The organism is Helicobacter pylori, assembly GCF_001998165.1.
GTDB lineage: Bacteria > Campylobacterota > Campylobacteria > Campylobacterales > Helicobacteraceae > Helicobacter > Helicobacter pylori_DL.
The window spans coordinates 1-46,119 of the sequence record NZ_MTWR01000036.1 but is presented as its reverse complement, the minus strand read 5'-3'; the positions used below and the strand labels follow the sequence as shown (position 1 = coordinate 46,119).

At 39.4% G+C, this 46,119-nt stretch carries 41 protein-coding genes, 1 other RNA gene and 1 pseudogene; 25 read left to right on the top strand and 18 right to left on the bottom strand.

The features are described 5' to 3' along the window. Positions 1-220: 220 nt before the first annotated feature. Both groL and groES read right to left on the bottom strand, forming a co-directional pair. Positions 221-1,861: a chaperonin GroEL gene (groL, locus tag BZK24_RS05035; protein WP_077656769.1), complete on the bottom strand. Its 1,641-nt coding sequence runs from the start codon at positions 1,859-1,861 to the stop codon at positions 221-223. A gap of 25 nt (positions 1,862-1,886) precedes the next feature. Beyond that, positions 1,887-2,243: a co-chaperone GroES gene (gene groES / locus BZK24_RS05030; protein WP_000671931.1), complete on the bottom strand. Its 357-nt coding sequence runs from the start codon at positions 2,241-2,243 to the stop codon at positions 1,887-1,889. A 286-nt stretch (positions 2,244-2,529) separates the two neighbouring features. Between groES and dnaG the strand changes: the two genes are divergently transcribed. From dnaG to BZK24_RS04995, 6 genes are all read left to right on the top strand, one after another. Further along, entirely contained in the window at positions 2,530-4,209 is a 1,680-nt protein-coding gene (gene dnaG, locus BZK24_RS05020) for a DNA primase (protein WP_077656768.1), read from the top strand. Then, positions 4,206-5,258, top strand: a complete 1,053-nt coding sequence (locus tag BZK24_RS05015; protein WP_000809432.1) for an MnmA/TRMU family protein — start codon at positions 4,206-4,208, stop codon at positions 5,256-5,258. Before dnaG ends, BZK24_RS05015 begins: the two co-directional genes overlap by 4 nt. Positions 5,259-5,350: 92 nt before the next feature. After that, on the top strand, positions 5,351-6,178 hold the full coding sequence (locus BZK24_RS05010; protein WP_077656767.1) for a DUF5718 family protein: 828 nt from the start codon (positions 5,351-5,353) through the stop codon (positions 6,176-6,178). A 145-nt stretch (positions 6,179-6,323) separates the two neighbouring features. Next, entirely contained in the window at positions 6,324-6,605 is a 282-nt protein-coding gene (locus tag BZK24_RS05005; protein WP_001272690.1) for a TrbC/VirB2 family protein, read from the top strand. Then, the gene (locus BZK24_RS05000; RefSeq protein ID WP_000584957.1) at positions 6,605-6,868 is read left to right on the top strand and encodes a hypothetical protein; all 264 of its coding nucleotides are present in this window, start codon (positions 6,605-6,607) and stop codon (positions 6,866-6,868) included. The genes BZK24_RS05005 and BZK24_RS05000 overlap by 1 nt, the downstream gene beginning before the upstream one ends. Before the next feature lies 1 nt (position 6,869). Further along, a complete protein-coding gene (locus tag BZK24_RS04995) occupies positions 6,870-9,233 on the top strand; it encodes a VirB4 family type IV secretion/conjugal transfer ATPase (RefSeq protein ID WP_077656766.1) in 2,364 nt (787 codons plus the stop codon). A gap of 30 nt (positions 9,234-9,263) precedes the next feature. Here the strand turns inward: BZK24_RS04995 and ffs are convergent. Next, positions 9,264-9,361: signal recognition particle sRNA small type (gene ffs, locus BZK24_RS04990), an RNA gene on the bottom strand. An 83-nt stretch (positions 9,362-9,444) separates the two neighbouring features. On the opposite strand from ffs, the gene BZK24_RS04985 reads away from it, so the two are divergent. The 3 genes from BZK24_RS04985 to nspC all read left to right on the top strand — a co-directional run bounded on the left by BZK24_RS04985 (position 9,445) and on the right by nspC (position 13,162). Beyond that, positions 9,445-10,875, top strand: a complete 1,431-nt coding sequence (locus BZK24_RS04985) for a COG3014 family protein (protein ID WP_171972405.1) — start codon at positions 9,445-9,447, stop codon at positions 10,873-10,875. Positions 10,876-10,982: 107 nt separating this feature from the next. Next, on the top strand, positions 10,983-11,948 hold the full coding sequence (cheV1, locus tag BZK24_RS04980; RefSeq protein ID WP_077656764.1) for a chemotaxis protein CheV1: 966 nt from the start codon (positions 10,983-10,985) through the stop codon (positions 11,946-11,948). After that, positions 11,945-13,162: a carboxynorspermidine decarboxylase gene (gene nspC / locus BZK24_RS04975; protein ID WP_077656763.1), complete on the top strand. Its 1,218-nt coding sequence runs from the start codon at positions 11,945-11,947 to the stop codon at positions 13,160-13,162. The genes cheV1 and nspC overlap by 4 nt, the downstream gene beginning before the upstream one ends. A gap of 9 nt (positions 13,163-13,171) precedes the next feature. Here nspC and lpxE read toward each other — a convergent pair whose 3' ends face one another. From lpxE to BZK24_RS04945, 5 genes are all read right to left on the bottom strand, one after another. After that, on the bottom strand, positions 13,172-13,705 hold the full coding sequence (gene lpxE, locus BZK24_RS04970) for a lipid A 1-phosphatase LpxE (RefSeq protein ID WP_241208252.1): 534 nt from the start codon (positions 13,703-13,705) through the stop codon (positions 13,172-13,174). A gap of 49 nt (positions 13,706-13,754) precedes the next feature. Beyond that, complete coding sequence (eptA, locus tag BZK24_RS04965) at positions 13,755-15,320, bottom strand: phosphoethanolamine--lipid A transferase EptA (RefSeq protein ID WP_077656762.1); 1,566 nt, start codon at positions 15,318-15,320, stop codon at positions 13,755-13,757. A 65-nt stretch (positions 15,321-15,385) separates the two neighbouring features. Then, positions 15,386-15,532 carry a hypothetical protein gene (locus tag BZK24_RS09390; RefSeq protein WP_171972404.1) on the bottom strand — a complete coding sequence of 49 codons (147 nt, stop codon included), beginning with the start codon at positions 15,530-15,532 and terminating at the stop codon, positions 15,386-15,388. Positions 15,533-15,713: 181 nt separating this feature from the next. After that, positions 15,714-17,789, bottom strand: coding sequence for a Hop family adhesin SabA/HopD (gene sabA, locus BZK24_RS04960; RefSeq protein ID WP_077656761.1), 2,076 nt, complete (start codon positions 17,787-17,789; stop codon positions 15,714-15,716). A 537-nt stretch (positions 17,790-18,326) separates the two neighbouring features. After that, positions 18,327-19,607, bottom strand: coding sequence for a citrate synthase (locus tag BZK24_RS04945; RefSeq protein ID WP_077656760.1), 1,281 nt, complete (start codon positions 19,605-19,607; stop codon positions 18,327-18,329). Between the two features lie 197 nt (positions 19,608-19,804). Here BZK24_RS04945 and icd point away from each other — a divergent pair, with 197 nt between their 5' ends. Continuing rightward, on the top strand, positions 19,805-21,082 hold the full coding sequence (gene icd / locus BZK24_RS04940; RefSeq protein WP_000323998.1) for an isocitrate dehydrogenase (NADP(+)): 1,278 nt from the start codon (positions 19,805-19,807) through the stop codon (positions 21,080-21,082). 126 nt (positions 21,083-21,208) lie between these two features. Then, a complete protein-coding gene (locus tag BZK24_RS04935) occupies positions 21,209-21,676 on the top strand; it encodes a DUF1523 family protein (protein ID WP_424677879.1) in 468 nt (155 codons plus the stop codon). Here the strand turns inward: BZK24_RS04935 and bioD are convergent. Both bioD and BZK24_RS04925 read right to left on the bottom strand, forming a co-directional pair. Then, on the bottom strand, positions 21,653-22,309 hold the full coding sequence (gene bioD / locus BZK24_RS04930) for a dethiobiotin synthase (RefSeq protein ID WP_077656759.1): 657 nt from the start codon (positions 22,307-22,309) through the stop codon (positions 21,653-21,655). The two genes, BZK24_RS04935 and bioD, sit on opposite strands and share 24 nt — an antisense overlap. Before the next feature lie 3 nt (positions 22,310-22,312). Then, positions 22,313-24,121, bottom strand: coding sequence for a hypothetical protein (locus BZK24_RS04925; RefSeq protein WP_077656758.1), 1,809 nt, complete (start codon positions 24,119-24,121; stop codon positions 22,313-22,315). Positions 24,122-24,231: 110 nt separating this feature from the next. Between BZK24_RS04925 and BZK24_RS04920 the strand changes: the two genes are divergently transcribed. From BZK24_RS04920 to BZK24_RS04860, 14 genes are all read left to right on the top strand, one after another. Continuing rightward, positions 24,232-24,645: a universal stress protein gene (locus BZK24_RS04920; RefSeq protein ID WP_001023005.1), complete on the top strand. Its 414-nt coding sequence runs from the start codon at positions 24,232-24,234 to the stop codon at positions 24,643-24,645. A gap of 41 nt (positions 24,646-24,686) precedes the next feature. After that, entirely contained in the window at positions 24,687-24,932 is a 246-nt protein-coding gene (locus BZK24_RS04915; protein ID WP_001878683.1) for an ATP-dependent Clp protease adaptor ClpS, read from the top strand. Further along, positions 24,932-27,160, top strand: coding sequence for an AAA family ATPase (locus BZK24_RS04910; RefSeq protein WP_077656757.1), 2,229 nt, complete (start codon positions 24,932-24,934; stop codon positions 27,158-27,160). Before BZK24_RS04915 ends, BZK24_RS04910 begins: the two co-directional genes overlap by 1 nt. Then, complete coding sequence (gene panD / locus BZK24_RS04905; RefSeq protein ID WP_077642785.1) at positions 27,150-27,503, top strand: aspartate 1-decarboxylase; 354 nt, start codon at positions 27,150-27,152, stop codon at positions 27,501-27,503. The genes BZK24_RS04910 and panD overlap by 11 nt, the downstream gene beginning before the upstream one ends. Before the next feature lie 2 nt (positions 27,504-27,505). Then, on the top strand, positions 27,506-27,808 hold the full coding sequence (locus tag BZK24_RS04900; protein ID WP_000347926.1) for a YbaB/EbfC family nucleoid-associated protein: 303 nt from the start codon (positions 27,506-27,508) through the stop codon (positions 27,806-27,808). Then, positions 27,808-28,812, top strand: a complete 1,005-nt coding sequence (locus tag BZK24_RS04895; protein ID WP_077656756.1) for a PDZ domain-containing protein — start codon at positions 27,808-27,810, stop codon at positions 28,810-28,812. The genes BZK24_RS04900 and BZK24_RS04895 overlap by 1 nt, the downstream gene beginning before the upstream one ends. A gap of 7 nt (positions 28,813-28,819) precedes the next feature. After that, the gene (locus BZK24_RS04890) at positions 28,820-29,875 is read left to right on the top strand and encodes a P-type conjugative transfer protein TrbL (protein WP_077656755.1); all 1,056 of its coding nucleotides are present in this window, start codon (positions 28,820-28,822) and stop codon (positions 29,873-29,875) included. A gap of 15 nt (positions 29,876-29,890) precedes the next feature. After that, positions 29,891-30,004, top strand: a complete 114-nt coding sequence (locus BZK24_RS04885; RefSeq protein WP_001217877.1) for a hypothetical protein — start codon at positions 29,891-29,893, stop codon at positions 30,002-30,004. Further along, complete coding sequence (locus BZK24_RS04880) at positions 30,001-30,744, top strand: VirB8 family type IV secretion system protein (RefSeq protein ID WP_077656754.1); 744 nt, start codon at positions 30,001-30,003, stop codon at positions 30,742-30,744. Before BZK24_RS04885 ends, BZK24_RS04880 begins: the two co-directional genes overlap by 4 nt. Then, positions 30,744-31,775: a TrbG/VirB9 family P-type conjugative transfer protein gene (locus BZK24_RS04875; protein ID WP_077656753.1), complete on the top strand. Its 1,032-nt coding sequence runs from the start codon at positions 30,744-30,746 to the stop codon at positions 31,773-31,775. The genes BZK24_RS04880 and BZK24_RS04875 overlap by 1 nt, the downstream gene beginning before the upstream one ends. Beyond that, the gene (locus BZK24_RS04870) at positions 31,768-32,904 is read left to right on the top strand and encodes a DNA type IV secretion system protein ComB10 (RefSeq protein ID WP_077656752.1); all 1,137 of its coding nucleotides are present in this window, start codon (positions 31,768-31,770) and stop codon (positions 32,902-32,904) included. Before BZK24_RS04875 ends, BZK24_RS04870 begins: the two co-directional genes overlap by 8 nt. Before the next feature lie 69 nt (positions 32,905-32,973). Further along, complete coding sequence (locus BZK24_RS09065; RefSeq protein ID WP_143424384.1) at positions 32,974-34,392, top strand: mannose-1-phosphate guanylyltransferase/mannose-6-phosphate isomerase; 1,419 nt, start codon at positions 32,974-32,976, stop codon at positions 34,390-34,392. Positions 34,393-34,401: 9 nt separating this feature from the next. Next, complete coding sequence (gene gmd, locus BZK24_RS09060) at positions 34,402-35,547, top strand: GDP-mannose 4,6-dehydratase (RefSeq protein ID WP_143424383.1); 1,146 nt, start codon at positions 34,402-34,404, stop codon at positions 35,545-35,547. Next, entirely contained in the window at positions 35,540-36,472 is a 933-nt protein-coding gene (locus BZK24_RS04860; protein ID WP_077656751.1) for a GDP-L-fucose synthase family protein, read from the top strand. Before gmd ends, BZK24_RS04860 begins: the two co-directional genes overlap by 8 nt. Before the next feature lie 317 nt (positions 36,473-36,789). Here BZK24_RS04860 and hypE read toward each other — a convergent pair whose 3' ends face one another. From hypE to BZK24_RS04810, 8 genes and pseudogenes are all read right to left on the bottom strand, one after another. Then, the gene (gene hypE / locus BZK24_RS04845) at positions 36,790-37,788 is read right to left on the bottom strand and encodes a hydrogenase expression/formation protein HypE (protein WP_077656750.1); all 999 of its coding nucleotides are present in this window, start codon (positions 37,786-37,788) and stop codon (positions 36,790-36,792) included. Between the two features lie 11 nt (positions 37,789-37,799). Further along, positions 37,800-40,052 carry a carbamoyltransferase HypF gene (gene hypF / locus BZK24_RS04840; protein WP_171972406.1) on the bottom strand — a complete coding sequence of 751 codons (2,253 nt, stop codon included), beginning with the start codon at positions 40,050-40,052 and terminating at the stop codon, positions 37,800-37,802. Then, entirely contained in the window at positions 40,049-41,041 is a 993-nt protein-coding gene (locus BZK24_RS04835) for an agmatine deiminase family protein (RefSeq protein WP_077656748.1), read from the bottom strand. Before BZK24_RS04835 ends, hypF begins: the two co-directional genes overlap by 4 nt. A gap of 51 nt (positions 41,042-41,092) precedes the next feature. Continuing rightward, the gene (locus tag BZK24_RS04830; RefSeq protein ID WP_077656747.1) at positions 41,093-41,791 is read right to left on the bottom strand and encodes a DNA-methyltransferase; all 699 of its coding nucleotides are present in this window, start codon (positions 41,789-41,791) and stop codon (positions 41,093-41,095) included. After that, entirely contained in the window at positions 41,788-42,855 is a 1,068-nt protein-coding gene (locus BZK24_RS04825; protein WP_077656746.1) for a DNA cytosine methyltransferase, read from the bottom strand. The genes BZK24_RS04830 and BZK24_RS04825 overlap by 4 nt, the downstream gene beginning before the upstream one ends. Beyond that, positions 42,852-44,084 carry an HNH endonuclease signature motif containing protein gene (locus tag BZK24_RS04820; protein ID WP_077656745.1) on the bottom strand — a complete coding sequence of 411 codons (1,233 nt, stop codon included), beginning with the start codon at positions 44,082-44,084 and terminating at the stop codon, positions 42,852-42,854. The genes BZK24_RS04825 and BZK24_RS04820 overlap by 4 nt, the downstream gene beginning before the upstream one ends. 146 nt (positions 44,085-44,230) lie before the next feature. Next, complete coding sequence (locus BZK24_RS04815; protein ID WP_077656744.1) at positions 44,231-45,457, bottom strand: restriction endonuclease; 1,227 nt, start codon at positions 45,455-45,457, stop codon at positions 44,231-44,233. Beyond that, positions 45,457-46,104: pseudogene (locus tag BZK24_RS04810) on the bottom strand (DNA (cytosine-5-)-methyltransferase); the annotation flags it as partial. The pseudogene BZK24_RS04810 and the gene BZK24_RS04815, both read right to left, overlap by 1 nt. Positions 46,105-46,119: the final 15 nt, after the last annotated feature.

Here is a 46,119-nt window from a genome sequence, read left to right as displayed (position 1 = left end):
TTTTTTTTGTCATTTGGAGAAAATTTTAGAATTTTGCATTTTTGCACGTTTGTTTGGGTGGTATTGGAAAGGGTTTTTAGGTTTTGTTTTAATGGAGTGCTAATGATAAAAGCTTAACAGAGATTTTTTGTTGTGCGTTTTTAAAAGCGAGCGGTTCTGTCAAATAAAAGCCCCCAAAAAGAGAGCTTTTATATCAAGAGAAGAAGAAAAGCAAGGGGGCTTACATCATGCCGCCCATGCCTCCCATTCCGCCCATGCCGCCCATATCAGGCATTGCTGGGGCCGCTTTTTCTTCTTTGATTTCATGCACGGTGGCTTCTGTGGTTAAAAGCAGGCTTGAAACCGAAACCGCATTTTGTAAAGCGATCCTTTCTACTTTTAAGGGGTCAATAATGCCTTCTTTAAACATATCCACATACTTGCCATTGCTAGCGTTAAAACCAAAATGCCCTTCGTGTTTTTCTACTTCATTCACGACCACACCGCCATCATAACCGGCATTGATAGCGATTTGAGCTAATGGGGCTTTAATGGCGCGCATGATGATTTCATAGCCCACTTTTTCATCATCGTGTAAATTCAAATGCACTTTTTGAGCCGCGCGAATGAGAGCCGCACCGCCGCCAATCACAATGCCTTCTTCAACCGCCGCTTTAGTCGCGCTCAACGCGTCATCCACCCGGTCTTTTTTCTCTTTCATTTCCACTTCACTCGCAGCGCCCACTTTAATCACAGCCACACCGCCAGAGAGTTTAGCCAACCTTTCTTGCAATTTTTCTTTGTCATAATCGCTTGTCGTGCTTGCGATTTGGGTTTTGATTTGCGCGACTCTGTCTTTAACGTCATCGCTATGGCCTTTGCCATCTACGATCGTGGTGTTGTCTTTGTCAATCACAATCCTTCCGGCTTTGCCTAAAAACTCCACTTCAGCGTTTTCTAAACTCAAGCCTAATTCTTCGCTGATGACTTGACCGCCGGTTAAAATAGCGATGTCTTTGAGCATTTCTTTTCTTCTGTCCCCAAAGCCTGGAGCTTTGACCGCTGCGATATTCAACACGCCTCTTAATTTATTCACCACTAGAGTCGTTAAAGCTTCGCCCTCAATGTCTTCAGCGATGATTAAAAGCGGTTTGCCCTCTTTCATGGTTTTTTCTAGTAGCGGGAGAATGTCTTTCATGCTAGAGATTTTTTTATCCGTTAAAAGGATGTAAGCGTTATCCAATTGAGCGGTCATTTTCTCAGTGTTCGTTACAAAATAAGGGGAGAGATAGCCTCTATCAAATTGCATGCCTTCTACAACATCCAATTCGTCTTCAATGCCCTTAGCTTCTTCAACGGTGATCACGCCGTCTTTACCCACTTTTTCCATAGCGTCAGCGATGAGTTTCCCGATATTGTGATCCGAGTTGGCAGAAATGGTCGCTACTTGGGTGATTTCTTCTTTACCGCCCACTTTTTTGCTGGCTTTTTTAAGCTCATTAATGATCGCTTCAGCGGCTTTGTCCATGCCTCGTTTCACTTCAATAGGGTTAGCCCCAGCCGTGATATTCCTCAAACCTTCTTTAAAAATGCTATAAGCCAGCACGGTCGCTGTGGTTGTGCCATCGCCGGCAGCATCAGCGGTTTTGCTCGCTACTTCTTTAACGAGTTGAGCGCCCATGTTAGCCACCGGGCAACTTAATTCAATCTCTTTAGCCACGCTCACGCCATCTTTAGTGATGCTTGGAGCACCATAGCTTTTTTGAATCAACACGTTCCTGCCTCTTGGCCCCATGGTAACTTTAACAGCGTCATGGAGTTGTCTCACGCCTTCAAATAGAAGGTTTCTCGCGCTATCTGAAAATTTAATTTCTTTTGCCATTGTGTATCCTTAATAATAATGTTTGTTAGTGTTTTTTGTGATCATGACAGCAAGCTTCATGCTCTTTAGCATGTTTATGGTCATGATTGTCTGTATGACAGCAAGAGCCTGAGCCCACAATGCCTAGAATGTCTTCTAATTCTAGCACCATGTATTCAGTGCCGTCTAAAACGATTTCTGCGCCTTTGTATTTGCCAAAAGCGATCACATCGCCTTCTTTAACGCATTTGCAACCCTCGCTGATTTTATGGCTAACAGCTTTGACTACGCCCATTAAAGGCTTTTCTTTAGCGTTATCAGGGATGATGATGCCTGAACTGGTTTTGTTCTCTTCTTCAAGTCTTTCTACTAAGACCCTTTCTCCTAATGGTTGAAACTTCATTTCAGTTCTCCTAAGTTTTGATAAATAAAATAGAAATTTAGCGCTTATTGTTATTAAGCGACACAACTATAGCGCATTTTTAGGGATAAGTCAAGCCATAAAACCAAAGCTAAGATTGTAATTATAAGGATTATTAAGTCTATTTATATCAAGTTTCATTAGTTTAAAAATATAAGGATTAGAAAAAGGGGCGTTATTAACAAACCTTTTTGAAGATTTTATTTATTGAGTATAATCCCTTTTGAGAAAGTCAAACCAAAAAAGCCCGTTGGAGAAAGCATGAAAAATGATTCTTAAAAGTTCCATTGATCGCCTTTTACAAACGATAGATATTGTAGAAGTCATTAGCTCTTATGTGGATTTGAGGAAATCAGGTTCGAATTACATGGCTTGTTGCCCGTTTCATGAAGAAAGGAGCGCGAGTTTTAGCGTCAATCAAATTAAAGGGTTTTACCATTGCTTTGGGTGTGGGGCGAGCGGGGATAGCATTAAATTTGTGATGGAGTTTGAAAAGCTTTCGTTTGTGGAAGCGCTTGAGAAATTAGCCCACCGATTCAATGTAGCTTTAGAGTATGACAAAGGCGTTTATTACGATCATAAAGAAGACTACCACCTTTTAGAAATGGTGAGTTCGTTGTATCAAGAAGAGCTTTTTAACGCCCCGTTTTTTTTGAATTATTTGCAAAAAAGAGGGCTTAGCCTAGAGAGCATCAAAGCGTTTAAATTAGGCTTATGCACGAATAGAATTGATTACGGCATTGAAAATAAAGGCTTGAATAAGGACAAGCTCATTGAATTAGGCGTGCTAGGCAAGAGCGATAAAGAGGATAAAACCTATTTGCGCTTCTTGGATCGCATCATGTTCCCTATTTATAGCCCTAGCGCTCAAGTGGTGGGTTTTGGAGGGCGCACCTTAAAAGAAAAAGCGGCTAAGTATATCAATTCGCCCCAAAATAAGCTTTTTGATAAATCCAGTTTGCTCTATGGCTATCATTTGGCTAAAGAACACATCTATAAACAAAAGCAAGTCATTGTAACAGAGGGGTATTTGGATGTGATTTTATTGCACCAAGCGGGTTTTAAAAACGCCATAGCCACGCTTGGGACAGCTTTAACGCCATCGCATTTGCCCTTGCTTAAAAAAGGCGATCCAGAAATTCTCTTAAGCTATGATGGGGATAAGGCAGGGCGGAATGCGGCTTATAAAGCGAGTTTGATGTTGGCTAAAGAGCAAAGGAGGGGGGGTGTGATTTTGTTTGAAAACAACCTAGACCCAGCGGATATGATCGCTAATGGCCAGATTGAAACCTTAAAAGACTTGTTATCGCGCCCCATGGCTTTTATTGAATTTGTTTTAAGGCGCATGGCGGGTTCTTATGTTTTAGACGATCCTTTAGAAAAAGATAAGGCTCTTAAAGAAATGTTAGGGTTTTTAAAAAACTTTTCCTTGCTTTTACAAAGCGAATACAAGCCCTTAATCGCCACGCTTTTGCAAGCGCCTTTGCATGTTTTAGGGATTAGAGAGCGAGCCTCTTTTCAGCCTTTTTACCCCAAAACAGAAAAACCCAATCGCCCTCAAAAGTTCGCTCATGTTTCTAACACGCTCAGTTTGGAATTTTTAGAAAAATTAGTGATCCGCTATCTTTTAGAAGACAGAAGCTTGTTGGATTTGGCGGTGGGTTATATCCATAGTGGGGTATTCTTGCATAAAAAACAAGAATTTGACGCTTTGTGTCAAGAAAAATTGGACGACCCTAAATTAGTTGCGTTATTATTAGATGCGAATTTACCCCTAAAAAAAGGGGGTTTTGAAAAGGAATTGCGTTTGTTGATTTTGCGCTATTTTGAGCGGCAACTCAAAGAAATCCCTAAAAGTTCGCTCCCTTTTAGCGAAAAAATGATCTGTTTAAAAAAGGCTCGCCAGGCCATTATGAAATTAAAACAAGGAGAATTAGTCGCCATATGAAACAAATAAAAGCTTTAGCCCTATTTAGTGGGGGGTTGGATAGTTTGTTGTCCATGAAATTGCTCATCGATCAAGGCATTGAAGTAACCGCTTTGCACTTCAATATAGGGTTTGGGGGGAATAAAGATAAAAGAGAGTATTTTGAAAACGCCACTGCGCAAATCGGGGCTAAGCTCCTAGTGTGCGATATTAGAGAGCAGTTTTTTAACGATGTGTTGTTCAAGCCCAAATACGGCTATGGGAAATATTTCAACCCTTGCATTGATTGCCATGCCAACATGTTTAGGAACGCTTTTTATAAAATGCTTGAATTGGATGCGGATTTTGTTTTGAGCGGGGAGGTGCTAGGGCAACGCCCTAAATCCCAAAGGAAAGAAGCGCTCAATCAGGTGAGGAAATTAGTCAGAGAGGTGGGCGAAGAGGCGCGTTTTGATCTTATTTTAGATCGAACGCAAGCAGGCGGTGAAAAACCGCAATTTTTAGATGAATTGCTCTTAAGGCCCATGAGCGCTAAACTCTTAGAGCCTACTTTTATGGAAAAAAAGGGTTTTGTTGATAGAGAAAAGCTTTTAGATGTGAGTGGTAGGGGGCGCACTAGGCAATTGCAAATGATCAAAGATTACGGCTTGAAATATTATGAAAAGCCAGGTGGGGGGTGCTTGCTTACGGATATTCAAGTGAGTAATAAGATTAAGAATTTGAAAGAATACAGAGAAATGGTGTTTGAAGATGGCGTGATTGTCAAAAACGGGCGTTATTTTATCTTACCCCATAACGCTCGTTTGGTGGTGGCAAGGAATGAAGAAGAAAACCATAAGCTAGACATTGAGCACCCCTTAATGGATAAGATTGAATTATTAAGCTGTAAAGGCCCTTTGAGTTTAGTGGATAAAAACGCCAGCAAAGAAGATAAAGAATTAGCCGGTCGTATCGCTTTAGGCTATGCTAAGACTTTAAAAAATCAAGCTTATCTCATTCAAATAGGGAACGAAAAGCACGAACTTTACCCTTTGGATAAAGAGAGCGCTAGGGAATATTTGTTCGCTTGAAAGGGGGTTTTTGAGAGTTTTTAGGGGTTTTCTTTTTATGCTATAATGGAAAAAGTTCTGATCAGCGTTAAGCGATTTGCTAGGAGGTTTGTATGCAAGAGTTTTTAGGTTTTGGTGTGGTGGGGAATTTTGCAGGGCATTTGGAGCAAGCAGGAGAGAGTCATAGTTTTATTAACATGAAAAGCGAAGAAAAGGACGCTCCTAAGGGGTTATTCCCTTTTTATATCCCCTATGAGAATTGCTATTTGGGGCGTTGTTGCATTGATAACCATAAGATTATTTTGCCTAATGATTTGAATTTAAAGGTGCAAGCAGAGCCAGAAATCGCTTTAGAATGCGATGTTAAGTATGATGAAAAACATTTGGTAACCAAGCTTGTGCCTAATTTTTTCATGGCGTTTAACGACGCTTCTGTGCGCAATCTAGACGCCGCAAAGCTCTCTCAAAAAAAGAATTTTTCACCAGCTTCTAAAGGTATAGGGCAGAAATTGCCTATTGATAGGTTTGTTTATGGGGGGGTGTGCAACAATTTCTCTATCGCGTCTTTTTTGAAATACGGTAATGTTTGGCACATCTATGGGGAAAACAGCAAATTGCTCAAATACGAATTTTTTTATCAAAAGCTTTTAGATTGGATCAAAGACAGATTGAACCACCAACAAGATGGCGATTCTTTAGAGGCTTTAAGGCCTTTTTTAGAGCGCCATAATTTCCCTACTAAAATGATTTTTGCGATTGGGGCTACCCCTTATATGCCTTTTGCGCAAGAGCATTTTTTACAAAAAGGCGATGAGGTGGTGATTATCGCTTACAACCATTTGCAATATAGTTTTGAAAAGATTCAAAATCTCTTAGAAGAGGACACCCTACAAACCAAAGAACACGCTAATCTTTCTTATGTCTATCAAATCGTAGAATAGTAAGGCTTTTACCTCTTTGGCTTTGCTTTTTTACCCTTTTAAAGATTAAATGCACCCCTTTTGACCCCCTTTTAGAGGATTTTTATGGTTTTTTTGAGATAATAAAGCGTTATAAAGTTAATTAAAATTAAACAAAAGGGTTTTTATGTCCGCTCATTTTTTAAAAATCGTTTTTTTGGTAGGCATGTGCGTTTCAAGTTTGTTCGCTGAAGGTTTAGAGGGGTTTTTTAACGCCCTAGAAGCCCAGCTCAAGAGCCCCATCGCTAAGGGGATTTTAATGGTGATTTTCATAGGGATCGCCATTTATGTGTGGAGGAATTTAGACCGGTGGAAAGAGATTTTATTCACGATCCTTGGCGTGGTGTTTGGGATTTTTTTATTCTTTAAGGCCCCGAGTTTAGCGAATTGGTTTATGGGAATTTTTTAATGATTATCCTCTCAGCGAGCGTGAAGAATTTGCGTGAAATTTCGGTTAAAGAAAAATTTTTATGGCTGAACGCTAAGTCTTATTTGATTTCTGTTTTTGCACCTTTTATTTTGCTCCCTTGGATTGATTTATTGAGCGCTTTTTTATTGTATTTAGGGTTTTTAGCGCTCTTTAGCGTGCTGGAATTTTTTGATGAAGATATTGCAGATATTATCGTGGCTAAAAGCAAAATAAAGACCAAAACCAAAAGCTATAGAGCGTAGGATGTTAGAAAAGCTTTTAAGCACTATCAAACAAAAAGTTTCAAATTATTTTTTAGGGGCTTTGCCTAAAAGCTATTCAATGAGTGAAGAAAACAACATTTTAGGCTTGTATGATGAGCATTTTTTACTCACTAAAAACGAAAACTTAGTGGGCATCCTCCGTTTAGAGGGGGTGAGTTACACCCATTTAAGCACAGAACAATTGCAAGATCTTTTCACCGAGCGCCAAATGGCGTTGGATTCTTTAGAAAAAGTCGTGGCGCGCCTTGTGGTTAAAAGGCGTAAAATTGATCACCAGCAAAACATTCAAACTGACTCTCAATACTTGCAAGCGATTTTGAATCAATTTGAAAACAAAGAAGTGTATGAGAATCAGTATTTTTTAGTTTTAGAAAGCACACACTCCTTACAAGGCGTTTTGGAGCATAAGAAAAAATCTCTCATGCACGCTAATAGGGAAAATTTTAAGGACATCCTCTCTTATAAAGCGCATTTTTTGCAAGAAACTTTAAAAAGCTTAGAAATCCAGCTCAAAAACTATGCCCCCAAACTCTTAAGCTCCAAAGAGGTTTTGAATTTTTACGCAGAATACATTAACGGGTTTGATCTCCCTTTAAAGCCCCTAGTAGGGGGGTATTTGAGCGACAGCTATATCGCTAGTTCTATCACTTTTGAAAAAGATTATTTCATTCAAGAAAGCTTTAATCAAAAAACCTATAACCGCTTGATTGGCATTAAAGCTTATGAGAGCGAAAGGATCACTTCTATAGCGGTGGGAGCGCTTTTATACCAAGAGACGCCACTAGACATTGTCTTTTCTATAGAGCCTATGAGCGTCAATAAAACGCTGAGTTTTTTAAAAGAGAGGGCCAAGTTTAGCATGTCCAATCTCGTTAAAAACGAGCTGCTAGAATACCAAGAACTGGTCAAAACCAAACGCCTATCCATGCAAAAATTCGCCCTAAACATTCTTATCAAAGCCCCCAGTTTAGAGGATTTAGACGCTCAAACCAGCTTAGTTTTAGGGCTTTTATTTAAAGAAAACTTAGTGGGCGTTATAGAAACTTTTGGCTTGAAAGGGGGGTATTTTTCCTTTTTCCCTGAACGCATTCATTTGAACCACCGCTTGCGCTTTTTAACCTCTAAAGCCCTAGCGTGTTTAATGGTGTTTGAAAGGCAAAATTTAGGTTTTAAGGCTAATTCATGGGGGAATAGCCCTTTGAGCGTGTTTAAAAATTTGGATTATTCCCCTTTTTTATTCAATTTCCACAACCAAGAAGTGAGCCACAACAACGCTAAAGAAATCGCCAGAGTGAACGGGCATACTCTAATCATAGGGGCTACTGGGAGCGGTAAAAGCACGCTGATTAGCTTTTTAATGATGAGCGCTTTGAAATACCAAAACATGCGCCTTTTAGCTTTTGATAGGATGCAAGGGCTGTATTCTTTTACCGAATTTTTTAAAGGGCATTACCATGACGGCCAATCTTTTAGCATTAACCCCTTTTGTTTAGAGCCTAATTTGCAGAATTTAGAATTTTTGCAATCCTTCTTTTTGAGCATGTTCGATCTTGCCCCTTCAAGGGATAAAGAAGCCTTAGAAGACATGAATGCGGTTTTTAGCGCGATTAAGAGCCTTTATGAGACTTTATACCCTAAAGCCTTTAGTTTGCTAGACTTTAAAGAAACGCTTAAAAGAACCTCATCTAACCAACTAAGCTTGAGCTTGGAGCCGTATTTGAATAACCCCCTTTTTAACGCTTTGAATGACGCGTTCAATTCCAACGCTTTTTTAAATGTGATAAACCTGGACACCATTACCCAAAACCCTAAAGACTTAGGGCTTTTAGCCTATTACTTGTTTTATAAAATCTTAGAAGAATCCAGGAAAAACGACAGCGGTTTTTTGGTTTTTTTAGACGAGTTTAAATCCTATGTGGAAAACGATTTGCTGAACGCTAAAATTAACGCTTTAATCACGCAAGCCAGAAAAGCTAATGGCGTGGTGGTGTTGGCTTTGCAAGATATTTACCAGTTAAGCGGGGTTAAAAACGCCCATAGTTTTTTAAGCAACATGGGGACTCTTATTTTGTATCCGCAAAAAAACGCTAGGGAGTTGAAACACAACTTCAATGTGCCTTTGAGCGAGACTGAAATTTCTTTTTTAGAAAACACCCCTTTGTATGCCAGGCAGGTTTTAGTCAAAAATCTGGGTAACGGGAATTCTAACATGATTGATGTGAGTTTGGAGGGTTTGGGGCGTTATTTGAAAATCTTTAATTCAGATTCCAGTCATGTGAATAAAGTGAAAGCGTTACAAAAAGACTACCCTACAGAGTGGCGAGAGAAACTTTTGAAGAGCTAGTTTAAAAAAGTCAATATCATTTTGAAACACTCCTATTCAGATGGCTAAGGCACACAAGAAATTAGGGGACTCTGCTGTATTCCTACCCTGAAGCGTTACCCTAAAATCCTATTGCATAGGTCTAAATAAGAGCTTAGGGATCATTTTAGCCATAAAAAGCTTATGTTTTCATTAAAAATGTTATGATACGCTCAAATAGTCAAGCAAAAAAATGTCAATTAAAAGGGTTAGATTGAAAATATTCGTTCTGTTGATGTCGGCAATTTTAGGAATATCATTAACAGGTTGCATAGGCTATCGTATGGACTTAGAACATTTTAACACGCTCTATTATGAAGAAAGCCCTAAACAGGCTTATGAATATTCCAAACAATTCACTAAGAAAAAAAAGAACGCTCTTTTATGGGACTTGCAAAACGGCTTGAGCGCTTTATACGCCAGAGATTACCAGACTTCTTTAGGGGTATTGGATCAAGCCGAGCAACGCTTTGATAAAACCCAAAGCGCTTTCACAAGAGGGGCTAGTTATGTGGGCGCTACCATGATTAATGATAACGTGCGCGCTTATGGGGGGAATATTTATGAGGGCGTTTTAATCAATTATTACAAAGCGATAGACTACATGCTTTTGAACGATAGCGCAAAAGCTAGGGTGCAATTCAACCGCGCGAACGAACGCCAACGCAGGGCTAAAGAATTTTATTATGAGGAAGTGCAAAAAGCCATTAAAGAAATCGATTCTAGCAAAAAGCACAATATTAATATGGAACGCTCTAGGGCAGAAGTGAGCGAGATTTTAAACAACACCTATTCTAATTTAGACAAATACGAAGCTTATCAAGGCTTGCTTAACCCAGCGGTTTCGTATCTTTCAGGGTTGTTTTACGCTTTAAATGGGGATAAGAATAAGGGATTAGGCTATCTTAATGAAGCCTATGGGATCAGTCAAAGCCCTTTCGTAGCTCAAGACTTGGTTTTTTTCAAAAACCCTAACAGGAGCCATTTCACTTGGATCATCATTGAAGATGGTAAAGAGCCGCAAAAAAGCGAATTTAAAATTGATGTGCCTATTTTTATGATTGATTCGGTTTATAACGTGAGCGTGGCCTTGCCCAAGCTAGAAAAAGGGGAAGCGTTTTATCAAAATTTCACCCTCAAAGACGGAGAAAAAGTAACGCCCTTTGACACTTTAGCCTCAATAGATGCGGTGGTCGCTAGCGAATTCAGGAAGCAATTGCCCTACATTATCACTAGGGCTATTTTATCGGCCACTTTTAAAGTGGGCATGCAAGCGGTGGCGAACTATTATTTGGGGTTTGTTGGCGGGTTAGTAACTTCGTTGTATTCAGGTGTTAGCACCTTTGCAGACACCAGAAACACGAGCATTTTTGCCCATAAAATCTACCTCATGCGCATCAAAAACAAAGCTTTTGAAAGTTATGAAGTTCGAGCCGATTCCATTGACGCTTTTTCGTTTTCATTAAAGCCTTGTAAAAGATCGCTTGAAAGCCCTAAAATCATTGACGCTAGGGAATTGCTTTCAGGGTTTGTAACAGCCCCACAAGTCTTTTGCTCTAACCGCCATAATATTTTATACGTGCGCAGCTTTAAAAACGGGTTTGTTTTGAGTCATTTAAAATGATTCCAAAACCCCCCCAAAGAAATTTTTAGTTTTTAAGTGTCGTTGGCATTAAACACAAACACGATATAATTATAAAACGATACGAAAACCTAAATTAAGGGGAAGTCATGGCTGATAGTTTAGCGGGCATTGATCAAGTTACGAGTTTGCATAAAAATAACGAGTTGCAATTGTTGTGTTTCAGGCTGGGTAAAAACAAGGATTTGTATGCGGTCAATGTCTTTAAGATCCGTGAAGTGGTGAAATACCATGGCAATCTCACTATCATCAGCCACGAAAACAATTCGCTCGTTGAGGGCTTGATCATTATAAGAGAGCTCACCATTCCTTTGATTGACATGAAAAAATGGTTTTATTATGACAGCCAGAACAAAAACAAGGATTTACGCCCTTACAGGATAGAAAAAGAAAAAGGCGAAGACGATATTGTCATGATTTGTGAGTTTTCTCGTTGGACCATAGGGGTTAGGATCTATGAAGCGGATAGGATTTTGAGCAAGAAATGGACTGAAATGGAGCAAAGCGCTGGGCTAGGGGGATCTGCAGGCAATAACAAACTCGTGAGCCGCACACGCTATTTTGACGGACGCTTGGTGCAAGTGGTGGATATTGAAAAAATGCTTATAGACGTGTTCCCTTGGATTGAAGATGAAAAACACAACGATTTAGAAACGCTTTCTAAAATCCATTCTAACCAGTGCGTTTTGCTCGCTGATGACTCCCCAAGCGTTTTAAAAACCATGCAAATGATTTTAGACAAGCTGGGCGTCAAGCACATTGATTTTATCAATGGTAAAACCTTATTAGAGCATTTATTCAACCCCACAACCGATGTGAGCAGCATTGGCCTTATCATTACCGATTTAGAAATGCCAGAAGCGAGCGGTTTTGAAGTGATCAAACAGGTTAAAAACAATCCTTTGACTTCAAAAATCCCTATCGTGGTCAATTCTTCTATGAGCGGCAGTTCTAATGAAGACATGGCCAGGAGTTTAAAGGCCAATGATTTCATCTCCAAGTCTAACCCCAAAGATATACAGCGAGTGGTTAAGCAATTTTTGGAATTAGCATGAAAAAATACAGCGCTATCCCCACCCCTTGCTATGTGTTAGAGAGCGAACGCTTAGAAAAAAACGCCAAGATTTTAGAAATCGTGCGCCAACAAAGCGGGGCAAAGGTTTTGCTCGCTTTAAAAGGGTATGCATTTTGGCGTGAGTTTGGGATTTTGAGGCAAAAATTGAACGGGTGTTGCGCGAGCGGTCTTTATGAGGCTAAGCTCGCTTTTGAAGAATTTGGGGGGCGAGAGAGCCACAAAGAAATTTGCGTTTACAGCCCGGCTTTTAAAGAGGCTGAAATGAGCGCGATTTTACCCCTAGCGACAAGCATCATTTTCAACTCTTTTTACCAATACGCCACCTATAAAGACAGGATTTTAGACAAAAACAAGCAATTAGAAAACTTGGGCTTAAGCCCCATTAAAATGGGTTTGAGGATCAACCCTCTCTACAGCGAAGTAACCCCAGCGATCTATAACCCATGCTCTAAAATGAGCCGGTTAGGGATTACGCCTAGCGGATTTGAAAAAGGGGTGAAAGAGCATGGCTTAGAGGGGGTGAGCGGGTTGCATTTCCACACGCATTGCGAGCAAAACGCTGACGCTTTGTGCCGGACTTTAGAGCATGTAGAAAGGCATTTCAAGCCTTATTTAGAAAACATGGCGTGGGTGAATTTTGGTGGGGGGCATCATATCACTAAGAGCGATTATGATGTGAATTTACTCATCCAAACGATTAAGGATTTTAAAGAACGCTATCATAATATAGAAGTGGTTTTAGAGCCTGGGGAAGCCATAGGGTGGCAATGCGGGTTTTTAATCGCAAGCGTGATAGACATCGTTCAAAACGATCAAGAAATTGCGATCTTAGACGCTTCTTTTAGCGCTCACATGCCCGATTGCTTAGAAATGCCTTATCGCCCTAGTATTCTTAAGGTTTCTGTAGAAAATGACGAAGAAATTATTGAAGTTGAAAAGGGCGAAAATCAAGGGGCGTTTTCTTATTTTTTAGGCGGCCCTACTTGTTTAGCGGGGGATTTTATGGGGAGTTTTAGCTTTGAAACGCCTTTAAAAAGGGGCGATAAAATCGTGTTTCAAGACATGCTCCATTATACGATTGTCAAAAACAATTCGTTTAATGGCGTGCCGCTCCCAAGCTTGGCTAAACTGGATCAACAAGGGTTTAAAATCCTTAAAAACTTTTCTTATGAAGATTATAAAAACAGAAACTAAGGTTTTTGATTAAAGCTTTTTGGGGCTTGTAAAAAGACCCACGCACAACATTCCAACACCAAGCCCAGCCAACACCGCACCGATGGTGTGCATGTCTAAATAAATGCGAGCGAGCATGGTTAAAGGGATTAAAGGCAAGAGCCACAAGTATTTTTTAAAAGAATAACGGCGCATTAAAAACGCCACCGCCAAACCCACCATAGACGAATGCCCGCTTGGCATGTTGAAATTACCCCCATAAGGGCGCTCGCCCAAACGCTGATCGTTGATTGTTACATGGTTTAAGGCTCTTTTGGTGGCATGCGTGAGAAAAGTTGTGGCGATAGAAGCGTTAGCGACTTGAAAAAGCCCTATCGCATCTCTTTGAATTAAAGGAATCGCCACAGATAAAATCGTAGGGATAAAGCGCGCATAATGCTCGGTGAAATGAAACATTAAAGGCACGCTTTGGTGTTTAGGGACTTTAGGGAAAGGTGCAAAAATGCCTAATAAAATCAAACCCAAACTGAGCGCTAACAAAGTTTTAGAAAAACTTTTAGGCAGGCTTTCACAAAATTTTTGTTTAAATAAGAATTTTTTCATGAGTGTTATTTCACTCTTTTTTGTGTTTGAGCAGGTCTAAAGAAGGGCGATAAACAACGCTAGGGTTTTTAAAATCCAAAAACACCCCTAAAATGCTATGGAAAATCACATTTTGATTAATGGGGGTTTGGGTTTGAATGATGGAATGCTCCTCTTTAAAAAGATCATTGGCATAAACGATAAAGGGGATCTCGTATTGCTCTTTAGGGGCGATGCTTTTAGGAATGCCATGCAAATAGAACGCTTCTTCGCCCAAACTTTCGCCATGATCGCTTAAATAAATCATTAAAGCGGGCTGTTTGGCTTTTTCAAGCATGCTAATGATTTTGTCTAACAGATAGTCGTTGTAAAAAATGGTGTTGTCATAGGCGTTAATCAAGCTTTCTTTGGAGCAAGAAGACAGATCAGCGCTTGAGCAATAGGGCTTAAACACCCTAAAATTTAAAGGCACTTTGTTGTCATAGTTGGGGCCATGCGAGCCGGCAAGGTGTAAGATGAGCAAGACATTTTCATTAGAGTGTTCTTTTAAAAGATCAGGCAAATTATAGAGTAAGGATTCATCATAAGGAGCGATCGCTTCGCAATTGGGGCATTTTTGAATCAATTCATAGTTTTTAAGATAGCTTGTAACCTTAACATTCTTTTCGCCGTCATTCGCGCTATACCAAAAGACTTTGATACCGGCTTTAGTCAAGTAAGTTGGTAAATTTTCATAAGCGTTGTTTTTAAAAGAAGAATCTAAAATGCATTCCAAACTCGCTGTCGTGTAAGTGGCACAAGAAGTGGCGTTAAAAAGGGTGAGTTCGTGATTTTCTAAGCGTTTGCTTAATCTTGGGGTGGTGGGTTTTTCATAGCCATAAAGGGCGTAATTATGCTTCCTAGCGCTTTCGCCAATGACTAGCACTACAAACGAATGAGAATGATTGGGCGAAAAAAGAGGGAGCGGCTTGATAGTGGGGGCGAAAAATTTAAGAGCGCTCACTCTAAAGGCGTTCACGCTATAAGCGAAGGGCAAAATTAAGCCCCCTATGAATTTCGCATGCTTGTCAAACCACAGCCAATTTTTAGCGTTAGCTAAAGCGCTAGCGATAAAAATAAACACTAACGCCAAGATCGCTAAAAAGGGCGCTTTTTTAGAAGAATTTTTGATGGGGATTTTATAGATGATATAGCCAGGTAACACCCCAAAAACAACGATAAAAACGAATAATTTAACGCTCAAAAAGCCTAAAACTTCATGCGTGTTGGTGTTTAAGACATTACCCATCATGCTCTTATTTAAAAACACCTTATAAGCGCTAATGAAATAGAAAGCGACAGAATTGAGCCAACTAAAAACCATCGCGCTTAAGCGCATCAAAGAAGCAGAGATCAAGCCTAACGCCAAAAAGAAAGCGCCATTAACGCAAAAAAGCACGATAATAATCATGGCTATAAAACTAACCTGGTTGCTTTCTTTGTAAACGTAAGCGAATAAGGGGAAATGGTATAAAACGCCAAAAATAAGGCTATAGAGCAAACCGGCCTGCAGACAACTTAGGGGCTTTAAAAACTTCAGATGGAATAATGATGTCAAACACGCCCCTTAAAATCAATCAATCTTATGATTATATCATAGGTATGGGGATTTTATGGTTTATTTTAAGGGTGGAAAGTGCTTTTAGGGTGGTTGCGTTTAAGAGCTTTAAAGCGCGTTTGTTGTAGGATTTCATCACGCCCCATAGTTAGGATATGGGGCAAATAAGGGGCATGCCATAAAGCTAAAAGTGGGAAGCGTAAAAATAGCAAACGCTTTTTTAAACGATTATGCCTTGAAATTTCTTTTTCTTGGTTTAAGGTAGTGTTTTTGAGGGAACGCTAATTTATGGAAAGATTAAAAAGCGAGTGAGAAGTCAGCGAAAAAAGATTAAACCCCCCAAAAAAGAGAGGGTTCAAAAAAGAAATCCCTTAAAAAGGGAGTTTTAAGTTTTTAGTAAGCGAACACATAGTTGAGATACACGCTATAAAGCCTTCTGTATTGCAAGGTAGTGCCTAGCAAAGAATAGTAATTCGTGTTGATCGTGGGGATCTTCACGCCTAATTCCATGCCATGTTGCGCGCTATGATCAGCGCCTCTTCTCTTATTCCTGGCGAGATTAGTTCTTAAGCCTAGATTGAATAAGAATTGGAAGTTGGAGGTGTTGATTTTAGCTTTGTAGTAATTGTTCACATTCGCTAAATTCACATACTGAGAATTAAGCCATGAAGTCCCTGCTAGTTGGATACCGCCAAACGCGCCAAAAGAAATCTTATTGTGTTTAGTGGCTTTATCGTTGATGAAATTCACTAACAAATCGCTCCCCACGCCATAAGTCCAAACATCAGAATCGGAGTTGAAAAATTGGGATTTGTTATAGGTGTGGTTGTAATCCACAAAGCCGTAGTATCTTGCGCCCCATCGTTTGCTTTTCCCAAAGAATTGCTTATAGCCCACTTGAAAGCCAATCCCATTCATCGCGCCGTTATTGGTGGTAGAAGCGGCGATCAAACCGGCGCGCCTAAAAGGGTTACTGCCGAGTTCTTGGCTCCTGGATTGCACTTGAGAATGGATGTTGGAGTCAATGTAGTAGTTATCCTGTATGCCTTGCGGGCTATTAGGGTTAGTCTTTTTGCTCACCACATTTTGTAAAGACTGAGCGTCAGGCAAGCTAGAGAGCGCCGCTGTGATGCTGTCATAGTGTTCGCCTAGCTTTTTATACTGGCCGCTGAAATTCGCTAAAGTGTAGGCGAGGTTGTGCGCGTTATGGATTTGCTCGGCTTGGTCGCCAAAATGAGCGATGCTGTTTTTTAGATTCGTTACGGTTTCTCCCACATACGCGCAGCCTGCCCCCCAAGTGTTAGAAGTAACCGTGCCAGATGGCGTGCCACGGAGATTGCCATCGCTACCCTTTTCATGGCACACCCCTAAAGAGTCTTTTACGAACGCTGCAGGGATTCTTTCAAAGTCCTTCACCACTGCTTGAGCGCGGTTTAAAATCTCCGCTTGCGCTTTGGCGTTAGCGAACATGCTTTGGGCGAAGTTGGCGTCTTTATAGGGGTTGAATGTCTTCCCTGTGTCTAGGTTGTGCTGGTTTTGCGCGTTGGCGGCAACGATCTTGGACTGCTCTACGGCTATTGCAGCGTTTTTGATCATGTCTTGAATCGCGCTGATTTCATTTTTAAAAATCCCGCACGCGCTCCCATCGCCTTTCAAATGTATTCCTTCCCATAAACTACCACTACTCGCACCACCTTTACCACCATTATTGATCCATGGGCATGCGCTATTAAGGGTAGTTATAATGGTGCTAGCCTGTTCTAAAAGAACTTGAGCGTTATTTTTTGTAACAATTTCTTCTTTATTGTTATTGTTGTTATTGTTGCTCACACCTCCGTTGATTGTAAATTTAAGTTCGGTGTTGGTATCGCTTAAGGCAGGAATATCCTTCCCACTTGCTCCAAAAGCCTTTTGGATGATTTGATAGGCTTTATTGATTTTCGCGTAATTTTCAGTGGATATAATGCTATATGGTCCTGGTTCATATTGAGTAGTGTCACAAGTAATGGTAGTCCCTCCCCATTGATTTGTTGGTGTGTTTTCAAAGGTTTGAACGCCCCCATTTTTGCTAGTGTCTTTGCCAGGGCCACAAGGGCTGATCGCATAGCTCATGACTTGCCACAACCCCGCTGCCGCATTGAGCGCTAAAAGCACCGCTTGATACGCCGGGGAGTTGGCTTTATCATTGATTAAATTCTTCGCGCTCGCATTCAAATTAGCCCTTGCGTTATTGATAGCGTTGGAGTCGGTGGACTGCCTGATGAGAGTGTTTAGGGCGCTGTAATTCGTTAAAAGATGGTTCAATCTTTCATAGCTGTCTGAGAGATCTTGAATGCCTTTAGTGTTTTTCACCATTTGAGAGGATTCACCGATTTGATAGCCCGCACTCACAAAAAAGCCGTTGTCTTCAGCGCTTAAAGTGGAAACTAAAAGCGAACCTAAGGTTAATGACAGAAATTTTTTCTTCATGTTTTCTCCTTTACTTCTTGAAATAAGATTGATTTTGTCAGTAAATCTTGCGGAAGTATGTATTTAAGTAATACCATATCGCAAGCTTTCGTTAGTATAGTATAAATTAATGCGATTTTGATATTAATTAGGCGTTTTTGCCCTTTCAAAAAAAAAAAAAAAAGGTTTTGTAGCATTTCTAAACAAATATTAAACCAATAAAGGTCATTTTAAAAGAAATGAGATTGTTTAAATGGGGGTAGTTACAAAAAAGGGTTTTTTAACTTTGATGGTTTTGGGTTTGTTGTAAAATGATTTCTTAAATTGTAAGAATGGTTTCTTAAATTTTCTTAAGAGAGATGTTTGGCAACCATTTTTTCCAAAAACTCTAAGGGTTTGCTTGTAAAAGCGGGGTTATCCTTGAGTTTTGGTTGCATGCGGTTAAATTATCGCTCGCTTGGCGAGACGCTTTGCTCTTTTAAACAAGCTTTGAAGCGTTTCTTAAAGCTTAACCAACGCTCTAATCACGCTCTATTCAATACTTTATAGGGCAAAGCCTTAATCCCCTACATAGACTTGTCTTGGGCGCGTGATCCTAGCTTGCGGGCTTTTGACATGCTCTAAAAGCTGAGCGCACCAGCCTACGGTTCGGCCAATGACAAACACCGGCGTGAAAAAACGCACCGGGATTTTTAAAGCCCTTAAAATCGTGCCGGAGTAGAAATCCACATTAGGGTAGAGATTCCTTTCAATGAAATACTCGTCTTTTAGCGCGATTTCTTCCACTTTCGCAGCGATTTCGCTCAAGCGTTCGTCCATTTTAACGCCTTTTTGGTGCAGTTCGTCTTTCAGGCCTTTTAAGATTTTTGCGCGCGGATCGTAGCTTTTATACACCCTATGCCCAAAGCCCATGAGTTTGAAATTGTCGTTTTTGTCTTTCACGCGTGCAATATATTTATCCACATTTTTCACATCGCCGATTTCTTCTAATTGCAAAAGCACTTTTTCATTCGCTCCGCCATGCAAATGCCCCCATAAAGCGCTAATGCCCGCGCTAATGGCGGCATAAGGATGCACGCCGGTGCTAGCGACATTCCTTACCGTGGTAGAAGAGGCGTTTTGGCTGTGATCAGCGTGTAAGGTTAGGATTTTATCAAAGGCTTCCACTTCTAGGGGCGTGATTTCCACTTCGCCTTGAGTGGTGTGTTTCAACCGGCTGTAAGGATACCCTCTTAACATGAAAAGGATATTTTCCACATAAGAGCGCGCGATATCCGGATAAATAATGGGCGCTCCCACTTCATTACGATAGCAAATAGCCGCAAGCGTGGGGATTTTAGCGACAATCCTTCTGGCCATAGTCTGGTAATCTTCTTCAGTGCGCATGTTTTGGTGCGTGGAATAAAGGGTGGATAAAATAGACACACCGCTAGAGAGTTTCGCCATAGGGTGGGCGTTACTAGGGAAAGCTGAAAACATGTTCAACAAGCTCTCATGCACAAAACTCCTGTGGCGCAATTCCAGTTCAAATTCCAAGCTTTCTTCTTGATTTTTGGGCAATTCCCCTGTGAGTAATAGCCTGCACACGTCCACATATTTGTATTTGGCGACTAAATCTTCTATTCTATGCCCTCTGTAATACAATTCGCCTTTTTTGCCGTTGATATAGCTGATTTTAGATTGGCACCCAGCGGTGGAAGAATACCCTGGATCGTAAGAAAAAAACCCGGTCGTTTCAAAAAGCTTGGAAAAATCCACCGCTTTAGGCCCACGAGTGCATTCAATCATCTCAAATTCATAGCGTTCATTATTTTCATTATTGATTAAAGTAACAGACATTCAATTTCCTTAAGTTTTGATAGTATTCAACTCCTAATTATAAGCCAAAAAATTAAATGATTTCTTTTAAAAACATTTCGTTTTTTCAAGTTATTTCCAACCGCTACTTTTAAACACGCATTCAAAAAAGATTTTTAGGGGTTATATAGTATTTTTGCGCTAGTATAGTTACTTCAATTTTATAAAAAGGATGAGAGATGGCTTACAACCCTAAAATCTTACAAAAGCCTAAAGAGGGCGAAGAGATTACGATTAAAGACAACAAATTGCATGTGCCAAATTACCCCATTATCCCTTTCATTGAGGGCGATGGCATTGGATCAGATATTACCCCAGCGATGATAAAAGTCGTGGATAGTGCGGTTCAAAAAGCGTATAAGGGCGAGAAAAAAATCGCATGGTATGAAGTGTTTGTGGGCGAAAAATGCTATCAAAAATTCAAAGACCATAAAGAGTTAAGCCCTGAAGAGCAATGGCTCTTACCGGACACTATTGAAGCGATCAACCACTATAAAGTCTCTATTAAAGGGCCTTTGACCACGCCTATTGGTGAGGGGTTTAGATCTTTGAATGTGGCGTTACGCCAAAAAATGGATTTGTATGTGTGCTTGAGACCGGTAAGGTGGTATGGGAGTCCTAGCCCGGTGAAAGAACCACAAAAAGTGGATATGGTGATTTTTAGAGAAAATTCTGAAGACATTTATGCGGGTATTGAATGGCAAGAAGGCAGTGCGGAAGCGAAAAAACTCATCCATTTTTTACAAAATGAACTAAAGGTTAAAAAAATCCGCTTCCCTGAAAGCAGCGGCGTAGGGATAAAACCCATTAGTAAGGAAGGCACAGAGAGATTAGTGAGAAAAGCGATTGAATACGCGATTGATAACGACAAGCCAAGCGTAACTTTTGTGCATAAAGGTAACATCATGAAATACACCGAAGGGGCGTTCATGAAATGGGGCTATGCGCTCGCTCAAAAAGAATTTAACGCTCAAGTCATTGATAAAGGCCCATGGTGTTCTTTGAAAAACCCTAAAACCGGTAAAGAAATCATCATTAAAGACATGATTGCTGACGCGTTCTTGCAACAAATTCTCTTGCGCCCTAGCGAATACAGCGTCATTGCGACCATGAATTTGAACGGGGATTATATCTCTGATGCGTTAGCGGCGATGGTGGGGGGTATTGGTATCGCTCCTGGGGCTAATCTCAATGACACGGTGGGCATGTTTGAAGCCACCCATGGCACCGCTCCTAAATACGCTGGGCTGGATAAAGTCAATCCGGGGTCTATTATTTTGAGTGCGGAAATGATGTTAAGGCATATGGGCTGGGTGGAAGCGGCTGATTTGATCGTTTCTGCTATGGAAAAAGCGATTAAGAGCAAGAAAGTCACTTATGATTTCGCTCGTTTAATGGATGGGGCTAAAGAAGTGAAATGCTCTGAATTCGCTAGCGTGATGATTGAAAACATGTGAAAGAGCGTTTTTTAAGCTCTGGTGTTTGATGCGATTATAGGCTAATACTATCATTAAGGAATAAAGTTGATAAAATTTGTGCGTAATGTGGTTTTATTCATTCTAACGGCGATCTTTTTAGCGCTCATGCTTTTAGTGAGTTATTGCATGCCCCATTATAGCGTGGCTGTCATTAGCGGGGTGGAGGTCAAAAGAATGAATGAAAATGAAAACACGCCCAATAATAAGGAAGTAAAAACCCTTGCTAGAGATGTCTATTTTGTGCAAACTTACGACCCTAAGGATCAAAAAAGCGTGACCGTTTATCGCAATGAAGACACGCGCTTTAGCTTCCCTTTTTATTTTAAGTTTAATTCGGCTGATATTTCAGCTCTCGCTCAAAGTTTAGTCAATCAGCAAGTGGAAGTGCAATACTATGGCTGGCGGATCAATTTGTTTAACATGTTCCCTAATGTGATTTTTTTAAAGCCCTTAAAAGAGAGTGCTGAGATGTCAAAACCCGTTTTTAGCTGGATTTTATACGCCTTGCTACTAGTGGGCTTTTTTATCAGCGTGCGTTCTGTTTGTGCTTTATTTAAGGGCAAAGCTCATTAATTCTTTTAGGCTTTGTTGGAAAATCACAATGGGGTTATTGGAGCGTTTATTAAAAAGCTCAATATAGGGCAAGCTCACGCTGTGAAAAGCGGTGTTGTTTCCTCTCAAATTGATAGCGATTTTATAATCTAGTTGGTGGGATTTCAATAAAAAGTCATTCAACAAACAATCATTGATTAAGCCCAAATTATCATGGCTAATCAAAAGCATTTTGGCTTTTAATTTTAGGGCAAAATCCAACATGTTTTCTCCTAAAGTGATAGGCACGCATAACCCCCCAGCCCCTTCAACGATGACTAAATCGTAAGTTTCGGTGAAATTGTGGAGGCGTTGGGTTAAATGATTGGTGTCAATGGGGGCGTTTGGATCTTCTTCTTGTTGGGCGATGAGGGGGGCTGAAGCTTTATGATAACGATAGAATGAAACGTCTTTTAAGGTTAAAGAGCGATCCAAAAGGCGGTTATCTTGCAAGAACAAATGCGCATCGCTAGAGTGGTTAATGGCGTCATTAACGCCCGTTTCAATGGGCTTTAATAAAATCGTTCTAACGCCACAAGCGTTGCAATATTTTGCTAATAGCCTAGCGCATGTGGTTTTTCCGGCATTGGTGTTAGTCGCGCTGATAAAAAGCATGGTCTAACCTTTAAATTGATAGTCATTACCTCTAAACTGATAAGCCCCATCAAAGATTTGAGAAGTCAATACATTTTTGATTTGTGGTAACTTCACATTTTTTAATGCTTCTCTTGGGACTTCAATGACTAATCGCTCAAATGCTTGGTCGCTTAAAGGGTTATCAATATCAAAAATGAAACTTAAGATATTGTGGAGTGAGTTGTAGGTGATTTTATCAATTAACGCATAAGTTAGTCTAATTCCCTCTGCTTGCTCTATGGCGGTAACGATGCTTTTAGATAGTCTAGGGCTGATGTTACCAAGCTGTGTCGCTAAATCTGTCGGCGAAATAAAGCAATAGCCCGCATCGGTGTCTATGGTGTTAGCAAGCACTTTAGCTATTAGTGTCCTACTCACTTTTTTGCCTTGTCGCATAGCTTTAACAAGGTTATTGACTTGAATGTTTCGTCTCATCCCTTGTTTGAAGTCATCGCTTACCGCACATTTTCGTGCTTCTATGCGTTTAATCGCTTGTTCTTGTCTTTCTATCATTGCGTCCAAAAAGAACTCTTTAGGGTGTCCATACCCACGAGTGATTTTCTGTAATGCTTTAATATTGCTTCTAATGTCCTCGCCAATAGTCCCTATACCCAATTTAGAGTAATCAAAAGGCATACAAGTCGCTTTTAATTCTGTCTTAACGATTTTATTGAGAGCGAGTTTATTAAGACCGATACCCTCTTTATACCTAGAGAGAAAAGTATAAACGCTGTCATTTATGCGTGTGAGAGCTTGTGGTAAGTCGCTAGGAACTGAAAATTTAATCCCTGTGAATTTAGCCCATACCTTACCAAAACTATTAGGGCTAGAGCTTATCAAATCTATCCTATAAGTCTTATTCTTATTAGCCATCAATTGTCCGCCATAGCAAATCGCTGCTTGTCTAAATTGTTTTCCCCATATCAATAAGTGGTTTTTCAAATCAAATGTGCTACTAGGTTCGTTTTGGAATACGAAAAAGCTAACTTCTTTGTCTGGTAAAATATTGTCTTTAGGGTTGTCTTTCCAATATCCTAACACTTCAATGTAACCAATGAAGTCTCTATCAATATTCAATATGTCTTTTAGCTGTTGTGTCCTTGCCATATTTTCTTTTCTAGTGTAGCGATACCTCTCAACAAATTTATCACTAGACATAAGGTCTCTCATTGTGGCGTTTTTCTTAAAGAATTTGTCTGCATAAAAATTGCCTAATTTGTTATAGAGTGTCGCATAAATGTTCTCAATCATATCTTTGTAATTTTTAAATTTTGTAGTCTCTTTACCATTTTCAGGTTGTGGGTGAAAGAAATCTACAACTTTAATAGGGTCGTATGGGTCTAAATCCACCGATTGACTTAACCAATATTTGGCTACTATGTCCGCATTTTTAGGGTCTGCTCCGCTCTTATAAGCATAGATTAGAGCGTTTTGTTCTTTTTCAGTAAAGTCTTTATAAAAAGCGTCTTTAAAAGGTCTAAACGCAGAGATAGTCCCAAAAGGTAGCCCGCTCGCAATCTTTTTATAAATGCTGATAAGATTAGCGCTTTCAATTGTAGAACCTTTAATCGTTTTGTGGCTCATATCATATTTAAGTCGTGAGATTTCATCGCCAACAGCATCTAAAAACTTGCTTAAGGGCATCGCCTTACCAAGCACCCTAACGCTAGGTTTATTTTGTCTAGCTAATTTCTTGTCCGCTAACGCTTTATCAATAGCTGCTGTCAAAGATAAAGAAGTGTTTCTTTGTGGTTCATCAACCAATTCTAAAAAATCGTAATTCAATAGCATTATCGTGTCCTTTTCTTTAAGCGAGATTGTAGCGCTTTATCTTTGAGCCTTCAGCGGGTCATTAGGGTTTATTTGGTATAATATCAAAACTTCATTTAAGGTTGGTTCTTATGAATATTTTATTTGGGATTAGCGACACGCAAGAATGTTATAACGCTATTAAATTCGCTGTCAAATTAGCCCATTCGCTTAAAGAGGTTCGTTTCACTCTATTGCATGTGAGCATGGAAGTGTTTATTTATAGCGAAAGCGGGATGATGGATTACGGCCAAACAGAAGCCTTAGAAGAAGAAAAGGCTAAGGCTTTGTTAAAGCAATTTGAAGACGCTTTCAAAAAAGAAAATATAGAGTGCGAGAGCGTTTTAAAAAGCGGTGATTTGATTGATGTGGTCTTGGATATGGCTAAGGATTATGATTTGTTATTGATCGGGGCGAGCGAGTCTAATTTATTGTATCGTTTGTTCATTTCGCACCAAAATAGCCTTGTTGAGCAATCCAGTATCCCCGTTGTGATCGCTAAGTAGCATGAAAATGCATCAAATACCCACCCCCACCATCCCCCACCATGTCGCAAGTGATCATGCTTAATGACTCCATTACGACAGCGGAATTTATGGTTTCTGCTTTAAGGGATTTTTTTGACAAGCCTTTAGAAGAAGCTCAAAAACTCATGCTAAGCATCCATCGTGATGGCGATGGGGTTTGTGGCGTTTATCCTTATGAAATCGCCATATATAAGGCGGTATGCGTGAGGGACAAAGCCAGAGCGTTAAGATTCCCTTTAAGATTAATGGTGCAAGAGGTAAAATAATGGACAAATTCAATAAAGATTTGAATGAAGTTTTATCTCATGCTTTAGATTTAGCCCTAGATTTTAACCATGTCCTTTGCACCACAGAGCATGTGCTGTTAGCCATTTTAGAGCATGGGATTGGAATAAGGATTTTTAATACTTTAGAAGAAGATAACTACCATAAAATGGAGCAAATCCTTAAAGACTACTTGCAACAATACATTCCTTTAAAAAACGATCCAGCCAAAATACCAGACAGGAGTCCCGTATTAGCAAGAGTGTTTAAAAAAATGTATGCGAGTTACTTGGATAGCGTGGGCGTGGAAGAATTGCTTATTTTCATTTTAGAATACGATGATTGTTACGCTTCAAAACTCCTGGATAGTTTTGGCATCACTCGTTCGTATTTCAAGTCCGCTTTATTGGATTTTGATAACCCTAATGATATTAATGATAATGACATTAATAATGAAGAAGCGCCCAAAAGCACTCCCCTAAAAAAATACGCTAAAAACTTGAGCACTTTAGCCCAAGATAACGCTTTAGATCCAGTCATTGGCAGAGAAGAAGAGATTTTAAGAGTGATAGAAATTTTAGGGCGCAGGAAAAAGAACAACCCGCTTTTAATTGGCGAAGCGGGCGTAGGGAAAACTTCTATCGCTGAAGCTTTGGCTTTAAAAATCGCTCAAAAAGAAGTGCCGGAGTTTTTGCAAGAATATGAAGTCTATTCTTTGGATTTAGCTTTAATGGTGGCTGGGGCAAAATACAGAGGGGATTTTGAAAAACGCTTGAAAAAAACGCTCAAAGAGATCCAACAAAACGGCCGTATCATTTTATTCATTGATGAAATCCACACCCTTTTAGGTGCAGGGAGCAGTAACGCTGGGAGCTTGGATGCGGCGAATATGTTAAAACCGGTTTTAACGGATGGGAGCTTGAAATGTTTGGGGGCGACCACTTTTGAAGAATACCGCAGCGTGTTTGAAAAAGACAAGGCTTTCAACAGGCGCTTTTCTATAGTGAATGTTGAAGAGCCTTCTAAGGAAGCGTGTTACTTGATTTTAAAGAATATTGCCCCCCTTTATGAAGAGCACCACCAGGTGCGTTATAATGAAAGCGTGTTTAAGGCATGCGTGGATTTAACGAGTGATTACATGCATGATAAATTCTTGCCGGATAAGGCGATTGAATTATTAGATGAGGTGGGATCAAGGAAAAAGATCAACCCTAAAAAAGGCAAAAAAATCAGCGTTGATGACGTGCAAGAAACGCTCGCTCTCAAGCTTAAAATCCCTAAAATGCGTTTAAACAGCGATAAAAAAGCCCTTTTAAGGAATTTGGAAAAATCGCTAAAAAATAAGATTTTTGCTCAAACAGAAGCGATCAACCTTGTCAGTAATGCGATCAAAATCCAGCATTGCGGGCTTTCTGCAAAAAATAAGCCTGTGGGGAGCTTTTTATTCGTAGGGCCTAGTGGGGTGGGGAAAACAGAATTGGCTAAAGAATTGGCCTTGAATTTGAATTTGCATTTTGAACGCTTTGACATGAGCGAATACAAAGAAGCCCATAGCGTGGCAAAGCTCATTGGGAGTCCTAGCGGTTATGTGGGGTTTGAGCAAGGGGGGTTATTGGTGAATGCGATTAAAAAGCACCCGCATTGTTTGCTGCTTTTAGATGAGATAGAAAAGGCCCACCCTAATGTGTATGATTTGTTGTTGCAGGTGATGGATAACGCCACTTTGAGCGATAATTTAGGCAACAAGGCGAGTTTTAAGCATGTGATACTGATTATGACTTCAAATGTGGGGAGTAAGGATAAGGACACGCTGGGGTTTTTTAGCGCTAAAAACGCCAAGTATGATAAAGCCGTTAAAGAGCTTTTGACCCCTGAATTACGCTCTAGGATCGATGCGATCGTGCCGTTTAACGCGCTCAGTTTGGAGGATTTTGAACGCATTGTTTCTGTGGAATTAGACAAATTAAAAGCCCTAGCGCTAGAGCAAGGCGTGATCTTAAAATTCCATAAAGAAGTTGTGAAATTTATCGCGCAAAAGAGCTATCAAACGACTTTAGGAGCGAGAGAAATTAAAAAAATCATTCACAATGAAATCAAAACCCAATTAAGCGATATACTGCTCTTACAATCGTTTAAAAAACCTTGTAAGATCGCTTGCTTGTTGGAAAAAAACCAATTGGTTTTGAAAGAAATCAAGCGCGCGCAAAAGGTGAAAGAAAATGACTTTTGAAATGCTTTATAGTAAAATCCATAGGGCGACTATCACGGACGCTAATCTCAACTATATAGGCTCGATCACCATAGATGAGGATTTAGCCAAGCTCGCTAAGCTCAGAGAGGGCATGAAAGTGGAAATCGTGGATGTCAATAACGGCGAACGCTTTAGCACCTATGTGATTTTAGGGAAAAAAAGGGGCGAAATTTGTGTCAACGGCGCAGCGGCCAGAAAGGTGGCCATAGGCGATGTGGTGATCATTTTAGCTTATGCGAGCATGAATGAAGATGAAATCAACGTGCACAAGCCAAACATCGTGCTAGTGGATGAAAAAAACGAAATTTTAGAAAAGGGTTAGAGATGGATTTTAGTCAATTGGGCGGGTTAAGCGGGTTGTTAGACGGCATGAAAAAAGAGTTTTCCCAACTAGAAGAAAAGAATAAAGACACGATCCACACTTCCAAAAGCGGTGGGGGAATGGTGAGCGTGAGTTTTAATGGGTTGGGGGAGTTAGTGGATTTGCAAATTGATGACAGCCTGTTGGAAGATAAAGAAGCGATGCAAATCTATTTGATGAGTGCTTTGAACGACGGGTATAAAGCCGTAGAAGAAAACCGAAAAAATTTAGCCTTTAACATGTTGGGGAATTTTGCTAAATTGTGATGTTTCACAAAGCCCTTATTACCTTTATCGTTCTATGGTTTTTTTTGAATGGCTTAGGGGCTTATGATTTCAAGCATTGTCAGGCGTTTTTTAAAAAAGCGAGCCTTAAAAATGGGGGCGTGGCTTTAAAGGAATTGCCTAAAGGCGTGTATTTGTATTATTCCAAAACCTACCCTAAACACGCCAAAGTCATCAAATCCGATCCTTTTGTAGGGCTGTATTTGTTGCAAAGTGCGCCAAGCGAGTATGTTTATACATTAAGGGATTTAGACAAAGACGCCCTTATAAGACCCATGGCCAGTATAGGGACTAATCAAGCCACAGAAGCGCGATTATTGGTAGGGCAAAAAGGTTATGAGCGCTACGCTCAAATTTCACAAAAAACCCAAAAAAATGGCGTTATCAGCAATATTTGCTATCAAATGCTAGGGCTAGGGGTAGGGGGGAACGGCTTTATAGAAACGAAATTTATCAAGCGCTTTTTAAACCAAAAAGAGCCTTATTATGGGGATATTGGGGTGCGTTTAGAAGAACATCATAAGCGTTTAGTGGTAGCGCAATTCGATCCCTTTTTCCCTAAAAACCCTTTTTTAAAAAACGATGAAATCCTAGCGATCAATGATTACAAGATCCGCTCGTTAGCGGAGTTTGAATGGGTGGTGAGCAATCTTTCATACCAAAGCCTTGCCAAAGTGAAGATCAAACGAAACCATCAAATCAAAGAAGTAACGCTCAAAGTCAATAAACGCTATGGGGGGTTTTTGCTCAAAGACACTTTTTTAGAGCGCTATGGCATCGCTTTAGATAGGCGTTTTATCATCACTAAAATAGGCGCTCATTTGCCCAAAGGATTGGATTTTTTAAAGCTTGGGGATAGGATTTTATGGGTGAATCATAAAAGCGTTTCGTTCAACCCGAAGGCGTTAAGAGAAGCGTTAAGCGCGCCTAAAATTGAATTATTAGTCTGGCGTCAAGGCTTTGAATTTTACATTAAAGTCCGTTGAAACATTGATGAAAAATGACGCTTATGAAATCATTCTTTCTTGGTTTATCACGCCTCTCACGGCGATTTTAGGGCGTTTCGCTGAATTTTTCCTCTACACCTTGCATGCGCAATTGGTGTTTAATAGCGCGGTCGCTTTGGCGTTCATGCTTTTTGCTTATAGGAGTTTGAAAGAACAGAATTTCTTCAGCGCTAGCACGCTTTTAGAGGCGTTATGGTTTGTGGGGTTTTTTGCGCTGTTTAACTACGCTTTGAAAAACCCTTCGCGCTTTTATGAATTGTTTCAAAACGCTATTTTTATTGCGCCTAACATGATTGCGCAAAGCCTTTCTCAAAGCTTGAGTAACTTTTCTAACCACGCGCTTTCTTTAGATTTTATCTTCAATCATGGTTTCTATGCCCTTAGTTTCATTAGCGATTTGAGCCATAATGAAATGTCCGTGTGGCTTTTTTTAAGCATTTTGCAAGCGCTTTTTTTGAGTGTGCTGTTTGCGATCATCATTTTAGTGTATTTGGAAGCGCATGTGTGGTGCTCTTTAGGGGCGCTGTTTTTAGCGTTTGGGTTTTTTAAAAACTGGAGGAGCGTTGTGATTATATGCCTTAAAAAATGCTTCGCTCTTGGGTTTTACAAGCCTTTTTTGTTGTTGGTGGGGTTTTTGAACGTGTCGGTTACTAAGGCGTTAATGGACGCTAGCATGCAAGAAAAACAAGATTTAAGCTTTTTATTGGTGGTGGCGTTATTTTTGTGTTGCGTTTTTATCATCGGCGTACCTTTTTTCATCAACGCTTTGTTTAGGGTGCAAAACAGTCTCAAAGAAACTTACAAACTCGCCACCAATTTGAGCGCTAACCTCACTCAAAGTGCTTTGCAATCTTTACAATATACCACAACCCCACCCGCTCCCTCTAGCGTTTCTACTTCTACAAGCGGTAGCGTTTCTAAAGAAAAAGAAACACATTCCCCCACATTTAAGGTAGAAACCACTCAATTAGATGTAAAAATCCCAAATTTCAAGCAAAAAAAGGTTAAAAAGGATACAATAAATACAAAAAATGAAATTTAAATAAATAGGAATTTAATGAGAATTTTTTTTGTTATTATGGGACTTGTGCTGTTTGGTTGCACCAGTAAGGTGCATGAGATGAAAAAAAGCCCTTGCACCTTGTATGAAAACAGGTTAAATCTCGCATGAGAGAAAAGCCTTTCAACAGCGAGCAATTGATCTATTTAGAAGAGCTTTTAAGCCACCAAGAAAAGCATTTAGAAAACAAGCTTTCTGGTTTTTCGGTGAATGATTTGGACATGCAAAGCGTGTTCAGACTGGAGAGGAACCGCTTGAAAATCGCTTACAAGCTCTTAGGCTTGATGAGTTTTATCGCTCTTATTTTAGCGATCGTGTTAATCAGTCTTCTACCCTTACAAAAAACCGAACACCATTTCGTGGATTTTTTAAACCAGGACAAGCATTACGCCATTATCCAAAGAGCGGATAAAAGCATTTCTAGTAATGAAGCGTTGGCTCGTTCGCTCATTGGGGCGTATGTGTTAAACCGAGAGAGCATTAACCGCATTGACGATAAATCGCGCTATGAACTGGTGCGCTTGCAAAGCAGTTCTAAGGTGTGGCAACGCTTTGAAGATTTGATTAAAACCCAAAACAGCATCTATGCACAAAGCCATTTAGAAAGAGAAGTCCATATCGTCAATATTGCGATCTATCAGCAAGACAATAACCCCATTGCGAGCGTTTCCATTGCGGCTAAACTAACGAATGAAAACAAGCTCGTGTATGAAAAGCGTTATAAGATCGTATTGAGTTATCTGTTTGACACCCCGGATTTTGATTACGCTTCCATGCCTAAAAACCCTACCGGCTTTAAAATCACTCGCTACAGCATCACTGAAATCGCGCCGACTAATAGGGGCGATTGATGCGTAAGGTTTTATATGCCCTCATGGGCTTTTTGTTGGCTTTTAGCACTTTAAGAGCCGATGATTTTTTAGAAGAAGCTAACGAAACAGCCCCGGCGAATTTAAACCACCCCATGCAGGATTTAAACGCCATTCAAGGGAGCTTTTTTGATAAAAACCGCTCCAAAATGTCCAACACTTTGAACATTGATTACTTTCAGGGGCAAACCTATAAAATCCGCTTGCGTTATGCGATGGCGACCTTATTGTTTTTTTCAAAACCCATTAGCGATTTTGTTTTAGGGGATAAGGTGGGTTTTGATGCGAAAATCTTAGAGAGTAACGATCGCATTTTGCTCATCAAGCCTTTACAAATCGGCGTGGATTCTAATATCAGTGTGATAGATAGTGAGGGTAAGATTTTTTCTTTCTATGTGTTTTCTACCACTTTCACCAGCTCCAAACACCCTAATTTACAGGTTTTCATAGAAGATAAAAACTATTATTCTAACGCTTTTATCAAGCCCCAAAAAGAAAATAAAGAAAAAGAAAATAAAGAAAATAAAGAAAAAGAAAATAAAGAAAATAAAGAAAATAAAGAAAATACCCTTGAAAACGCTCCCACAAACAACAAACCCTTAAAAGAAGAAAAAGAAGAAGCCAAAGAAAAAGAAGAAGAGACTATAATTATTGGCGATAACACTAATGCGATGAAAATTATTAAAAAAGACATCCAAAAAGGCTATAAGGCTTTAAAAAGCTCTCAAAGGAAATGGTATTGTTTAGGGATTTGTTCTAAAAAATCCAAGCTCTCTTTGATGCCTAAAGAAATCTTTAACGACAAGCAATTCACTTATTTCAAATTTGACAAAAGATTAGCGCTCTCTAAATTCCCGGTGATTTATAAAGTCGTTGATGGCTATGATAACCCGGTGAATACTAGGATTGTAGGCGATTACATTATCGCTGAAGACGTTTCTACTAAATGGACTTTAAGGTTGGGCAAGGACTATTTGTGCATCCGTTTTGTCAAAAAGGCTAAAGATGAATAAGTGGCTTAAGGGGGCGATTGTTTTTGTAGGGGGTTTTGCAACGATTACAACCATTTCTTTAGTCTATCATCAAAAGCCAAAAGCCCCCTTAAATAACCAGCCTAGCCTTTTAAATGACGATGAGGTGAAATACCCCTTACAAGACTACACCTTCACTCAAAGCCCACAGCCAACCAACACAGAAAGCTCCAAAGACGCTACCATCAAAGCCTTACAAGAACAGCTTAAAGCCGCTTTAAAAGCCCTAAACTCCAAAGAAATGAATTATTCTAAAGAAGAAACTTTTAAGAACCCTCCCATGGATTTAAAAGCAAACACAACCCCCCCTAAAAAAGATTTTTCTCTAAAGCAATTAGATTTACTAGCCGCTCGCATCACCCCTTTCAAACAAGGCCCTAAAAATTACGAAGAAAACCTGATTTTCCCCATGGATAACCCTAAGGGCATTGATGGTTTCACTAACCTTAAAGAAAAAGACACCGCCACTAATGAAAACAAGCTTTTACGCACCATTACAGCGGATAAAATGATACCCGCTTTTTTGATCACGCCCATTTCTAGCCAGATCGCTGGTAAAGTGATTGCGCAAGTGGAAAGCGATATTTTCGCTCACATGGGCAAAGCCGTCTTAATCCCCAAAGGCTCTAAAGTCATAGGCTATTACAGTAACAATAACAAAATGGGCGAATACCGCTTGGATATTGTATGGAGTCGCATCATCACTCCCCATGGCATCAATATCATGCTCACTAACGCTAAAGGGGCGGACATTAAAGGCTATAACGGCTTAGTGGGGGAATTGATTGAAAGGAATTTCCAGCGCTATGGCGTGCCGTTACTGCTTTCTACGCTCACTAACGGCCTATTGATTGGGATCACTTCAGCTTTAAATAACAGGGGCAATAAAGAAGGAGCCACCAATTTCTTTGGGGATTATCTTTTAATGCAGTTGATGAGGCAAAGCGGCATGGGGATCAATCAAGTGGTCAATCAAATTTTAAGAGACAAGAGCAAAATCGCTCCCATTGTGGTGATTAGAGAGGGGAGTAGGGTATTCATTTCGCCCAATACTGACATCTTTTTCCCTATACCCAGAGAGAATGAAGTCATCGCTGAGTTTTTGAAGTGACTCAAAAATGCCCAATTAAAAACGCTATAATAACCCTAAAAAACAAAAGAGAGCCTAACAAGAAAACCCATGAAAATTAAAAATATCTTACTGAGTGGGGGGAGCGGCAAACGCTTATGGCCTTTAAGCCGTAGCCTATACCCTAAGCAATTTTTAAAGCTTTTTGATCATAAAAGCTTGTTTGAGTTGAGTTTTAAAAGAAACGCTTCCTTAGTAGATGAAACGCTCATCGTGTGCAATGAAAAGCATTATTTTTTAGCCCTAGAAGAAATAAAAAACGAAATCCAAAACAAGAGCGTGGGTTTTTTATTAGAGAGCTTGAGTAAAAACACCGCTAACGCCATTAGTTTGAGCGCTTTAATGAGCGAGAGGGAAGATTTACTCATCGTTACGCCAAGCGATCATCTGATTAAAGATCTTCAAGCGTATGAAAATGCGATAAAAAAAGCGATTAATTTAGCCCAAAAAGGTTTTTTAGTCACTTTTGGGGTGAGTATTGACAAGCCCAACACGGAGTTTGGGTATATTGAAAGCCCTAACGCTTTAGATGTCAAGCGATTCATTGAAAAGCCAAGCCTAGAAAAAGCGATAGAGTTTCAAAAAAGCGGGGGTTTTTATTTCAATAGCGGCATGTTTGTTTTCCAAGCGGGCGTTTTTTTAGACGAACTAAAAAAGCATGCCCCTACTATTTTAAAGGGGTGCGAAAGAGCGTTTGAATCGTTAGAAAACACGTATTTTTTTGAACAAAAGATCGCGTGTTTGAGCGAAAAGAGCATGCAAGATTTAGAAGATGTGAGCGTGGATATTGCTTTAATGCAGCAAAGCCACAAAATCAAAATGGTAGGATTAAACGCCAAGTGGAGCGATTTAGGGAATTTTAACGCTCTTTTTGAAGAAGCGGCTAACGGCACTAAAGAAAATGTCAGCCTGAATCAAACGCCTGTTTTTGCCAAAGAGAGCGAGAATAATTTAGTGTTTTCTCATAAAGTGAGCGCTCTTTTAGGCGTTGAGGATTTAGCGATCATTGACACTAAAGACGCTCTTTTAATCGCTCATAAAGACAAAGCTAAGGATTTAAAAGCCCTAGTGAGCGAGATAGAAACGCATAATCAAGAATTGTTGCAAACGCACACTAAAGTGTATCGCCCTTGGGGGAGCTATGAAGTCTTGCATGAGAGCGGTTGTTACAAGGTTAAGATTTTAGAAGTCAAACCTAACGCAAGGCTTTCTTTACAAAAGCATTTCCACAGGAGCGAACACTGGGTGGTGATTAGCGGGATGGCGAGCGTGGAATTGGATCATAAAATGTTTGAATTGCAAGCTAATGAGTCCACTTATATCCCTAAAAACACCCTACACCGCCTGGCTAATTACGGCAAAATCCCTTTGATCATCATAGAGGTCCAAGTGGGCGAGTATGTCGGTGAAGACGATATTGTAAGGGTTGATGATGATTTTAACAGACAAAATCAAAAAAATTTAATATAAGGAACAATAATGAAAGAAAAAATCGCTTTGATCACCGGGGTTACCGGGCAAGACGGGAGCTATCTGGCTGAATACTTGCTGAATTTGGGCTATGAAGTGCATGGGTTAAAAAGGCGCTCTTCTAGCATCAACACTTCTAGGATCGATCATTTGTATGAAGATTTGCATAGCGATCATAAAAGGCGTTTTTTCTTGCACTATGGGGATATGACCGATAGCTCTAACCTTATCCATTTAATCGCTACCACTAAGCCTACAGAAATTTATAATCTAGCCGCTCAAAGCCATGTGAAAGTCTCTTTTGAAACCCCAGAATACACCGCTAACGCTGATGGTATTGGCACGCTAAGGATTTTAGAGGCCATGCGGATTTTAGGCTTAGAAAATAAAACGCGCTTTTATCAAGCCAGTACGAGCGAATTGTATGGCGAAGTTTTAGAAACCCCACAAAACGAAAACACCCCCTTTAACCCACGAAGCCCCTATGCGGTCGCTAAAATGTATGCCTTTTACATCACTAAAAATTACAGAGAAGCTTATAATTTGTTTGCGGTTAATGGCATCCTTTTTAACCATGAGAGCAGGGTAAGGGGCGAAACTTTTGTAACCCGCAAAATCACACGAGCCGCTAGCGCGATAGCGTATAACTTAACGGATTGCTTGTATTTAGGGAATTTAGACGCTAAAAGAGACTGGGGGCATGCCAAAGATTACGTGAAAATGATGCATTTAATGCTCCAAGCACCCATCCCCCAAGATTATGTGATCGCTACAGGGAAGACCACAAGCGTGCGCGATTTTGTGAAAATGAGCTTTGGATTTATCGGTATTGATCTAGAATTTCAAAATACAGGGATTAAAGAAATCGGTTTGATTAAAAGCATTGATGAAAAAAGAGCGAACGCTTTACAATTAAACTTAAGCCATTTAAAAGCAGGCAAAATCGTGGTGCGTATAGACGAGCGCTATTTCAGGCCTACTGAAGTGGATTTGCTCTTAGGCGATCCCACTAAGGCTGAAAAAGAGCTGGGCTGGGTTAGGGAATACGATTTAAAAGAGTTGGTTAAGGACATGTTAGAATACGATTTAAAAGAATGCCAGAAAAACCTTTACTTGCAAGATGGGGGCTATACTTTAAGGAATTTTTATGAATGAGATCATTTTAATCACCGGCGCTTATGGCATGGTGGGGCAGAACACGGCGTTGTATTTTAAAAAAAACAAGCCTGATGTTACTTTACTCACCCCTAAAAAGAGCGAATTGTATTTATTGGATAAAGACAATGTCCAAGCTTATTTGAAAGAATACAAACCTACAGGCATTATCCATTGCGCCGGGAGAGTAGGGGGCATTGTGGCGAACATGAACGATCTTTCAACTTACATGGTTGAGAATTTACTCATGGGCTTGTACCTTTTTTCTAGCGCTTTGGATTTGGGCATCAAAAAAGCCATTAATCTAGCGAGCTCTTGCGCTTATCCTAAATACGCCCCTAACCCTTTAAAAGAGAGCGATTTATTGAACGGCTCTTTAGAGCCAACGAATGAAGGCTACGCTTTAGCCAAACTCTCTGTGATGAAGTATTGCGAATACGTGAGCGCTGAAAAGGGCGTTTTTTATAAAACTCTAGTGCCTTGCAACCTTTATGGCGAGTTTGACAAGTTTGAAGAAAAGATAGCGCACATGATACCAGGGCTTATTGCTAGGATGCACACCGCTAAATTAAAAAATGAAAAAAATTTTGCGATGTGGGGCGATGGCACGGCCAGAAGAGAGTATTTAAACGCTAAAGATTTAGCGAAATTCATCGCTCTCGCTTATGAGGATATCGCTCAAATGCCTAGCGTGATGAATGTCGGCTCTGGCGTGGATTACAGCATTGAAGAGTATTATGAAATGGTCGCTCAGGTTTTAGACTATAAGGGCGTGTTTGTGAAAGACTTATCCAAACCAGTGGGCATGCAACAAAAGCTTATGGATATTTCCAAACAAAAGGCTTTAAAATGGGAGTTAGAAATCCCTTTAGAGCAAGGCATCAAAGAAGCTTATGAGTATTATTTGAAGCTTTTAGAGGTTTGATCTAAAATCAAGGCTCTTATAGAGCTATAAAAACGCTCCGCCATTAGGCGTTAGGCTAGCGATTTTACGATATTGTGCTTACATTCGCTTCAAACAAACTTGAGCCATTAAAAAGGGGCTTGGTCGCTTCACTCTCAATCTCAAGCGTTTTTTTATCATCAATATCAAGCTCGCTTTTTTTGTAACACCAACTATTAAAACGCTCTCTTATTGTAAGTTTTCTCTCAAATAGCTTGAGTGTAGCAGATTTAGACTTAGGCGATCTCTAAAAAATTTTAGAGGGCAAAGGCGGTAGGGTTTTAAAAAGCACCTTGGTTTTAACAAATCCTAGGCAATAATTCGCCCTCTGGCGTCTCTAAAATCCTTTCAAAACCCCATGCGTTCTTTAAAACCACGCTAGGATAAGGGTTTTCAAACACCCCGCCGATCACGCAAGCGTTTTTCGCTTTCTCATTACTTTTTAAAATTTCTAAGGCTTTAGGGGCGTCTTTTTGATTGAGCGCTAACACAAACACCCCCTCATTAGCTAGCGTGTAGGGTTCTAGACCTAAAATCTCGCAAATCCCTTTAGTTTCTTCTTTTAAGGGGATTTTTTCTTCTTCTATAACGATTTTCACTCTGGAGCTGTTCGCCCATTCGTTCAGCACGCTCGCTAACCCGCCCCTAGTCGCATCTCTTAAAGCATCAATTTTGAGATCGCTTAAAAATAGGGGTTTTAATAAAGGATAGAGCAATTGGCAATCGCTTTCTAGATTCGTTTTAAGCTTGATTTCATGACGCATCGCAAACAAGCTTGCCCCATGATTGGCGATCGTGTCGCTTAGGATAATGGCTTGCCCTTGCTTTAAATGGCGCGAAGAAATCCCTGGCTTGATGATTTTACCTATACAGGTTGTGTTGATAAAAAGCTTATCCACGCTCCCCTTTGGCACGACTTTAGTGTCTAGGGAGAGGAGTTTTAAGTTGGCTTTAAACAATTCTTTTTGTATGGATTGTAAAATTTGCTTTAAAAGAGGGATTTCTAAGCCTTCTTCTAAAATAAAACCCATATTCAAAAACAAAGGTTCGCCCCCTTGCACGCTCACGTCATTCGCGCTCCCGCAAACGCAAAGCTTGCCTATATCGCCCCCATTAAAAATTAAGGGCGTGATGACAAAACTATCCGTGCTCACGCAATATTCCCCACTAGCTTTAAATTTAGGGGCGTCTTCATCAAACGCAATAATCCATTCTTTTAAATAGAGCATAAAGACCCGCTCAATCAAAGCGTTTGTTTCTTTTCCTCCGTTCCCGCATGCTAGAGTTACGCTATCCATTTTTATCCTTTTTATCCTTTTTTGATGATTGTAGGGTTGAAATACGCCATTAAGGCTTGACCGATAGGGATACTGCTGTCATTAGGGGGGAAATGCTTGTGGAAAAAATACTCCCTTTGAAGCTTTTTGAATCGCTTGGCTAATTGTTCGCACAACAATTGGTTGCAAAACACGCCCCCACTGCACACCACCACATGCTCTTTAAAAGGCGCAATCAAAGCGGTAATGATTTCTACTAGGCTGTTAAAAAATTTCTTAGCGATGCGTTCAGGCTCTAAAACGCCCAAATCCTTTTCAAACGCTTGATAGAATTCCTTCAAATGCACCACGCTGTTTTTGATTGTAAAAGGGTAAAAAGCACTCTCATCGCTTTGTAGGGCTAGATTTTCTAAAACCTGCCCGCTCTCTGCTTCAAAACTAATCGTTCCCACTAAATCCAAACTAAACGCCACTATATCAAACAAACGCCCTATGGAATTGGTAGCGACGCTTTGAATTTTTTTGTCATGCATTTGTTTAAAAATTTCTAATTCGTCTTCTTTAAAATGTTTTTGAACGTGCTCTAAAAGCTTGTTGAGTTGGTGTTTTAAAGCGATCTCTAAAACCAAGCGTTTAGGCTCTTTGATCGCTTTTTGCCCCCCTAAAAGCCAAAATTCTTCAAACCTAGCCACTTCTTCAATGTATTCAAAATCCCCCACAAAACACTCCGCCCCATAAATCTTATTTTCGTAAGCCCCACTCCCGTCCCAAACAATACCTATAAAGGGGTGGTTTAAATGCGGATCTTGTAACAATGCGTCTAAGACGCTCGCTAAAAAGTGGGCATGGTGGTGCTGGACTTGCAATAAGGGCGTATTAAATTCAAAAGCCATTTGAGTGGTGGTGTAGTTTTGATGCTTGTCGCAAGCTAAGAGCGTGGGTTTGAAATCATAGGTTTTTAAGAAAAAATTCAAGGTTTCTTTAAAGTGTTTTTCATTTTCTAAAACGCTCAAATCCCCACAGAAAGGCGAGAGTAAAAGAATGGAAGTTTCGCTATCCAATAAGCTAAAATGCCCTTTTTGCTCCGCTCCAAGCGCTAAAATCTTTTTGGGTGAATGGTTAGAGCGTTTGGGCAAAGCAAGGTAAAGGGGGGCAAACCCTCTAGCCAAACGCATGGGGCGAATGATATTATCCACGCGCTGTGCGATACTATCATCAATCCTGTGGATGATGGCGCGATTGTGCGTGAGCTTAAAATCAAAAATAAAATGAAGCGAATCGATCTCTTTTTCATCGCTTGCTAAAGGGAGGGAGCTGAAATTCGCGCTCGTGAACACAATAGGGAAATCCAATAAATCCAATAATAGAGTATGCAAAGGGGTATAGGGCAAAATCACGCCATAAAAGGGGGAGTTTTTAGCGATATTGGGGGCTAATGGTGTATCGGGTTTTTTACGCGCTAAAAGAATGGGGGCGCTTGCAGAAATTAAGCTTTCGCATTCTAACGCGTTCAAAAACGCATGCTGTTTGGCTGTGTTCAAATCTTTAAACATGAGCGCGAAAGGCTTTAAGGGGCGGTTTTTTAAAAGCCGTAATCTTTCTATGGTTTGAAAATTCCTCGCATCGCACAAGAGAGCAAAGCCTCCCAAACCTTTAAGAGCGATGATTTTACCTTTTTGAATGTCTTTAGTGCATTCTAAAAGAGCGTCATCGTTTTTGAATCGCTTATAATTGAGCGCGATACCGCACTTTTTGCAGCTGATGCCTTGAATGTGGAAGCGCTTATTGGTAGGGTCTTGATAAATAGAAGCACAAAATTCACAGAGTTTGAAAGGTTTTAAGGCGGAGTTTTCTCTGTCATAGGGCATGGCGTTTAAAAGGCTGTATCTCGCCCCGCATTTCGCGCAAGAATTGAAAGCGTAATGAAAATAAGGGGAGTTTTTATCTCTAATTTCGTGCAAGCAATCCTTGCACACGCCTAAATCTTTAGGGATTTGACTGAGCAAATTTAAAGGGTGGTTCTTGCTTTCTAAAATCCTAAAACCATTGAAATGAAGCGCCTTATCATAAGGGCTAATAATGATTTTTTTAATCAAAGCTAAGGGGGGTAATTCTTTTTTTAGGGCGTTTAAAAAAGACTCTGTTTTGTGAGCGGGTAAGATGATCTCTAAAGCCGCTTGGGTGTTACGCACAAAGCCTACAAGCTCTAATTTTTGAGCCAGGGTATAAACAAAAGGGCGCATGCCCACGCCTTGAACCACGCCAAAAAGCGTGATTTTATTCAATAAAGTTGCATCGTTACACAATGCAAACTCCCATGCTGTTTGATTAAAGTGTTGCAATCAACCCCTACCACTTCTAAGGGCGTGTGTTGTTTTAAGGTTTCTAAAATGAGCGCGTCTTTAGGGTCGTTGTAAGTGGGGACGATTAAAGCGTTATTGCACAATAAAAAATTCACATAAGTCGCCGGCAAGCGTTGTTGGTTTTCATCATAAATGGCTTTAGGGATTTCTAGAGGAATGAGTTTATAAGGCGTTCCGTCTAGTTTTTTAAAGATTTTTAATTCTTCTTGCATTTTTTTTAAGGCTGTGTAATGCTCATCGTTTTCATCCTCGCATGCGCTATAAACAATGGTGTCTTTATCTAAAAAGCGAGCGAGCGTGTCGGTATGGCTATCCGTATCATCGCCTTTGAGATAGCCATAAGAATACCACAGCACCTGTTTAGCCCCTAATTCCTTTTTAAGCATGTTTTCTATCTCATTTTGATTCAAATGGGGGTTACGATTTTTTTCTAGCAGGCATTGGGTGTTGGTTAAAATACTCCCAGCCCCATCGCTTTCTACGCTCCCGCCCTCTAAAATATAGGGCATCGTTTTTAAAGGGTGTTTTAAAAACCCTAAACTTTTGAGTTTGAAATTCACTAAATTGTCTAAATTGGACGGGTATTTTAACCCCCAACCATTAAAGCCAAAATCCAAGCACTCTAAAACGCCCTGATTTTCAATACTGATCGCTCCAAAATCCCTAGCCCATGTGTCGTTAGTGTCGACCTTTGCGATCTCTACACCGGGTAAGTTTTTAAGCATTTCATAGCCGATAGTATCGTTATTATGGACGCACACTAGCACTTTAGCGTGTTGGGCTATGGTTTGAATGATGTTTAAAAAACTTTCCCTAGCCTCTTTGATGCAATACGCCCAGTCGCTAAACTCATGGGGGAACGCCATTAGAATCGCTTGGATTTTTTCAAACTCCGCTAACATTCTTTTCATTCAAAATATCCTTTTAAACAACTATAACACAATCTCATTCAAATAGCGTTTTTAAAACAGATTCAAACGCTTTTTGGCGGTTTGAAAATATTCTTTTTCTGATTCTATGCCGATAAAATTTCGTTCTAAATTTTTGCACGCTAAGCCGGTGGTGCCGCTCCCCATGAAAGGATCTAGAACGATGTCATTAGGGTTTGTGTGGATGGAAATGATTTTTTCCATTAAGGCTAGGCTTTTTTGCGTGGGGTGTTTGGTCTTTTCAAGCCCGCTCACCACAGGGCTTTTTAAAATCAAAGGCCGTAAGTATTTTTCATTTTCAGGTTTGTTAAACACCCACTTAGCTTTCTTTTTAACCGCCCACAGGGCAAATTCCGTGTCTTGGACATAGCGCCGGTGGATGTTTCTTGGCATGGGATTATTTTTAACCCATTGGATAAAGTCTTTGACTACAAAGCCGTTTTCTTCTAAAAAATCAGCGATATAGCTTATAAACCTGTAAGAGCAAAAAATCACCATGCAGCCGTTTGGATTGATTAGGGGGGCGTAGCGCTTGATCCATTCTAAAAGCTTGAAATTTTTATCCCATTCCCCAAAGTCTATACCTTGTCTTTTAGCGCTCTTTAGGGTGGAAAAATTGTTTTTAACCGAAATGTTGTAAGGAGGATCCGTGATGATCGCATCCACTTTTAAATTCTGCTGGTGAAAATCTTTGATGATTTCAAAAGCGTTAGCGTGATAAATTTGTATCATTTTCTTAAGCTTTTTAAGATCGCTTTGCCTAAGGCTAGGGCTAGAAGAGGAGGCACAGCGTTACCGATTTGCTTACAAACGCTCGTTTTATTGCCATAAAAGATATAATTATCGCTAAAACTTTGTATCCTGGCCGCTTCTCTGGGCGTGATAGAGCGGTGCAATTCGGGGTGGGAGTTGGTGCCGTTGCTGGGAGTGTCAAATCGTGTGTCTATGGTGGGGCTGATTTTATTCCAATTTAAGCGCCCCCATGTGCTTTTGAATTGCTGTTTGCCATGCAAGTTTTTAGGCAAGCATTCTTTGCCCTGCTCTTTGTTAATGAGCTTTAATTTCTCTAAAGCGGCTTGCGAGTGGTTGGTGGCTTGATGGTTGTATAATTTGGGGCTATCTTTTCGCATTAAAGCCTGATAGCTTGATTGGATAGGGTTTAAATAATCGCTCTCAAACGCCCCCTCATTAGAACAAAGATAAGCTAAATCGCTTATGGCATCTTGAATATTCACGCTTTGAGAAGGCTCTAAAAGATTGAAATCAAAACTAAAACGACTAGCCCCTACAATAAAAGCCCTCTCTCTGTTTTGAGGCACGCCATAATCTTTAGCGTTTAGGATTTGATAGCTTAATTGATACCCTAAAGCGTTCAACCTTTCTTTAATTTCTTCTAAAAAATAGCCTTTAGCGCAAGAGATTATGTTTTTCACATTCTCAATGATAAAAATTTCTGGCTTTATGGCTTTGACTATTTCTATATATTCTAAGAATAAAAAATTCCTAGGGTCTTTTAGCCCTAAATTTTTCCCTTTATTAGAAAAGCCTTGACAGGGAGGTCCGCCAATGATCATGTTGATTTCTAATGTTTGGGCTAGTTTGATGACTTTTTCTTTAATTTCAGCTTGAGTGATGTCCCCACAAACACCTATAGCGTTTTTATGGTTGTTTTCAAAAGTGATTAGGGCTTGTTTATCGCAATCTAGCCCTATTAAAGTGTCAAACTCTTTTAAATACTCTAACCCAGTGCTAAAACCCCCAGCCCCACAAAATAAATCTAAAATTTTATAACTCATTTCAAGCTTTCACAAATACGATTAACAAGCGTTGGAAAATCATCGGTTTCAAAACGCAATTGCGCGAACTCTAAATTGTCTTTATTGCGATTGAGAATATTTCTAATCAAGCGTTTTTGAAACCCTTCTGCGCTAGCCCCCTTTTTTAAAGCCCTATGACAAGTAGGGCAAAGTTTAGCGAGATTTTCTAAAACATCTAATTCTTTATTTTTGCCTAAAGAAATCACATGGTGTATTTCAGTATAGTAGGAATCAGATCTTTGAGTGATTTGATATAAAGGTAAAGAAAGAAAACTTCTTTCTTTAATGTCATAATCATCACAGCATGCACTGCAAACATTAGGCGTTGAAATACGATAAAAATTGATGATTTTGCTATCTCGTCTAAATTCCTCACTCTTTTGAATCCATCCTAACTGTTCCCTTAATCTTTCAATGCTTTTATCATCTAAATCCTGTTGATAAATATTTTTCAAATAAAAATGAGCGCGTTCTGTAAAGCCATTACCATGATACTTTGTTGTTGGCGGATAGTTTAATTTATAATAAATACCATCATAAATAAGGGTAGTTTTAAAAACATGATGAGCGATTCGCACTTTATAGGGGTTAAACAGACCGATATGGTATAAATACCAATCCAAATAAATCCTGAATTGAGCGTTTCGTTGGTTAATGCCTTGCACATGTTCATGCTGTAATTCCCTAAAATTAAAATTCAGCGCTTCGCTAGGGATATTGAAAAAATCAATTAAATAATGGAACTTGTTAAATTCTAAAGGGCTATGAAAGAAGTAATCTAAAGTTAAAAAATTTCGTTGCGTATCAATGCTGCCCCTGCTTTCAAAAAAACCGCTTAAAAAGCGTTTTTGATTGAGAGTCATTAAATTCATTAAATTAGAGCGGTTAAAAAAGTCGTTGTCTATGAGCGAGTTTAAGAGTTTCTTGTAGAAAGCGTTTTCGTCTAAATGCAAGTCGTTTTCTAAAATAAAAACAAAAGTTCCTTTGATTTTTGTAACGCTCTCTTGATTGGATTGCCAAATTGGATGCACGCTTAAAGTATTGAGAGCGTTTAAAACCTGCACTTTGCTTTCTTCATAGCCATGGACAAATTTTGAAGACTTGTAAGAACACACCCCATAAATACAACCATTTTTGATTTGAAAACGGCTCAACAACACCCCTAAATTAAAAGGGTCAATAGCGTTTAAAAAGCAAGAAACAAGCAACAATAACCTTTCATTTTTTTAAAGGATTATAAAATAACGCTCATTAGTTTTTGTTTAAAGGTTTTAGAATGCTACTAACAAAGCATGGCTTAAGAAAGACTAAGATAAGTCAAGCGGGTTTTTATAGCCAGTTTCAATAAAACTTATTAAAATTTTAGCTTGAAAGCTCTTAAATCGTTTTTATCTAGCAAGTATGACCAACTTGGATCTTTGCTCTTGTTAAAATCAAAATAAAAAGCATCTATTGCTTCTAATAATTCCCATTCGTTCTTGACTTGAGAAAAGATAGTTGTTTTAAGACCCATATTCAACACAACAATATAATCGTTCCAATCATATACGCCTTGAGTGTCATTAAAAATTATATTTGTTTTAGCTAATAAACAGATATATTGAAAACCTTTATCAATCAGGCGGGTTTGATTATTAGGGTGGGCGTAAATAAAATGCTGATTAGGCGTGAGTGCGATAAGATTTTCTATATAATCAGCAATAAGAGGAAAGTCTTGAATAGGGAAAATATGGTGTATTTGTGTGGCTTGCGCTGTTTCATTTTCTCCTTTCACTTCAGAAAGAGAATGATTGAATTTATCATTATATTGTTTCACCACTTTCTTAGCTTTTGAAATAAGATAGTTAGAATTAGCAATCCTTTTAGAGTTTATAAGATCGTATTCTTGTCTGGTGATATTTTTATCTTTTCCTATATCTCGCCAATTGATACGATTGTAATTAAGCTCATCTTTTGTAATTATAGTGTTGGATAAAAACCCTTTTCTTGTGCCTTTTTTACCATAATAAAAAGCTAAAGGATTGATAATTTTAGTAAAAATCCTAAAACATTCCGTAGTGTTTTTGATTGCTGTGTTATTGATAGTAAAATGAGTGAAACCATCTTTTAGTTGTTTAAAACTTTCTGTGTCTTGTTTTTGTAAAAAGTTGTCAAATATAGGATCAATCCCATTATCCATTAATACCTTTTGAATGTATAAAATAAGGAATTTTAAAGCGTTTGTTTCTCTTTGCATGAGATATTCTAATAGCTCTATGTTTTGTATGGTATAAATATTTCTATTGCCAGTTTTTGTTTCAAATAAAATACCGCTATAGGCTAGTAATTTAATAGGCTGAGAAAAAAACTTATCGTATTCATGCATGGAAAAGTCAGAATTTAAATCAGGTTTAGAAAAAATCATTTTAACATTTTCATTGGTGTAAGGGCTATCCCAAATATCCCTAATAGAAAATGATTTTTCAATATTATATTGCGTAAATTCTAAAATACAATTTTGATCTATCCATCGCGCGTTTTGTGTTTTTCTAATATCATAATTTCTAAGTTTTAAAAAATCAATAATTTGCTGTTCTTTCATTAGCTATCCTTTAAAATCCCAAACCAAAAGCAACTCATGCTATCAATATTTAAGGTGCGCGTTTGATAATTCCTAGCGATTTTATAAAAATCTCTAAATTCAATGCTAGAGATATAATCGCATTGTTTCTTGCTTAAAGATATAGGGTTTTTAGGGATTAAAATAGCCACAGATCCATTAACCACATAGCCTTTTTCTTTTTTTAAAATCCTTGGTTTATAGGTCATGTTGGGGGTTAAATAGACATCATCTCTGTTTAAAAATGAAGCTATCTTGAACGGATTTAAAACCTCTTCTTGAATGTAGCTATCGTAATTTTCAATGCTAATAATCTTCCCGTTTTCATCAATATTGCGAGATTTAATCACACGAATACCATTTTTAACTAACACAGAATTAGTGATTTGTCTGTCTCTAAACACTTCAAAAAGACCAAACTGCATGGAATGAAACACCTTATCAAAAAAAGCGTTACGATAGATAACCCAATAGGGTAATTGTTTGTCAAAAATATAGCTTAGCTTTTGCTTGATGCTTAGATTTAGGGGTAACGAACGTGCTAAAACTTCTTTTGATTTTTGTGTAACAATAGCAATTGTTTCTACTAAAACACCCTTAAAACCAAGCTCACCAAAATCTAAAATCGCTGTTCCTTAAAACAT

Excerpts from the sequence above, each read along its gene's own strand:
- groL (WP_077656769.1), bottom strand. The coding sequence starts at position 1,861 with ATGGCAAAAGAAATTAAATTTTCAGATAGCGCGAGAAACCTTCTATTT.
- groES (WP_000671931.1), bottom strand. The coding sequence starts at position 2,243 with ATGAAGTTTCAACCATTAGGAGAAAGGGTCTTAGTAGAAAGACTTGAA.
- dnaG (WP_077656768.1), top strand. The coding sequence starts at position 2,530 with ATGATTCTTAAAAGTTCCATTGATCGCCTTTTACAAACGATAGATATT.
- BZK24_RS05015 (WP_000809432.1), top strand. The coding sequence starts at position 4,206 with ATGAAACAAATAAAAGCTTTAGCCCTATTTAGTGGGGGGTTGGATAGT.
- BZK24_RS05010 (WP_077656767.1), top strand. The coding sequence starts at position 5,351 with ATGCAAGAGTTTTTAGGTTTTGGTGTGGTGGGGAATTTTGCAGGGCAT.
- BZK24_RS05005 (WP_001272690.1), top strand. The coding sequence starts at position 6,324 with ATGTCCGCTCATTTTTTAAAAATCGTTTTTTTGGTAGGCATGTGCGTT.
- BZK24_RS05000 (WP_000584957.1), top strand. The coding sequence starts at position 6,605 with ATGATTATCCTCTCAGCGAGCGTGAAGAATTTGCGTGAAATTTCGGTT.
- BZK24_RS04995 (WP_077656766.1), top strand. The coding sequence starts at position 6,870 with ATGTTAGAAAAGCTTTTAAGCACTATCAAACAAAAAGTTTCAAATTAT.
- BZK24_RS04985 (WP_171972405.1), top strand. The coding sequence starts at position 9,445 with ATGTCAATTAAAAGGGTTAGATTGAAAATATTCGTTCTGTTGATGTCG.
- cheV1 (WP_077656764.1), top strand. The coding sequence starts at position 10,983 with ATGGCTGATAGTTTAGCGGGCATTGATCAAGTTACGAGTTTGCATAAA.
- nspC (WP_077656763.1), top strand. The coding sequence starts at position 11,945 with ATGAAAAAATACAGCGCTATCCCCACCCCTTGCTATGTGTTAGAGAGC.
- sabA (WP_077656761.1), bottom strand. The coding sequence starts at position 17,789 with ATGAAGAAAAAATTTCTGTCATTAACCTTAGGTTCGCTTTTAGTTTCC.
- BZK24_RS04945 (WP_077656760.1), bottom strand. The coding sequence starts at position 19,607 with ATGTCTGTTACTTTAATCAATAATGAAAATAATGAACGCTATGAATTT.
- icd (WP_000323998.1), top strand. The coding sequence starts at position 19,805 with ATGGCTTACAACCCTAAAATCTTACAAAAGCCTAAAGAGGGCGAAGAG.
- BZK24_RS04935 (WP_424677879.1), top strand. The coding sequence starts at position 21,209 with ATGCTTTTAGTGAGTTATTGCATGCCCCATTATAGCGTGGCTGTCATT.
- bioD (WP_077656759.1), bottom strand. The coding sequence starts at position 22,309 with ATGCTTTTTATCAGCGCGACTAACACCAATGCCGGAAAAACCACATGC.
- BZK24_RS04925 (WP_077656758.1), bottom strand. The coding sequence starts at position 24,121 with ATGCTATTGAATTACGATTTTTTAGAATTGGTTGATGAACCACAAAGA.
- BZK24_RS04920 (WP_001023005.1), top strand. The coding sequence starts at position 24,232 with ATGAATATTTTATTTGGGATTAGCGACACGCAAGAATGTTATAACGCT.
- BZK24_RS04915 (WP_001878683.1), top strand. The coding sequence starts at position 24,687 with ATGTCGCAAGTGATCATGCTTAATGACTCCATTACGACAGCGGAATTT.
- BZK24_RS04910 (WP_077656757.1), top strand. The coding sequence starts at position 24,932 with ATGGACAAATTCAATAAAGATTTGAATGAAGTTTTATCTCATGCTTTA.
- panD (WP_077642785.1), top strand. The coding sequence starts at position 27,150 with ATGACTTTTGAAATGCTTTATAGTAAAATCCATAGGGCGACTATCACG.
- BZK24_RS04900 (WP_000347926.1), top strand. The coding sequence starts at position 27,506 with ATGGATTTTAGTCAATTGGGCGGGTTAAGCGGGTTGTTAGACGGCATG.
- BZK24_RS04895 (WP_077656756.1), top strand. The coding sequence starts at position 27,808 with ATGTTTCACAAAGCCCTTATTACCTTTATCGTTCTATGGTTTTTTTTG.
- BZK24_RS04890 (WP_077656755.1), top strand. The coding sequence starts at position 28,820 with ATGAAAAATGACGCTTATGAAATCATTCTTTCTTGGTTTATCACGCCT.
- BZK24_RS04885 (WP_001217877.1), top strand. The coding sequence starts at position 29,891 with ATGAGAATTTTTTTTGTTATTATGGGACTTGTGCTGTTTGGTTGCACC.
- BZK24_RS04880 (WP_077656754.1), top strand. The coding sequence starts at position 30,001 with ATGAGAGAAAAGCCTTTCAACAGCGAGCAATTGATCTATTTAGAAGAG.
- BZK24_RS04875 (WP_077656753.1), top strand. The coding sequence starts at position 30,744 with ATGCGTAAGGTTTTATATGCCCTCATGGGCTTTTTGTTGGCTTTTAGC.
- BZK24_RS04870 (WP_077656752.1), top strand. The coding sequence starts at position 31,768 with ATGAATAAGTGGCTTAAGGGGGCGATTGTTTTTGTAGGGGGTTTTGCA.
- BZK24_RS09065 (WP_143424384.1), top strand. The coding sequence starts at position 32,974 with ATGAAAATTAAAAATATCTTACTGAGTGGGGGGAGCGGCAAACGCTTA.
- gmd (WP_143424383.1), top strand. The coding sequence starts at position 34,402 with ATGAAAGAAAAAATCGCTTTGATCACCGGGGTTACCGGGCAAGACGGG.
- BZK24_RS04860 (WP_077656751.1), top strand. The coding sequence starts at position 35,540 with ATGAATGAGATCATTTTAATCACCGGCGCTTATGGCATGGTGGGGCAG.
- hypE (WP_077656750.1), bottom strand. The coding sequence starts at position 37,788 with ATGGATAGCGTAACTCTAGCATGCGGGAACGGAGGAAAAGAAACAAAC.
- BZK24_RS04835 (WP_077656748.1), bottom strand. The coding sequence starts at position 41,041 with ATGAAAAGAATGTTAGCGGAGTTTGAAAAAATCCAAGCGATTCTAATG.
- BZK24_RS04830 (WP_077656747.1), bottom strand. The coding sequence starts at position 41,791 with ATGATACAAATTTATCACGCTAACGCTTTTGAAATCATCAAAGATTTT.
- BZK24_RS04825 (WP_077656746.1), bottom strand. The coding sequence starts at position 42,855 with ATGAGTTATAAAATTTTAGATTTATTTTGTGGGGCTGGGGGTTTTAGC.
- BZK24_RS04815 (WP_077656744.1), bottom strand. The coding sequence starts at position 45,457 with ATGAAAGAACAGCAAATTATTGATTTTTTAAAACTTAGAAATTATGAT.